The following is a 57,671-nucleotide window of genomic DNA, read 5'->3' on the forward strand; positions in this document are numbered from 1 at the left end:
GCTTCAGGTATAACTTCTTCTACCACTACAAAGATCATGGCTCCGGCCGCAAATGCTAGTGCATAAGGAAGTATGGGTGTAAAAGTAACTACTGCCATTGCCCCCAAAACACCGGCAATTGGTTCTACAATTGCGGATGCTTGTCCGTAGAAAAAACTTTTTCGTCTGCTCATTCCCATTCTTCTTAGTGGCATTGCGACTGCTATACCTTCAGGGAAATTTTGTAAACCTATTCCAGTCGCCAAGATGACAGCCCCAGCAATTGTCGCTTCTGGAATCCCTGCAGCAACACTCCCGAAAAGAACACCTACGGCAAGTCCTTCGGGGATATTATGAAGTGTAATGGCTAAAATCATTAAAGTTGTTTTTTGCCATGGAGTCTTTACTCCTTCCACTTTTTTAAAATTGATATGTAGGTGAGGTAAAACTTTGTCTATACTAAATAAGAATGCCGCGCCAATTAAAAATCCGACTACAGCTGGGACGACTTGTGCAAAACCAGTGCCTTCGCTCATGTCGATGGCGGGTATGAGGAGACTCCAAACACTTGCGGCTACCATTACCCCACCCGTGAATCCTAACATGCCGTCCATGACATTTTTATTCATTTTTTTAAATAGGAATACAAATGAAGCGCCCAAAGCAGTGACTAGCCATGTAAATAATGTTGCATACAGAGCGGCTAAAATAGGGTCGATGCTTTCTAGGTATGTGATAACTGATTCAATCATAATTGTGATATTATTTCATTATTTATTCATCTTTGAAATGTGCTCATATTTTTTTAAGATATCCACACTTAATATTTCAGGATTGGATGGATCATCTACCATTAATGGGTCAGTGTGTTTTTAAATATGATTCGTTAGAAGTTAAGCAAGTCTAATCTTAGATGGTATGCAACAAAAGTAATAAGTTAGATTGAACTAACAAATATATTTCTAACATTTTTGTTAGTATATGCTAATAATTTTTAGTTTATCTGTTTCTGTTTGAATAGTCGTCTGTTATCTTTAGTGCTGATCTGTATTTAAGAATTGAGTGGGAAATAGTCAGTCTTGTGAGATAACTTGGTTTTATACTTTATTATTTATAGGATGGGCTGGAAAATTTAACCAGCCCATCTTATACAGCTTTCTATTTAAGGGTTAAAGAATGGGTGGAAATTCTCATTCTAAATTGTTTATTACGATTAATTTTCCTTAAGCATTTGCTTTTTCTTCTTTACTCGCTTCTTGTTTTTTAAAAATAGCATTTAATAGAATTGCTATAGCACCATCACCTGTTACATTACAGGCTGTTCCGAAGCTATCCATTGCGATGTATAAAGCAATCATTAAAGCTTGATTCTCGACGTTGAAACCGAGCATACTACCGATTATACCTATTGCTGCCATAATTGCTCCGCCCGGTACTCCTGGTGCTGCTATCATTGTTACCCCTAACATGCAGATAAATCCCATCATTTGTACAAAGTCTATTGGTATACCTTGCATCATCATAAGTGCAAGTACACATGCAACGATTTTCAGCGTACTTCCTGCAAGATGTATTGTTGCACATAATGGGATGCTGAAATTAGCGATGTCTTCATCAACACCAAGTTTTTTTGCTTGTTTTAGTGTTACAGGAATCGTTGCCGCAGAAGACTGTGTCCCTAAGGCGGTAAAATAAGCGGGCAACATACCGATTAATAATTTGAATGGATTTTGTTTAGAGGCTATCCCTGCAATGATAAATTGGATTACAAGCAAAAGAATATGGATGACGAAAATAATTCCAATGATTTTGATGAAGACATGCAGTATGGTGAAAACTTTACCTGTGTACGTCATATCGTAGAAGATACCTAAAATGAAAATGGGCAATAATGGTATGATCATTTTTTCGATGATAAAACTAATTACCTTTTCAAAATCGATAAATACCTTTTCTAATGTCGAATTTTCTAATTTTGACAAGCCAATACCGATACAGAATGCAAGCACTAAGGCGGACATGACGTCGAAGAGGGGTGGGAACTCAATTTTGAAATAGGGACTCAGTGTTTTGGTTGTTTCGGTAATTAGGTCTGTGTTGATCTGGTTTTGAAGTAAAGCTGGAAATATACTCATGCTGATCGTGTACGAAAAAAGTCCAGCAAATAAGGTAGAACCATAGGCGATCAATACAGTTGTCAATAATAATTTTCCTGCAGTCTTTCCTAGTTGAGCAATTGATGGAATGATTAATCCAACGATAATTAGTGGAATCAAAAATTTTAAGAATTGATCAAAAAGAAAATTATATGTGGTTAAGATTCTTCCTAATGACTCAGGGAGATAGAGGCCGAGTAAAATACCGGATATGATGGCGACGATTACTTTAAAGAGAAGATTTTCAGTAATTTTTTTCATTGGATTTGTTTTATTATATGATGTCTTATCCTTATGATAATACGTTTAGTTCATTTATAAAATAATTTATCATCTCCATTAATTAAAAAAGAAGTCAATAGATAATCCATTTTGTTCTTTGTATTGAAGAAAAGTATATATTTAATTATCTGGAATGATTCATATTCTTGACATCTGTATGTGTGGAGTTTAATCTGTTGAGAAACGAAATTGTCATCAATAAAGTTGATTTTGATACGTTGTTGCTCCTTGGGTCTATTCTAAAAAATGTAGACCCGATAAAAAAATATATTACGAAAATAGGAATTAATAACCGATTTATTTTGAAGAGTGCTCGTGTTTGGACATTTGCATGGTGCAGTCTCCGGTTGCTTTGTTTGGGGTATTGCTTTGTGGTATAGCTTGTTAATGTCTTTTTAATGGTGTTGTTTGTTATTTAATTAAAATGGATTGCTTTTCATATTTTATTGTTCAGGGACTGTTTTTTTATAATGTAATGTTTCGGTAATGTGAATATAGGTTTTTAATGAAATCAACATTGTGTGTCATAGTGTGATTTTTTTGAAAACAAAGCTGTGATCAAAATAATGGACTGTGATGTTACTTGATGTTTGTAATGAGGTTGGGTTTCTCATTCTTTGATTAGTCTTCAATTGCTTCAATGCCCTCTTGTTCGAGTTTTTTGAGATGTGATTTCATTGCTTCTAGTTGCTCTGAGGAGTGAGCTTGCCAATCTTTTATTTCTCCGACAACACGTAAAAAATATGCTGTTCGGTAGGATTTTGTCGGATTGCCGGGGAATTTTTTATTTGTGAGATTAGGATCATCTTCGATAGGGCCAGACGGATCTACTAAATAAATCCTTTCAGGGGTATCTCCCTGTGCTAATTCAGCTCCCCATATTGCGGCATCTAAAGTTGCAGTTAAATATACATATTTAGCATGTTTTCGTTTGCCATAATTAGAAGGATGGCCTGGCTCAATCAGGTCTCCTAGTTTAAGATCAGTTTTAGTGCCATGATAAAACTGGTCTAAGGGTTTATTCTTGTCCATGATTTACTGATAGTTATCCAAACTATTTATGTTTATACAAGATCGTGTTTTTTTGTGTATATCAATTGCTTTTCATTAAAAAATATCTAATTATAGCCAGATATTGAGTTCTTTTTTTGTCTATTCTATTTGTTGTGATGCTTTTTAATGTTGAGGATTAAAGATGCTTATGCTTCTTTATGCGCCAATGATAATATCGGCAAAGATTGCGTTTGTAGCTTTGATAAGGTCCTGAGGATTTATTTCAATCTGAAGTCCTTTTTTACCAGCGCTAATGACAATTTTGTTTTCCAAGGAAGCGAGTTCTTCTATGTATGTTGGAAATATTTTTTTCATTCCTATAGGAGAGCATCCCCCTCGAATATATCCGGTTATGTGCTGCAAATCTTTCATAGGAAGCATTTCACATTTTTTATTACCTGATATAATTGCTAGCTTTTTCAAATCTACCTGTGCATTTCCTGGTATGACAGCAACAATGTAAGGATCATTTTGTCCGGTGAGCACGAGGGTTTTGTAGATTATTTCTTCGCGAATTCCCAATGCCTCAGCAACATCGGTAGCGCTTTGGTGTTCACCCACTACTTCGTAAGTTCTTAAATTATAAGTAAACTTTAAGTTGTCCAGGATGCGGGCAGCATTAGTTTTTGTTATTTCTTTCATAAATCTTTATTCTTAATAATCGCTTCAGTACGCTGATGAATGATTTGATGTAGATGAATGTAATGATGATTTTATTAAAAAGCAATATGAAATTCTATGATGTTTAATTAAATATGTCGCTTCAGGATTTTGTTCTATATGAAGTGTGTTTCTAATAATTGCAAGAACGATGTTCTTACCTATAGGACACCTATAGAGGTGGTAAGGATTTTATTGTGTCTGTCCTCTGTATAGATGGTGCATAGAAAGATTGTTTATTGTGTGTGCTAAGGGTTGGCCTGTAATTCGGATTGTGTGTTTCTAGTCTCGTTCTTGTGTGAGGCTAGGTTATTTCTTGTGTGCTTGTAGGGTGATTGTATAGTCAGTGTTGTGTGTTTGCAGGCTTTGCCTAGGTTTATCATTGTGTGATACTGGGCTCGGATGGGATTTCATAAGAAGAATTAATGTCTTTGCTTGTTTTATTATTTATGACTGTTTTTTATATACTAATTGTAAATAATATATATTAGTTTCGTTGAGATGGTGATACTTCAATATTAACAAAAGGGATTATTCAATAAAATGAATAATCCCTTTTGTTAATATTGCAAATAGTTTCCTTATACTGTGATCCAATTACTTTTATAAAGAACAATATCTGTTATTTATAATCGATTTTGCTGGATTTTAATTTTGTTGTTGTTTTTTAAAAGGCATATACTAAGGCAAGTGAAAATTGTCCGGCATTTTTTGTTGGAGATAGGTCTTGTTTTACAAACATCTGTGTTTCACTGTTATCAAATCTAACTTCAGGGATAAAAGTAAAGCCATGATGTTTGAAGTTTGCTGTTAACGTAGTGGAAAAGATTTCATTACTGGTAACTTCAGCTACGGGCATGTTTTTAGTTTTATAATATTCACCACGGATTCCTATACCAATATTTTCATTTATATTCACTTTTGGGTATAATGCTACTCCCGAATAGCCGCCTTCTCCTTTTCTGCTGTAGTCGGTCGCATTTGCACCTAATGAAAATAATGGAGAGAATGAATAATTTCCTACAAAATCGATCAAAGTTCCTGAGCTATAATTGCTGGCGCCGCCTTGTGAAGATCCTGTCAGAAAATTAAGGAAAAAGCTTGATTTGTCATTTGGTGCAACTGATAATTGTGATCCAAAGTGTGATACACCGTTTAAATCTTGGTAGACATTCCAATCATTAAAGATTCCGACCATAAGCCCTACTTTTTCAGAAAAAGCATATTGTGCTTTTAGTCCTGCATCCTGGAAAGGTCCTGCACCAAAAAGATATGAGGTTGAGTAGTGGAAATTGAATGATGGACAGATGACTTCATAGCCTACAAAAGTCCCCATAAAACCGGCTGTTAAACTTAATTTTTCTGTCAGTGCATAGGAAATGTAGAGGTTTTGAATGTGGAAGCTATTTTTGTCGTCCCCATTTTGACCGTCTCCATTAATTATGGAGCGGTACTGTCCTCTCGGCCCAAATGATAATTCACCTACAAAAGATGCTTTTCCAGTTTTTTTCTTCAGAGCAAGATCAACCATTCCTATGGATACTGAATTATTGTCTTCAGTAAAATAGGTGTTTATATTCGGTTGTTTTTGGAAATCATATTTCCAATATGTATCCACTGATCCAGATATTTCTAGATCTAATAAATCATATTTTTTTGTTTGTGCATATATTTTGCTGCTTACTATTATTGAAATTAGTGTGGTTAAGATGATTTTTTTCATTTTTTCATGTTTTTAAATGTTTGTTTTTATTTTTTAGCATTCAAAAGCACTTAAACATCTAGTTTTTTTAATATTTTATGTAAATATTATTGTTTTTCCTCTTGTTTTGTTGTTTTATTAGCATTTAATCTAGTTGTTTTTGTGTTTTTAGGTTGATTTATTTAGGATCCTGATGTAAATATATGATTTTATTTAATATTTTATTGATTTTTTAATTAATTGAACTTATATTTGATCGAAATCAAATTTATAATAGTTATTTTTGATTGTTTTTCACTGATAAACACATTTTGTTATGAAATTATTAAACTTAAATCTTGAAATATTATGAAAAAATTCATTCCGCTTATTATTTTGGTTTGTTTAGCGATTATTGGCTTAGTTACACCCTCATTAGAAGTCAGTAATGTTGCAGGTGTGGAGATCGACACCGGAGATACGGCTTGGTTACTCGCTTCCTCGGCTTTGGTTTTGATTATGACTCCAGGTTTGGCATTCTTTTATGGTGGAATGGTGAGCAAGAAGAATGTTATCTCCACGATGATGCAAAGTTTCATCTGTATGTGTATTATTTCTGTCCTTTGGGTTATTTTCGGTTTTAGCTTAGCTTTTGGCGATGATATTGGGGGTATTATTGGAGATCCTCGCACGTTCTATATGATGAAGGGGATGTTGGGGAATGTGAGTTGGTCAGCTCTACCTACTATTCCACTGGTATTATTTGCTATGTTTCAGCTTAAATTTGCAATTATTACTCCTGCTCTTATAACAGGAGCTTTTGCAGAGCGTGTTCGCTTTAATTCATTTATGGTATTTATTATCTTGTTCAGTATTTTTATCTATATGCCACTGGCTCATGCCACTTGGCATCCTGAAGGTATCTTGGCCAAATTCGGTGTTTTAGATTTTGCAGGTGGTACAGTTGTTCATATGTCGGCAGGATGGGCTGCTTTGGCATCAGCTATCTATTTAAAAGGCCGTAAAAAGCCTACGCATTCGCCAGCTCGGATTAGTTACGTGATTTTAGGAACTGCTCTTTTATGGTTCGGATGGTTTGGATTTAATGCAGGTTCTGCAGGTGGGGCTAATAGTCTTGCCGCTTATGCTTTTGCAACCACAACTACTGCGTCAGCTGTAGCTTCAATTGCCTGGATATTTGTTGACCTGATCCGAGGTAAAAAACCATCTGCTATGGGAGCTTGTATCGGAGCTGTTGTTGGATTAGTTGCTATAACACCGGCAGCAGGATTTGTGACGATATCACATTCGATTGTTATTGGGCTTGTAGCGGCTTTAGTTAGTAATTTAGTCGTATTCTTACGTAGTAAAACCAGTATTGACGATACGTTAGATGTATTTCCTTGTCACGGTGTAGGCGGTATGGTCGGTATGGTGCTTACTGGGGTTTTTGCAAATAGTAGTGTTAACAGTGTTGTTACGACGAATGGTTTATATTTTGGTGAGACAGGTCTATTTGTAGCACATATTGTTGCGTTGATTGCAGTTTCTGTTTTTGCATTCTTTGGATCTTTCCTTTTGATCAAATTAACGGATTTAATTACACCACTTCGTGTTCATGAGGTCGAGGAAGAGCTTGGTTTAGATATTACTCAACACGACGAGGAATTGTAGAATTGATATTCATACTACCAATATTAACCCTTGATAAGGTGTGGCTTTTGCCGCACCTTACTTGTTTTATGGTACTTTTTGCACTAGTTTTTATAAATATATAATTTGTAAAATCCAGTTTATTAGGATACTTGTCTTCAACTTGTTTTATTGGTTATTTTGCTATTATTATCTCGGTCTTCACGCTTTTTTGTACTTTGAATAAAGAGATTATTCTTTTATTCGGTTCAGTATGCATTTCGTCATATTCAGTTACAAAATATGATGGTTGGGACTGAATATCTTGTTTATAGTATTTCATAAAAACGATCTTTGTTAAAAGAAGAAAGAAATGGGCATCTTTGTAAGGACGAAGAGTTTTTTAAATTATGTGTGTTTTATTTTTTTATTCTTGAACAAACTGTCAATGAGTTTGATAATCAGATGGATAAAAAAATTCTATTTGATTACTATTTGTCATATTGCAAATTTATATCTGATAGAAAAAAGCCTGTTGAACTATATGAAGATGGCCAGAATCGTGATGGCAAATATTGAATTAGATTTTATTTAAAGATGGAAAAAATCAAATATATTTCTGATAAAACAAAGCGATTATTACCGACTCGTTTTAAACGTATGTTCTTGGTGATTTTTGCATTTGTTTTGCATTATTTGGTTTCATATATCTTAGATCCTTATTCTGAATTTTGGCAAGATTATTTTGGAAGGAGCTTTTCTGAACTTTTAACGGAATGGGGGATATCATTTTTATTTTGCTTTTTAATTTCTGAATCAAGTATACTTATACATAGGAGGTTAAATCTGCGGGTTCCTTGGCCACAAAATAAGTCTAAAAGACTTTTTCTTGAGATTACGCTCAATTTTTCGGCGGTTATGATTCTTATTTTGATGAATATGGTCTGTTTCGCGATTTTAGATCCTCAATCTGCGAAGGTAGAATCCGTTCCATCTATTGAAGAAATAAAAGGTATGTTACAGTGGATTGTGGTTAGTTTGGTCATTTCTTTTATGATTATTTCTATCAATACCATGAGTTATCTGATTAATAATTGGATTGAAACAGCTACGGAAATGTCCGAACATAAGATAAAGGCAGCAGAATTGAGGCAAGCATCAGTAGAAGCAGAGTTAAATGCATTGAAGATGCAATTGGATCCTCATTTTATTTTTAATAATTTGAGTGTGCTTTCTGAGTTAATTCTTGAAGATCAGCAGCTTGGTTTTGAGTATTCTGAAAATTTTGCCAAGGTCTATCGTTTTTTATTGGTCAATAGTAAAAAAAATATGATCACGCTTGATGAGGAGATTAAATTTTTAAATGCTTATATATTTTTAATTGAGCACCGTGTTGGTAGCGGTGTTAATTTTACAATTAACATTAATGACCATAGTCGTGGTATGTATATCCCATCACTAACTTTGCAGTTGCTTATTGAAAATGCAATTAAACATAATACCACAAGAAAGAAGCGACCTTTAATGATTACTATTTCCAATGATGAAGTAGGTCGAGTTGTGATTGAAAATACGTTATCACCCATGGACAATCCTGAGATTGTATCGACGGGTATTGGGCTTAATAATATAATCAGTCGTTTTCAGCTCTTAGGAGAGAAGGTGCCAGAAGTTATAAAGGATCAGCATATTTTTAGGGTATGTATTCAATTAGTAGCATATGATAGAGAAAATAGTAATAGTTGAAGATGAAAAATTGAATGCCGATCGTCTTAAACGTTTAATTGGGGATATTTATCCAAATGCTCAGATCGTAGCTGTTTTGGATAGTGTTACTGATACGGTAGACTGGTTTCGAAATCAAGAAATTCCAGATGTAGTTTTAATGGATATCCGACTTTCTGATGGAATCAGTTTTGATATTTTTGAAAAAGTGACGATCGATTGTCCTATTATTTTCACTACGGCGTATGATGAATATGCTGTACAGGCATTTAAATATAATAGTGTCGACTATATTTTGAAACCTGTTGAAAAAGAGGAATTATCAACTGCATTGCGAAAGGTTGAGGGCCTAGGTTCAATGATGAATAACCAAATATCCATTGATAAATTACTTCATTATGTAAAACCTAAAGATTATCGGTCCCGCTTCTTAGTTCCCTTTCGTGATGGTTATCAAACCATATTAGTTAATGAAGTGAATTGTATTTATGTCGATTTAAAATTGACAAAAGCACGCCTCAAGAGTGGAAAAGATATTGTTCTTAATCAAAGTATGGATGATCTAGAGAAACAATTAGATCCAAGAATTTTTTTTAGGGCAAATCGTCAGTTCATTATTCAGATTGATGCTGTAAGTCAATTGGTTCATTATTTCAATCGTAAATTGAAAGTTGTTCTTTTTAATTCTGAATTTGATATTATTGTCAGTAGAGAAAAATCGGTTTTATTAAAAGAATGGTTAGATTCTTGATTTTTTAGGCATGTTTGCATGGTGTTAAATTATTAATCACATCCTATTTTTTTATTGGAGAAATAAGTGTTGACCGTGATCAATACTTTTCATAACGGTTATCATACATTAACATTTATTGTTAATAGAGGAGGCAAACTTAGTGGCATAAAAACCGAGTCGATGGCCTGTTTTTATTTTTAAATGATTGGTTATTAGGTTTGTTTTGATGGCTCTGTCGTACAGTGTGTTAACGCTAATAAATATTGTTTATTTTATTTTTCGTACCTTTGTACCGTCATATGACACGGATGCATCGGTTTGTTCCGTTATTTTATAGCTCTTTTTTGAGCTATTTCTGAGTTGTTCGCGATATACTTGTTATAGTATTTTAGAGGTGTTTATTAATATCTCGTCTTTTAAAAGATTCATTTCTTTTTCATGATTGCTCTTCATCGAACTAAGAGTAAAGTGTGTTAAATATCAAGTTGATTGAACAAGAAGGAGTTCTTCGGTCGAACTAACTCAACTTTAGAAATTGTTTTTTATGTTATTAAAATAACATGAAGGTGTTTTCTATTGAATATACCATCTGTGCCATGACAATTCGTTTCATACCAAAAAATTAAAAATGGATAAAAACAGAAAAGTTAAAATAAAAGTCGAGGACTTAACAATTGTTTTCGGTAAACAAAAGAAATTGGCGCTTAAATTACTGAATGAAGGTTACCCAAAGAAAGAAATACTAGAAAAAACCGGCTGTACAATCGGTATCAATAAAGCTAATTTTGAAATTTACGAAGGAGAGTTTTTTGTCATTATGGGACTTTCTGGAAGTGGTAAATCTACTTTACTACGTTGCCTGAACCGATTGAATGAACCTACAATGGGTAAAGTCTTTATCAATAATGATGATATCACAAGTAAAAACAATAAAGAGCTTCTGGAAGTACGTAGAACTGAAATGAGTATGGTGTTTCAGAAATTTGGATTATTACCACATCATACTGTTTTGACTAATGCCGCTTTTGGTTTAGAAATTAGAGGCGAAGATAAAGCATCTCGCGAGGCGAAAGCTCAAAAAGCGCTTGACATAGTTGGTCTTAATGGTTTTGAACAGCAGTTTCCAATTCAGCTGTCAGGGGGTATGCAGCAGCGAGTAGGGCTGGCGCGTGCTTTGGCCAATGATCCGGAAGTCATGTTGATGGATGAGGCTTTTTCAGCATTAGATCCCTTGATCAAAACCGAGATGCAGGATCAGCTATTGGAGCTTCAGGATACCTTGCAAAAAACGATTGTTTTCATTACTCATGATTTGGATGAAGCTATTAAGCTTGGAGATCGTATCGTGATTATGAAAGATGGAGTTATTGAGCAGATTGGTACAGCCGAAGATATTCTAACGAATCCAGCGAGTGATTATGTAAAAGCTTTTGTGGATAAGGTGGATAGAAAATCGATTATCACAGCAGGATCATTGATGACCGAGAAACCGACATTGGTTAGGTTCAAAAAAGATGGTCCTGAAGGGGCACTTCGGAAAATGAGAACAACGGGACTTGAAATACTCCCTGTAGTGGATATTCATGATACCTTCTTGGGGTTTGTCAATATCAATGAAGTTATTCAAGCTGCCAAGCGGAAAGATCCTACTGTAGAATCTATTATTCATATGAATGTTCCTTCGGTATCTAAGGATGTTACTGTTGAAGAAATGTTACCGTTGATTTCGGAAACAAGATCGCCAATTGCAGTGGTCAATGATCAAAATAGATTGTTAGGTATTGTGACGCAAACTTCACTTATTATCGAAGCAACAAAGTTTAACGAAGAGGAAATTAACGAATTAAAAGAAAAAGCAAATAATCAGTAACAATGAGTAAAATAATAGATATAGGTCAATACATTGAAGTTGCAATTAATTGGCTTACAGAAAATTTTAAGCCTTTATTTGATTTTATAAAACATACGGGTAATTCATCCATTATTGGATTAGAGTGGATATTTTTAGCAGTCCCTTTTTTTGTGGTGATCGGACTTTTTACAGGTTTGGCATGGTGGAAGTCAGGTAAAGGCGTTGCGCTAATAACCTTGTTAGGCTTGACACTTATTTACATGATGGGTTTTTGGAAGGAGACGATGGAGACTTTATCATTGGTTTTAGTTGCAACGGCGACAGCTTTGATACTTTCTGTCCCCTTGGGTATTTGGGCGGCAAAAAATAAACTAGCTGCGAAGATTATTCGCCCTATGTTAGACTTGATGCAGACGATGCCTGCTTTTGTTTATCTGATACCGGCAGTGTTGTTTTTTAGTATCGGTAAGGTTCCTGGCGCATTTGCGACTATTATTTTTGCGATGCCACCAGCTGTCCGTTTGACGACTCTGGGTATCGATGCAGTTCCAAAAGATATTGTAGAGGCTGCACGTGCCTTTGGAGCGACTAATCGACAGATTTTGTTTAAGGTTGAGCTACCACTGGCTATGAAAACTATTCTTGCGGGTATAAATCAGACCATATTATTGTCACTTTCTATGGTCGTGATTGCCGGAATGATTGCTGCGGGTGGTTTAGGAGAGAAAGTACTTGAAGGAATTAATAACCTAGATATAGGACTTGGATTTGAAAGTGGCTTATCTGTTGTGATCTTAGCTATTATCTTGGATAGGATAACGCAGGGTTTTGTACAGAATAAAAAATAATATGAAGAACATTAAAATAGCTTTAATCTGTTGCGTTATCGTATTTCTTAGCGCTTGTCAACCAGATGGTAATAAAAAATATATCAATGTAGGTATGGTCGATGGTTGGGCCGAAGGGGTCGCTATGACCTATGTTGCTAAAGCAGTTTTGGAGGAGATGGATTATCATCTGGTCATCCAACGTGCTACACCAGATATGATATTAGCTTCTATGAATAATGGTGATACGGATCTCTATATGGATGTTTGGCTTCCTTTAACTCATGGTTCTAAAATTGCAAAATTTCCTAATCTTGTTGATATCGGTACGAGTTATGCGCACGCTAAAAATGGTTTAGTTGTACCCGATTATGTTCCAATTAATTCTATTGAAGAGTTAAAAGTGCACGAAGATCAATTTAAGCATCAGATTATGGGGATTGAAAAAGGAGCTGGTATAACAGCTGCGGTAGATCAAACGATAAAAGACTATGATTTAAATTATCGTCAGGTAAATTCGTCTACAGTGGCGATGATTACTGAATTGCAAAATGCGATTAAGGAAAAACGCTGGATCGTTGTCGCAGCTTGGCAACCACACTGGATGTTTGGTAAGATGAAATTAAAATTTCTGGAAGATCCTCGAGAATCTTTAGGAACTGCAGAGCAGATCAAGATTTTTACTCGAAAGGAATTTCCTGCTGACCAACCCGAATTGACCCGCTTCTTTTCTCAGATTCATTTTGATGTAGCCACCATGTCTAACTTGCTGATGAAAATGCAGGAAAGTAAGGATAAAGAAGCTACAGCGAAACAATGGGTAGCAGATAATAGATCTTTAGTGGCTTCATGGTTGAAATAATTGGTTTTGTTTAATTTTCTGGATGCAGTTACAGCATCTGTTGTGACCAATAAAAAAAGGAAGAATCTATTTATAGATTCTTCCTTTTTTTATTTTAAAAGTGGTAAGCAATACTACCTAAGATATTTCTCGGCATTTGCGGATTAACTGTTGTCCAACCTTTAAAGTAAGTTTGGTTAGTCAGATTATTTGCCTTAACAGCAAACTCCATATGTTTGTAACTATAAGAAAGACTACCATTAAGTAAAGTATACGAAGGAAGTACAAAAGTTCCTGTCGGGATACTATTTGTAATGATATTTTCACTAGCATGATTGATTCCAAGACCAATACCTACACCTTTTAACGTTCCTTGTTGCAAAGTGTAATTTGCCCAGATATTGGCCAGATGTTTTGGTCCAGCTTCGGTTGGGCGAAGGTTGTTCACATTAGCGGCCGCTTTTGTTGTTTTACTATCGTTGAAGCTATAGCTTAAGATCATATTTAATCCTTGAATAGGGGCTGCTGTTAAGTCGAAATCAAGACCACGGCTTAGGCGTGTACCATCCTGTACACTGATATTGTAGCTTTTACCATCAATTTCTATTGTTTCAGGACGGATCATATTGTCTACACTGATATCGTAGTAACTAGCCGTAAGGCCTAGTTTGTCTTCAAGTAGGTTGAATTTTACTCCTGCTTCCCACTGTGATGCTTGTTGCGGTTTGAAATCGCCGGATACACTGGGGTGAGGCTGTACTACTGGTGAAACATTTTTAAAGCCATTCTGATAGTTAGCAAAGAATGAAACTTGATCTTTTATGGCTTCATACACGAGACCTACGCGCGGTGAGAAGGCTGTTTGGTTGAATTTTCCAGTAGTGGTATCTTTATCAATGTTGTACGTTCCTTTATTATTAAAGTAATCCATGCGCAGGGCAAGGTTTAAATGTAATTGTGAAGTTACATCTAAGACATTGGAAACATATGCTCCAAATACCTGTGTACGGCTACGGTTGTTGGTCTGTGCACCGTTGGAAGCAGCAATTGCCGCATCGATGAAAGCTGCGTTAAATTTATAGTAATCTGGATCATCGTATGACGTATTGATTTGATCTGTCTGTACATAAGGAGAGTTGTGCGTTTCCGATTTTTGGGAAAGGAGATCCAGTCCTATAAGTAGTCTATTGCGCATACCACCGATGTGGAAATCTCCAATAAAATTCTGTTGTGCATTGATGCTATTGGCTACATAATTTTGCAGTGCTGCATATCGGTTGATCAATGTGTCATTTGCATTTTGCAAGTACATGATATATTGGAAGTAACCATCAGATTTACGTCTATTATAACTAACAGTTGTATTGGATGTCCATTGCTCGTTGATGCGGTAATTTACATTTCCACGTAAGTTGGTACTTGGGTTTTTAAAAGTAACATCATTGTTGGTATACGACTTGTTAAAGTCAAATTGCAATTCATCGGGCGTTCTTGCAAACAATTGACGGGAACGATTGAGAAATACCATCATTGGATTGGTCGCTTTGCTCTGATAAATTTCAGCATCCAATTGAATGTCTAATTTGTCATTCGGTCTGTATAGTAATGAAGGAGCAACAAAAATTGATTTGTTAAATCCTGCATCCTGAAATGTTCCTGTATGTGAATATGCTGTGTTGATACGGCCTAAAAGTTTTTTATTAGCTGTTAGGGGTCCGTAGACATCAGCTGTTACACGGTGCTGTGCATAACTGCCAAAGATATAATTGATCCGTCCACCTATGGTATCAAGCGGTTTTTTAGTGACATTATTTATCAATCCACCAAAACCAACAGCAGCGCCACCATATAAGGAGCCAGAAGGTCCTTTGATAACCTCGATGGTTTCTAAGTTGGCCGGATCTGGACTTGTGCTAGCAATACTCACGACGCCATTGACCATCGCGGCTTGTGTGGTGAATCCTCGTAATGTGTAATAAGAGACTCCATCTCCAGGACGTCCAGTGGATGACCATAATTTGTCTATACCAGAAACGTTTGCCAATGCGTCATCATAATTTGTATTTATCTGGCTTTTAAGTAACTCTTTGGTAACGACAGCATAAGATTGAGAGTTTTCCATATTACGAAGTGGCATTTTGGAAACGTATAAACTTTGTTTTCGAGTATACTTATTCTTGCTTGCTCCGTTTATTACAATTTCGTCTAAAGTGGACTGATCTTCGGTGAGATAGATATTGGAAATGATATTTCTTTTTTCTTCTAGCTGGATGTCGCGGATTTGAGATTGGACTCCTATAGCTGAGATGTGGATTTGTGCAGGACCTGGTTTCAAGGATTTGAGGAGATAAGAACCATTGGCTTTCGTTGAAACACTGATGTCCTGAGGAAGCAGTTTGACCGTGATACCTTCTACAGGCTTTCCATCGGCGGAGAATATTTTCCCATATATTTCCGTTTTTTGTTGTGCTTGAGCTTGGAGAGAGCATGGAAGCAACAACATAAGGTAGATGATAAATTTATTCATAGTGTTTATTGATTTTATTTAGATTAATTATAAACAGTGCAAATATATTATTCATGTTACACTTTTCAAAACTATATTTTCAATCCTTTAAAAAGAAGTTTGATGTTGATTTTGAACAGTATCTGTGTCGCTTCGGGGATAAATGCTCCTATATTAGTAAGAGATTATTTTACTATTCTTGAACAATTTCCGATAAACTAATTATTCTATTTTTGTGGTTTATCTCCTTGGAAAAGGGGTTAATATTCCAGAAAATAAAAAATAGGATGTTATAGACTAACCTAAAAAAGATATTGGGTTGTACTGCAATTTAGAATTATATTTGATGGCGCTTTAACTAAAAAATAGAATTTACCAATGGTCCATCGCTATCGTGCTATTTTAATTTGGGGACAGAAATCAGACTCTATTTTTTAGTTAAATACGGCATGAGAAGAATTGAAATGTCAATCAGTTATCAATTCGCTTGTAATGAATTTGTGTCAGTCCAGTTTCAAACTGTTTTGTTGAAATAAGTGTTAATTTTTGCTCCGGTCTTCCATCTTTAAAAAGTCTTACTCCGTCACCTACTAGTATTGGTATAATTGAAATCACAAATTCGTCAATTAAATTTTCTTTTAAAAGTTCATTAACAATTTCTGCACCACCATCAATGAAAATATTTTTGCCGGTTTCACTTTTCAATTTTAAAATAAGGTCTTTTAAATCTTCGGTGTAGAACGTGATATTACCTGCATCTGGTCTAGCAGTTCTGGTTATAATATATGTCTTTTTATCAGCATGATGAAATTCTGGAACATGGGCAATGATCCAGTCATATGTTTTTCTGCCAAGAACTACTGTATCTACTGATTTTATAAATGAAGCATAACCATAGTCTTCTCCTTCTTTTTCTACTATAGATAAAAAATCAAGGTTATCATTTGGTTTGGCAATATAACCATCCAAGCTTGTTGCAATATATAAGATTACTTTTCTATCCATATTTATTTTTAGTGATTATTTTTTGTCAGATTATATTCTCATTTATAAAAGAAACGGATGGTAACTCAAGTTGTAGATGATACTGTATCAGTTTTTATCGGTCACCGGGGACAGCTAGGTGACTTTTAGCTTCGACAGTACCGACCTGTAAAAGAATATTTATTATTAATTGAGCCTAATTTAATCAAAAAAGACCGTTTTGATCGGATTTTTCTTAACAAAGTTTAACGTTGTAGCATCGGGAAATATACGTTCTTCTTCATTTTCAATGCCATTGCAAATCTCATAAGCTATTTCTTCAGGTTCTGACTTATGTGATTTCGTTTCTTCTTTTGTCATTTGCGTATTGACATACCCCATGTAAGCACCGATAACTTTGATTCCTAAAGCTTCAAGTTCTTCACGGATTGTTTCTGTCAAAATATGAGCTGCAGTTTTGGAGGCACAATAGGTACCTAATCTTTTTATAACAGTTAAACTTCCTATTGAAAGAATATTGACGATGCAAGTGTCTTTATTTTTTTGAAGATGTGGGATAAAGTTGTTAATCATTTCGATTACACCTATATAGTTCACTTTCATCTCAAATAAAGCAGTTTTTGCAGCTTCTTCTTTTAGAAAAGGAATTTTAAGTTCTATCCCGGCATTATTAATCAGTATTTCTGTATCGTTGCAATTTAGGGCTGCCGCTTGTATACTGTCCGTACTTGTTACGTCAAGTTCTAAAAGTTCAACTCTGTTGTCATAATTCTGAAACTGATTTTTTAAATTTTGTAATTTTAAGCCTGTTGCATATACTTTCTTAACGTTTCTATTGATGAGTTCTTGTACTAGCGCTGTTCCGAGACCTCCATCGGCTCCTGTTACTAAAACTGTTTTATCTTTTAAAATCATTGTTCTACTCTATTGGTTCTATTATTCTGAATGCTTAAAATGAGCTTAAATTACCTAATTTTCTTTCATATCAACAAGCTTTTTTTATTGATATTATTATCTGTAGAGAAAGATTCTGATCATCGTGCACTATGGGATAGGACTGTAGATGGATACTGGAAATACTGTAAGTTAATAATTTTCTGAAAGCGAACGAATAGTTATAAGTTAATTGATAGCGTGATCATAAAATTATCATTAGGTGGCTTATAAGCCACAATTTCCAGGGTTTAATTTGTATAGGAACATGCTTTATTTAATTTTGTGACTTTATCGCTTTACATGATACCTTTGTACAAGATAAACTTTATTGTTCTTGATGACGGAAATTTGTATTATTGGATCTTCAGTTAGCTTTTTGTAAAATTTTAAATATAAATTATAGATGAAAAAAATAGTAGCCATTATTTTCCTTTTTGTTACTGTGTTTGTTGTGTCCTGTTCAAAGGAAGATAACAATATGGGAGAGTCTAATAGTGTAACTGGGCGCTGGGTTCTCCAAGAGATGATCGAATTAAATACGATGAAGGAAGTTCCTTATACAGATGGTATTGAATATACATTTAAAGCAGACGAAACGTTTACAGGTATTAGTGTCGATATTGATTTTGATGGTAGTGATGTTGTTACTAAAAAGATTGCGATTTCTGGTACATATGTGCTTTCTGATAATGGTCAGAAAATAACAATAAGACAGAATGGAGGACAGACATTGGTATTTGATATTTATGATCTTACCTCAAAAAAGATGATACTGAGGGGTAAATTTCAAAACTTTCAGGTTGAGTCTACGTTTAGTAAAAAATAATTATTCGAATTTTCTTCATCCAACGCATCCTCCCTTACTATAAGGAGGGTGTGTTGGATTTTATTATTAAATATTGATCTAGTTACTTCCGTTGACTTTACGAATAGCTGTAACTTATGGGTTGTTAATAACTACATAAAATAGCTAGGGATCTGTAATTGCATAATGGAGAAATAAGAAATTACCCTATTTCGTGAAATAAAATTCAAGATTTGTGCTATTTTACTAGTGCTTTTTTACAGTAAATTTGTTGGGTTAAAAACAATAAGTTTTTAAATTCGCTATTTATGATGTTGAGACTGGTTATTTTTGTACTGTCAATCTGGTTTTTTCCTTTTCAATCATTAGGATCAACCTCACTTGCTACAGTACGGAATCGTGCTAATTCATCTACATTTCAAAGAAGATTTGATCCTGCTGATCAGCTTGTCGAAAACGGCGATTCCCATTTGTCGGATAAAAGAAATTCACTTTTTCAACAGATGTATTTTTGGGATATCGATTTAGATCTTGATAAAGATTTCAAATTGGACACATTATTCGCAATTTACGATCTAACGGTTCATTTGTTATATCCTAATCAAACAGCATATCTGGATTCCTATACATCCTATGCTGATCTACCGGTTCAATCTCGTAAATTTCTCCTTTTCGAGCAGATAAAGATACCTCTTTAATCTCCCTTCCACTCACTTACTTTGTAAGTGGTAGAGTCAGGTATATCCTGTCTGCTACTCACATGAAACAATTCTATATTATCTAAGATTAAACACTATTATGCACGAGCTTAGTATTGTAAAAGATATCTTCGATACTCTGGAGGGCCATTATGGTGCCAAGGTTGAAGATATTCAAAAGATTCAAGTAACTGCGGGTCTGCTTTCAAATGTGCAGCCTGTCTTAATTCAAAATGCCTTTGATGCTTTTATTTTAGATAATAATGGCTTTATGGATATGGAACTTGAGGTTGTCGTCAACGAGATCATGGCTTACTGTGAACATTGTCAAAAAAATTTTCCGGTGCTTTATCATCGTTTTGTATGCACCTGTGGTCAACCTTCGTCCACAATCGTTCAGGGAAATGAATTATATATATCAAAAGTAATTTTTAAACAAGAAAAATAAGAAACTATGTCAACTAACACATCTAGTCCAAAAAGTGCTGGAAACCGCGTCGGTTCTGTACAGTGTGATAACACCACATTACATTTATTAAAAGCCAATGATTATGTTGCAAATGCTATCCGTGAACGTTTAAAAGACGTTTGTGTGATCAATGTTTGTTCATCTCCTGGTTCAGGTAAAACAACTTTAATGCAAGAAACAGGTAAGCTACTTGCAAATGATCTTAATATTTCTGTATTAGTGGGTGATCCTGAAACGGAGCGCGACGCGATTAGAATGCGTGATGTAGGTATCAACGCGTTGCAGATTGTAACTGGTGGTATGTGTCATATCGAAGCGCAGATGATTTTGCAAGCACTTGATCATATTGATATTACAGGTACAGATCTTTTATTTATTGAGAATGTGGGAAATTTACTATGTCCTTCTGCTTTTGATTTAGGTGAAGATTATCGTGTTACATTATTAGCAACCACTGAGGGTGATGATAAACCTAAAAAGTATCCGCGTATGTTCTTAACGAGTGAGCTGATGCTAGTTTCAAAATCTGATTTATTGCCGTATGTGCCATTTTCAGTAGATGCTGTAACTAAAGATGCCCGTGAAGTAAATCCGAATATTGAAGTGATTACTATCAGTACATTGAAGAATGAGGGTATTGATGAGTGGTGCACCTGGTTGAAAGAAAAGGTTAAGCAAAAAAAAGAATCAAGACTTCAAGCTGAAGTAAAATAGGAGCTATGCAAGCAGAGTTGGTATATATTGATGCTGTGCTGCCACAGGGAGCGTTTGCTCGGGATACTGTATCGCTACTTCAGCTGGAATGGTTTGAAGTGAATAAAAAAAGATTGACAAGAGCTACTACTACTGGGCAAACTTTATTGATGGAGCTGGAAAAAGGTCGTGAATGGTGCTCTGGAGATGGTCTGTTCCATGAAGGAAAATTGATTGCTACTATTGCGATTAAACCGACATTGACCATTTGTTTTAATCCCGTTAATACAGTACAGGCGGCTGACTTTTCTTATTATTTGGGGAATAGGCATTTACCATTGTTTATGGAGACCGATCGCGCGATGTATCGTGTTCCTTATGATGGTCGTTTATATGAGCAGCTGCTTGCAAAATTTCAATCTCAGGTACAGTTGGAAGATGGGATATTACTGTCAGAAAATCTAGTAAAGCGGTTGATAAAAAAATCAAGAAATGAAAATGAGTTATAAATTATTTTGCTTAGTAGCTTTTTTATCTATAGCCACTTTTAGTGGGTGTAGTCATGTTATTAAGAATGATCTATCGAAATCTATTAGCGCAACCGATAGCCGTGGAAAAGTGATCAAGTTGAACGATGTTGCCAAACGGGTTGTCGTTTTATTTCCTTCGTTGCTTGATGAGGTGTATATGCTTCAAGCCGGTGATCAGGTTGTTGGTATTCCACAACAGGTATATCAAATGGAAGATACTTATGCTTTTTTATCGAAACTTGATTCGAGGATTGCTGCCAAAACATTGCCAACCCCAACTTATGGTGGGCAGTCCAGTAATGTCGAGAGTATTATTGCGTTACAACCTGATTTGGTGATTACCTTCAATACCGATCAAGATAATATAGAACAATTAGAAGGTCTTGATATCCCTGTTTTTACCTGTTCCTCGGCAGATGACAAAAGTATAATGGCGGAATTGCTGGGCATGGGAACGCTTGTTGGAAAACAAGAAAGAGCACAGGAAATTGTTGATTATGTTGATGGGGAGCTCGATCGTATGCAAGTTCCATCGATTGAAAATGCGAAGTCTGTTTATTATGCTTGGTCAAAAGGCCGTGTCATGTCTACTTCTGGAAAAGGAAGTCTTATTGATATGGCGATTCGTCTTTCTGGAGCTGAAAATGCATGTCCTCTACCTATGGAAGCTCCAAATATCAGTGCAGAAACGATGTATAAGTGGAATCCCGATTTAATAATCTTGTGGAACTCTAAATTGTCGGATGTTTATGATCTGAAAGAGTTAGCAGATCTTCCTGCTGTGAAAAATAAACAGGTTTTTGTCATGTCACCATCGTTTCCTTTCGATCCACATACTGTTAAGTTTTTATTGTTTGCTAAACAAGTTCGTCATTGGAGCTTTCCAAGCTATTCGGAAGAGCAATTGAAAAAAGAAATGCAGGGAGCTTTTGAAGTCATGTACGGTAAAAAGGGTTTACTATAATCATGAAAAATATAAAAATCATCGTCCTGTTGATCTTATTTCCACTGTCGCTTTTTGTGTTGTCGCTTACTATTGGTTCTACACAACATGTCGGTCTGGTCGAATTGTTTCAGCGGATGTGTTTGCAATTAGGGTTAATACAAGATCAACATCTGCTTTCGGATGCAAGTTTAAATACCATTTTATGGCAGGTGAGATTGCCACGGGTGTTATTGACTTTTATGGTCGGTGCAGCTTTGGCTTCGTCAGGAGGAGTTCTACAAGCTATTTTCCGTAATCCAATTGTAGATCCGTTTACATTAGGTATCTCTTCGGGATCTGCTTTTGGAGCAGCACTCGCAATGTTGTTTCCGATTATGTCTGTTAATCTCTCTGCTTTTATTTTTGGAGTTTGTGCAGTGGGGCTGACTTATTTGGTTTCTTACTCTGGAGCAAGGACTTCTATTGTAGGGATGGTATTGGCTGGGATGGTGATTTCTGGGGTTTTTACTGCTCTTTTAACTTTATTGCAGTATTTAAGTGATCCTTATAAACTTCAAGCTATTGTTCAATGGACAATGGGCAACTTACATACTGCTTCTTGGTCTAAGGTATATAGCGCTATGGGACCAATTTCAGTTGGTTTATTTGTGATTGTGCTCTATCGTTGGAAGCTGAATCTATTGTCTCTCGGTGATCAGGAAGCTTTAGCCATCGGTGTCAATCCCAGAATCATTAAATTGATTCTAATTGGAGTTGCGACGATGATTACAGCATCTGCAGTAGCTGCGGTAGGGGTGATCAGTCTGTTTGGATTGATTATTCCACATATTAGCCGAATGATATTTGGACCTAATAATAATATTTCGGTGTGGGCTAATATCAGCATCGGCGGTAGTTTCCTACTTTTAATCGATGATTTTTCTCGTGCTGTCATGCCTTTCGAAATTCCGATCGGTGTGTTTACTATGATTGTGGGAGCGCCCTTATTTATTTACTTGATGCGTCGAAACGCGATGAATTGGAACTCATGATAGCTACTATTTCAACAAAGCAATTATCTTTCTCTTATGGAAATGATCTCGTATTGCGTGATGTGAACGTCTCTTTTCCAAAGGGAAAATTGTCGATCATCCTAGGGCGCAATGGCAGTGGGAAATCAACGTTGTTTAATGTGATCGCAGGCTTAGAAAAACGCTACGATGGTCAAGTGACTATCGGCGATGTAGAACGTAGAAAGATTAAGATCGGTAGTAGTAGTCAGTTGCGCTTGGGTTTTCTCAATCAATTTCATCAGATGACTTTTCCCTATAAAGTGTTTGATGTGGTTTTGACTGGAAGGGCTTCCTTTTCACGATTCTCACCAAGTAAAGAAGATCATGAAGCTGTACATGCGATTTTAAAAAAGTTTGATCTTGAACATCTTCGTGATAAGCCTTATACCGAATTGTCTGGAGGAGAAAGGCAGTTGATCTTATTATGCCGTGTACTGGTGCAGCAACCTGATGTCCTCATGTTGGATGAACCTACTAATCACTTGGATCTAAACTATCAAATGGCTGTTTTGCGAACAGCGAAAGAGCTGGTTAAGGAGGGGACGACAGTTTTATGTGTTATGCACGATCCTAATCTGGCTTATATGTTTGGTGACCAATTTTACCTAATGCGTGATCAAAGTGTTCTTGATATTAATGGTCTGGAGCGCGAAGAAGTGAAAAATTTGTTGGAAGAAACTTATGAATTGTCTTTGTTGAGTATAGAGAAGCAAGGAAAATGGATGTTTATTCCGATGCTTAATGAAAATCAATAATGAAAAATATTTCGATATATCATGTTGGATCAGAAGATGTGGTAGAAGTTCTGCCTTATGTTCTGGATTTCAGAAGAAAACTATTTCCGATGTTGGATCCGAATCAGGTGCCTAAAGATTTAAAGGCGTTTGAACAGGTTTATTTACAGAACCGCGCTGGTAATTTTCTACAGGCAAGAACCGCGGATGGCATATTAATCGGAGTGATCGGTATGCTTAATTATGATTACCGGTTCCCTCACTTGGATATTGATGCTAAGAAGACCGTTGAAGTAGCCCGCTTATTTGTGGATCCCAAATATCGTAGGACTGGACTGGGGACAGAGCTGTTTCAAAGTTTACTCGTGGTGGCGCAGGAAAAACAGATTGAAAGACTTTATTTACATACCCATCCATTTTTGGAGGGTGCATATGAATTTTGGTTGCAGCAGGGGTTTCAATTGATAGAATACCGTGATGAATCTGGATTTCTCACTATACACATGGAACTGATGGTTAATGAATCGGAAAGTGCTGTGATATTGGAGAACATTTTGGAGCAGGAAAAACACTCCACAATTTGAGCTTGCAAGCTCTGTAAAATAAAGACTATGCATTTATGCATAACAGATAATTGAACAAACAATAGATAATTGTATTCCAATGAAATATAATATAAAGACCTTGGCTTTTGCAATAGCCTTAGGTACTGTTTTCCCAGTGGCTGTACATGCGCAGAATAGTACAGCAATTTTTGGAAAAACTTATGATGAGGTTGGAGATATCGTCTCTGGCGTAACATTGACAATAAACAGTTCAAAGCAGGTGACAACTTCCAACGAGTCAGGGGAATTTACTTTTTCTGAAGCGATTAATTTTCCAATTGTCATCCATGCTTCTGCAATTGGTTATATCGATCAAAAAATAACACTTTCGGCGAGTAACTGGAATGTAAAAAAAGGATTATCTCTTGTCTTGATTAAAGATAATAAAACTTTGGATGAGGTATTGATCACAGGGAGACGTAACAAATCTTATCTCACCAATGATCTGGAATTGGGGGGTAAGTTTTCTGGGAAATTAAAGAATCTACCGCAATCTGTTTCTGTTTTAAGCCGGGAGTTTATAGAAGATAAGCAAGCTTTTACAACAGGTGCATTGTTTCAAGATCTGGCAGGGGTGACGGAAGCTTCTTCTTATGATGATGTGGTTATCCGTGGTTTTAAAAGTGGATATGAAACGGGTGTGCGTTTGGTCAATGGTTTACGTTCGGGTTATGGTTATGGTAATAGTTACTACAATACACCATTGACATTGAACTTGGAAAGTCTTGAAGTCTTGAAAGGTCCAGGAGCTTCTTTGTTTGGTGATGTGGTGCCAGGTGGTACGGTTAATATGACCACAAAGAAACCGTTGGACAGTTTTAAGGGGAATATCGGTTTTGCATCTGGAAGTTTTCAGACGATGCGTACAACACTGGATCTGGGAGGGCCTTTGGATAGCGCTAAGCGTGTTTTGTACCGTTTCAATGCGGGGTATGAGGATACTAAAACTTTCCGTGATGTCAATCGTCAAAAAAGAATTCTTGTTGCACCATCTTTTACTTTTAAACCTGCAGCTGGTACGCAGGTGGACGTTGATGTGGTTTATAACCAATTTAATGGTTATCTCGATCGGGGGATGGGAATTAAAGCAAATGATTTTTATGCTTTACCTCGATCATTTACGTTAAGTCAACCTTCCGATTTTTATAATTCGAAGACATTTTCACTGAGCGGTAGGTTGTCCCAACAGCTTACGGAGAATTTAAGCTTTCACTTGAGCTATATGAAATCTGTGTATGAAGAAGATGTCAATGAACATCGGACGTTGAATACATTTGCTGATGCTCCTAAAAATACGATCATGAATATGCGTTTTTTTGATCGTCATGGTAAAGATTATACGGATAATGTCGTTGGTTATTTTAAATGGGACCATTATGGTGCTGTTGTAGATCATCACATTGTAGCAGGAGTTGATTTTGCGGAGTATAGAGGTGATCAGGAAAATCAGTTGCGGGAAGCTAGACAAAAGACGGTGAACGGACAGGTTGTACCTCTGACATTTGATTTGAACAATCCAACTTATACGACACATGATCTAACTTCTTACGTGTGGCGAGAGCATGTAGCTTATCCATTTTTAAGTCCTTATAAAACTACAGGAAAATACATACAAGATCAGATGTCGATTGCTGATAAACTTAAAGTTATCGTAGGATTACGTCACGAACATTATGCTTCCGAGACTATCGACGGGCAGAAGCGTTATCAAGCTACACAAAATGCCTGGCTACCTAGAGCGGGATTAACGTACGAATTGAATAAGCAGATCAACTATTTTGCGAGCTATTCTCAGGGTTTCGTCCCGGTAGGTGCAAGTTTTATTCAAAATTACCAAGATTATGGTGCAGATAAACCTTTTATTCCGGAACGCAGTTTTCAATTAGAAACAGGTTTTAAAACTGGTTTTTTTAAAGATCAGTTGCAGATGGATCTTTCCTTATTCCGTATAGAACGTCAAAATATGATGATCGCAACTGGTGTGATATTAGATTCAGGATTTTCTGAATATCGTCAATCTGGAAAAGCAATTTCTGAGGGTGTTGAATTGGATCTCCGTGGGCAGTTGACCAAAGAATTTCAGATTATGGCAAACTATACTTATAATCATACTGATGTGAAAGCATCATCGATCGCTTCTGAGGTTGGGCAATCATTACCGGGAGCTCCTAAAAATATGGCAAGTGCTTGGTTAAAATATGTGTTTTCACAACATGCTTTGAAAGGTCTTGGTTTTGGTGCAGGGGTTTATTACGTGGATAGCCGTCGTATGGATAATAGTATTGGTAAAGATAGTGATGGTCAAGCTATGTGGGGTTACTGGCCTTCTTATACTACTGTGAATGCTGCGGTATATTACCATATCGGTGCATTGAAGATGGCTGTTAATGTCAATAATGTGTTTGATAAGTACTACTTTTTGGGTGGCTTTGATTATACACGTGCATTTCCTGGAGCACCGCGCAACGTGATGGTTTCATTAGGTTATGCTTTTTAATGAAAAAAAACAGCTAAATCTTAGTTTAAGATATAATATAGACTATTTTATTCAAGATTTGTGCTATTTAAAACTTGTTTTAGTTGGTACTTTTGTCTTGGAAATTTAGATGAAAATGAAAGTAATGTTTCGGAATATATTGACACTTTTTGTAATGCTGTTTGCTTTGGTTACGGCCAAAGGGAATACGTATTTACATCAGGAGGCTAGTGTTTCGAAACAGGTAAAATTTTTATCAACAGACTATTCATCATTTGAGTTACCTGAAATCAGTTCCAATGTCCATCATTTGACGCTGTTTTCAGGTATGCTCGATGCATGGGAGTGTAACGATCCGCACGAACTCAATGAGCCGGATCAATTGCTTTATTTTACTATTATTCCTATTTGGCTATCGGCAATGGGGGTAACGTATGATAGGAAGCAGGATTTTAGTTTCCCAACTGAACACATAGGAGTAATCCTCAATCCGCGATACATACTATTCAAGTGTATCAAAATTCCAATTTAGTTTTAATATAATTTCTTTCTTTTGCCAAAAGTTATGCAGGCCAGTAAGGTTGTGCCATAAACTTTCGGGCATTATCTGCATGTTTTTTTGTTTCTTATAAACATCAAAAGAGTACGTTGTGGATCAAATAATAGTAATATAATTCTTACATATAAGTTAATATAAAATAGTAATTAGATGCATTTATTACCTAGAGAGACTGAGAAGCTGTTGCTTCATGTAGCTGGTGAACTCGCAAAAAAGCGTATGGCCAGAGGTGTCAAATTAAATTATCCAGAGTCTATTGCGTATATCAGCAGTGAGCTTATGGAGGGTGCACGAGATGGTCGGACTGTTGCAGAACTGATGCAATATGGGGCGACTTTGTTGACCCGTGAAGATGTGATGCAGGGTGTGCCTGAGATGATTCACGATATACAGATCGAGGCAACTTTTCCTGATGGTACCAAATTGGTAACGGTACATAATCCTATTCGTTAATTTAATAAGAACATTGAAAATATGATTCCTGGAGAATATTTCATTCAAGATGGCGATATCATCTGTAATGAAGGTAGAGAAGTAACAACATTGACAGTTGTCAATACGGGAGATAGACCGATTCAGGTGGGCTCTCATTATCATTTTTTTGAGGTCAATAAAATGATGGAATTTGATCGTGCATTAGCCTTTGGGAAACGATTGAATATTATCGCGAGTACTGCTGTTCGTTTTGAACCTGGGGAATCCAAGATTGTAGAATTGGTTCCATATGCTGGAGCGAGAAGAGTATATGGTCACAACGATCTGGTGAATGGCGATACTGAAACAGAGGTAGGAAAAATGAACGCTTTGAAAAAAGCAGATGCAAATGGCTTTAAAAATAAAAAATCATGAGCTTAAAGGTTAGTAGATTAAATTACGCGGCGATATTTGGACCTACAGGGGGAGATAAAGTTCGCTTAGGAGATACAGAAATCATCATAGAAGTTGAAAAAGATTATGCTTACTATGGTGATGAGGCAAAGTTTGGAGGCGGTAAAACTATTCGTGATGGTATGTGTCAATCTTCGGTGCATACGCGTGATGAAGGTACATTGGATTTAGTGATCACAGATGCGATTATCATTGATCACTGGGGTATTGTAAAAGGTGATATCGGGATCAAAGACGGAAAAATTGTTGGTGTAGGTCGCGCGGGTAATCCGGATACGATGGATAATATCACACCAAATATGATTATTGGTGCTTCGACCGAAGTTCATGGTGGTGCTGGATTTATTGTTACTCCAGGAGGTATTGATACGCATATTCACTACATCAGTCCTACACAGACGGAAACTGCTTTATACAGTGGTATTACGACTATGATCGGTGGTGGTACTGGTCCTGCTGATGGTACGAATGCGACAACGGTAACACCAGGGAAATGGAATATCCGTAAAATGATGCAGGCTGTTGAAGCTTTACCTATGAATTTTGGTTTTTTCGGTAAAGGTAATGTGGGGACAGAACAACCGATCGTGGAGCAGATCGAGGCTGGTGTACTGGGGGTGAAAATTCATGAGGATTGGGGCGCTACTCCTGCGACTATCGACCGTGCACTTTCTGTGGCTGATCAATATGATGTACAAGTCGCAATTCATACGGATACGTTGAATGAAGCTGGATTTTTAGAAGATACTATGGCAGCGATCAATGGTCGCGTCATTCATACCTTCCATACTGAAGGTGCTGGTGGTGGTCATGCCCCAGATATCATTAAATCGGCGATGTACCCGAACGTATTGCCTGCGTCTACAAACCCGACTCGTCCGTTTACTAAAAATACGATTGATGAACATCTGGATATGTTGATGGTCTGTCACCATTTAAGTAAAGATATTCCTGAAGATGTTGCTTTTGCGGATTCCCGTATTCGTCCTGAAACGATTGCTGCGGAAGATATTCTACAAGATCGAGGTGTTTTCAGTATCATGAGTTCGGATTCTCAAGCAATGGGCCGCGTAGGTGAGGTTATTACCAGAACATGGCAAACTGCTGATAAGATGAAGAAACAGACTGGTGCGCTTCCTGAAGATGAAGGTACTGGAAATGATAACTTTAGAGCTAGACGTTATGTTGCTAAATATACGATCAATCCTGCGATAGCACACGGTATCTCTAAATACGTGGGTTCTATAGAACAGGGTAAAATAGCGGATATGGTGATCTGGCGTCCTGCTTTGTTTGGTGCTAAGCCTGAAATGATTATTAAGGGCGGAATGATTATCGCTTCGAAAATGGGAGATGCCAATGCATCTATTCCTACACCTCAACCGATCATCTTGCGTACGATGTATGGTGGTTATGGTAAAGCATTGACAGAGACTTGTTTCAACTTTGTTTCTAAAATTTCGATTGAAAAGGGAATCAAAGAGGAGTACGGATTGAGTAAAACATTACTACCTGTGGAAAACTGCCGTAATATCTCCAAAAAAGATATGATTCACAATGATGCTACTCCAGAAATCATCGTTAATCCAGAAAACTATGAAGTGAGTGTCGATGGTGAGGTGATCAAATGTGAACCGATTGATAAGGTTGCTTTGGGACAATTGTATTTCTTGTTTTAATATGATCGCTAATTTTTATGGTGTGACACTAGGTCACACCATAAATTGTGAATAAATAATAATGAAAAATTTGAAACTATTTTTGGCAAGCTGTTTAGCAATAGCATGCTTTTCGATACAATCTGCCTACGCACAAAAAGGTGGTGTTATGCTTTATGGTTCATTTAATTACCATGAAACTGAAGCAGGTCATCAGCTAAGTGCGGCACCACTGGGGGTCGGTTATTTTTTTAATGATAATATGAATGTGGGGCTGAACTATGGTTTCAATACTTCGAAAAATAAGGCATTGGATTTTACTGATCATTTTCATGAGGTCGGACCATTTTACAGCAATACTTGGCCTTTAGGTAAACATTTTAATTTAATTGGTCAGGTTGAGGCTCATTATATATGGGGAAATGAGCATGTTGTCAATGCCGCTAATGTGATGGCTGATGGTAGCTATAACGGTTACTTACTGAGAGCCTATCCTCTGGTTGGTATTAGCTTAGGTAAAGGTTGGGCACTTAAAGCAAAAGTTGCAGAGCTTTCTTATAAGAAAAAACACAGTAAAGATGCTTCTATCGCAAATGATCATGAAATTATCACTGGAATCAATGGTTCTACGGTTGGTCTAGGGATATCAAAAAATTTATTTATTAAGGGATAATAATGATTATTACAGAAATCACAAGGAATATCAAAAATGAGGTGGTCAGTAAGCGTTGTGATCTGCTCATTATTGAGTGGTACGAATCTACGAAACGTATTCAACGTTTGCGTACGGAGGAGGGCATGGATATCGCCTTTAAATTATTGGGGAATACTTCTCAATTGCATAATGGGGATATTCTATATGAGGATGCTGACAAAATTGTTGTGATTGCTATTCGTAGTTGTGATGTAATCTGTATAGAATCGTTGAATTTTTTGGAGATTGCTTTTATTAGTTGTGAAATAGGAAATAAGCATTTGCCTCTATTTATTGAGGGGAATGAATTGCTTATCCCTTTTGAGCGAACGATGCAAAGTTGGCTGAATAAGCAGGGGATTCCCTACACGCTTGCTTCTCGTCAGTTATTAAGTCAGTTGAATGCTAATGTCGATGCAAATTATCATCGTGAGCTCAAATTTTCGACAAAGGGTATCCCTTTATTTATTAAAGCATAAAATATATGGAAAATAAATTTCTAGGCAAGCTTCTTCATTTGTCAGATCCGACGTTACCAATCGGTGGGTTTACCCATTCGAATGGATTAGAGACCTATGTGCAGAAGGAGATCGTACATAATAAAGCTACTGCAGAGTCGTATGTGAGACACAATTTGTGGTACAACTTGAAGTTTAATGATGCAGCTTTGATGCGTCTTGCTTATGATGCTACTCGAAATGATGATTTGGATTTGTTGCGCTCTTTGGATGAGGAGTGTACGGCATTGAAGAGTCCGAAGGAAATCCGTGAAGCGAGTAAGAAATTGGGTGTACGCTTGTATAAGATTTTTTCGCGATATCAGGAGCAACCGATATTGATTTGTTGGGGTGAGTTGATTAAACAGAAGAAAGTGGATAGTCATTATTGTTTGGTGTATGGTATGTTGGCTGCTTTATTAGACATCCCGATTCGGGAAGCTTTGCATGGTTACTATTACAATGTTGCTATCACTATGGTGACTAATGCTGTAAAATTAGTTCCTCTCGGACAGTTGGCTGGGCAGGATATCTTGTTTTATCTGCATGATGACCTGATGACTTTATGTGATGAGACTTTGGAGGTGGATCGTGATCTGATCGGTTTATGTAATGTTGGATTTGATATCCGGTGTATGCAACATGAGCGGTTGTACACACGGGTTTACATTTCTTAATTAAATACGAACAAATGGAAAATAGAAAATATGTTAAGATAGGTGTGGGTGGTCCGGTTGGATCTGGAAAAACTGCACTGTTGGAATGTTTATGTAAACGTTTGAAACATGAATTGAATCTAGCGGTTATTACCAATGATATTTATACGAAGGAGGATGCTGAATACATGGCTAAAAACAGTACGTTGTCTCCTGATCGTATTATTGGAGTAGAAACAGGTGGTTGCCCGCATACGGCTATCCGTGAGGATGCGAGCATGAATCTAGAGGCTGTGGAAGAACTTGCTGAACGCTTTCCAGATCTTGAATTGATCTTGATTGAGAGTGGCGGTGATAATTTGACTTCAACTTATAGTCCTGATCTTGCGGATATCACCATTTTTGTGATCGATGTGGGTGAGGGCGAAAAGATGCCCCGTAAAGGTGGACCGGCGATTACCCGATCAGATTTATTGTTGATCAATAAGATGGATTTGGCTCCTTATGTTGGTGCTAGTCTGGAGGTGATGGAGTATGATGCTCGGAAAATGCGAAAAGGGGCACCGTTTTTATTTTCGAATTTGAAGACAGGAACGGGATTGGATGAAATCATTGGATGGATCAAAAAATATGCATTACTGCATGATGTAGCTGAACCTAATTTATTGCGTTAATATGATCTGTTCTTTAAATATCAACGTTGCCCATCGTGAAGGCAAGTCTTATCTCAAGGATGCTTATGTCACACAGCCTTTTCGTATCGTTCCAGTAGGACAATACAGGAGGGATAAAGGGGCATACTTGATGATTATGAGCTCATCACCGGGGTTATTGGATGGTGATGATCATCGTATCCAAATTACGATAGATCCTGGTGCTAAATTGCAATTGCAGACTCAAGCGTATCAGCGTCTTTTTCATATGAAAGGTAAATCGGTACAAAAAACGGAAGTTACGCTCGGCGAAGGTGCGGTGTTTTCTTTTGTTCCGCACCCTATTGTTCCTCAAAATTCTTCTCATTTTCTCAGCCATAATATTATCCACATGCAAAAAAACTGTCACCTCATCTTGAGTGATATTGTGACTTGTGGACGGAAACTGTCGGGAGAGATTTTTGAGTATAATCATTTTCAGAATCTGACTCAATGTTATGTGGATGGCCGACTGATATTGAAAGATAATGTACTGTTGCAACCTGATAAATTGCCGATACAGGATATCGGGATATTGGAAGGTTTTACCCATCAGGGAACGTTTATTTATCTCAATTCTGCTGGGAAAGCTGTTGGGGGCTGGATTGAAAAATTCCATCAACAGTATGAACATGTCACGGATATCGAATTTGGAATCAGTGCGCTTCAGTATGATGGGTTTATGATCCGAATATTGGGTTATGGTGCCGAGCAGTTGTTTACTATTTTTCAGGAGATCCAGCAGGAACTGTGGGATGCTGAACTCCTTATTTAATCATTTTAATGAGACTATATTTTAGTCTTATCTTATCAATTTATCTCAAAATGAGGGATCAAGTTTTAGCTTATATAAAAGCTTTTTTTAGAGGTTTCGGACAGATCATGTTGCAAGGTAATGCTTGGACAGGCATATTATTTATTGGTGCTATTTTATATGACTCGACCTTAATGGGCTTTGCGGGTATATTGGCTAATGTTGTAGGGGTTGCAACAGCTAAAATACTGAAATATGATAAAGATCATATTGATAATGGATTATTTGGTTTTAATGCTTCTTTGTTTGGTGTAGCGCTTGTTTTTTACTTTGAAGCGAATATCTGGATCTGGATGACATTGATTCTTGGTTCCATGTTAACCACTCTTATGATGGGTTTTGCGCTCAAAAGAAATTTACCTGCTTTTACTTTTCCTTTCATAGCTGTTACCTGGATTTCACTGTATATCCTGAGTATTCCACAGCTTGCAATGCCTACTGTATCACAACATTTTGTTGATATCCAAGAAATGGATGATTTCTTGATCGAGGGACATGCTTTCGGGCAAGTGATCTTTCAAGGAAGCCTGATTGCGGGATTGGTCTTTTTCCTTGGGGTATTTATGAGCAATCCGATGGCTGCACTTTATGCTTTCGCCGCTGTGATTATCAGCATTTACCTATCTCATTATGGTCATGAATCGGAAACTATGATCAGCAACGGAACGTTTAGCTTTAATGCTGTACTCTGTGGCATTGCTTTAAGCGGTACTCGTGTGCGGGATGGATTATATGTCCTTATTGCTGTCGTGATTGCGACTTATTGTGATCATGTGCTTGTGCACTATGGGTGGACGACATTGACTTTTCCGTTTGTAGTGGCTATGTGGGCAATGGAACCTGTTAAACGTCTGGATAAATGGATCGTGGGGCGGTTTGAAGAAACTTTTAAAAGCCGATTGTCCTAAAACAATAAAACTTAGCTGCTATACAAACTGATCAATGGTTGAGTGGCCATTGATTAGTTTGTACTGGTATATAACAGACCAGTGGTCATAAAAAACTATATAATCGATGAAAAATACTCTTTATAAAATATTATCCTTACTCTTTCTTGTTATCAGTCCATTTTTATTACTTCATGCTCAGATTAGTCCTCCTGGATTGGGAAAAGCAAAAACGGCTTCTTGGTCTGCCATTGGTCTTAAAAGACAACTGGATAGTACTGGTACGAAAGAAGCTTTAACTTACCTCGGCCTAGGAACCAAAAGTACACTTGATGATTCAAATCCTTTTCATAAACAAGCTATTTTTGTCCTCAATCACGAGGTATATCATAAGTTTGCTAAGAACCAGCAATATAGTTATGCTTTGAGCTATCGTCGTCAAAATGTATATGATGCAGATGCTCCTTATCATGGTGAAGGAGTAGAGCAGGAGTTTCGCTTGTATGGGCGCTATGCTTATAGTTTCAGATTCGGTGAGCGCTGGAAATGGAAAAATACAGTCAGACAGGAATTTCGTAAATTTTTTACAGCAGATTTTAATAAAGCTGAGGAGAATTTTCAATTGCGGACTAGGCTTAAAACACAGATGAATCTGAAACTCTCGGATAGAAATAAACAGGAACTTGCATTTAGTGCTGAGGGTCTGTTTGCAGTAAGCAAAATGTATGAGCCGAAAGATGAGTGGTCAAAATTTGCTTATAAGGAAGCGCGTTTCGCTTTATATTACATGACGGATATTGCGCATACACCCTTGCACCTTGATGTTGGATATATGAATGATTTAATTAAAGGCTATAGTCAAGCGGACTTTGGTGTTCACTATCTTGCTGTTGATCTGATTTGGAATCTGCCTTATAAAAAGAAGCATTAATCGGAAAGAAATTTGTGTTTGCGATAATCACTGGGTGAATAACCGGTGACTTTCTTGAATAAACGTGTAAAGTAGGATGGGGATTTATATTTCATTTCGAATGCAATGCCTGCAATATCTCTTGTCGCATCCTGTAATAAGATTTGACTATGTAGTATACTGATTTCGTTGATCCACTGTTTAGGAGGCTTATTGGTTGCTTCCTTCACACATTTGTTGAGGTAGTTTTCGGATATATGTAATAAGTTGGCATAGAATAAAACATTCTTGTGATCTGTGTGAAATTTTTGTACGAATTCTCGAAATCGAAATGCAATATCCAATTGTCTACTCATCGGTGCTTTTACTTCGTAATCTGTTTTAATTATTTTTAACAGTATACATTGTAGCATTGATACACAGATCTCCATAACTTTTCCTTCGGTAAACAGCTCTTCTTCCAAGAGTTCAAGCATTTTTTGAATCCATACAGAGACGTGCTCTGACAAGGGGGTAAAGGGATGTGAATTGAAAAACCGGATATCATTGATGCCTAATTCAATATCTGTAACGATTTCGTTTTCATAAACGACAAAAAAACCTTCGGCATCATCTGAAATCGCTAAAGTAGCAGTAATATTTCCCTGTTTGACATTAATCACTTGATTTTCAGCTAAGGTGTATGCCCCTGATTCCAGATGTTGTGTTAAAGTTCCTTTAGTAACAAAGATTAGGAAATTGAAGGTAGTACGGTAAGGAATGACAGGCATGAGAATACTTCGTAGGTAATTTTCGATGCGGTATACCTGTATTTTGCTTTCATTGAATAGATTATGATCTGTTACATCAGGCAAAAAAAGCTTTTTGTATTCGTAATTGTTGATAATCTTAATCGACGATTTCATAGTGCTATTTCTCTAAAAAACCTTTTCATATGATGTTGATGAAAGAGATTGTGTATGTACAAATATACGATTTAGCGACCTAATTTACAGTGTAATCCTATCGATAAAATTTGTTTTTAACTGGAATTTTTCTTCATATTATCTCATGAAAAAAGCTCCAATCCGGAGCTTTTTTATGTTTAGTTTTAATCTTTTATTGTTTTTATTTTTTTTGGAATCGCATCATCGCAATATCGCCCATAATCAGAGTCAATGTATTTCCGTTGACATCGAAGGAAGTGATTTTCTCCAGCGTGCTGAAGTATACACTTTCTCCTGAACCTTCGCAGGCCATTTTAGTAGATGCTAGTGGACCAAAACTAATGTGGTTGTTTTCGGTTTTGAAAGTTCCATTGTAATTATTGCAACTACTGTTTCCAGATACTTTTTTTGCTGTCAAATCAAAGGTGATCGTAGGCTTTTTATTTGGATATAGACCTTCAAATGCAATACGTGGTCCAGATACATAATCTAATTCCCATGTACCTGCTAGTGCTTGCTCACCTTTTTCTGCTTTGATAAGCGTAAATTTAGCTAATGTTTTTCCACCTTTTTTTAAACTCAATACTTCTCCTTCTATTGTGTAGGTATCTACTGCTATAATGTTTTTTGATAACGCCTGTTCTATCTCGAACTCAGGACAAGCCATCATTGTGGAAATACCTTGTTCAAATTTAATTTTGTTTTTTCCCGTGATATTTACTGCTCCACCTAAAGTATTACAACCTGCATTTGCAGCATATCTATCGTCTTCAAACTGTAAGAAGGGGACACGTCCGTTTACCTGTGCTGGTACTGTTTTTCCATCTACTTCGATCAGTTGCCACTTGTTTCCTTTTAGCTGCATAGTTTCTGTAGTCGAATGCTCTTTGTTCGTATTTTTTTTGAAAACTGAACAACTGCTTAATCCAACGATCAGCGTTGCCATGATTAAAATCTGATTAAATTTCATCTTTTATCTTTTTTTGATATGATTGTTTAACAATAATTAGAACGTTTGGTTTGAGTGAATGCTACATTTTATACAAAAAAAGAGGAAACCTATTCGGGTTTCCTCTTTTAATCAGCACTATAGAATTGCTGTTATTTTTTATTTTGTTGTGCTTGACGCATCGCTTCTTCCATTCTTGATTGGAATGACGATTTCTTTTGCACCTTTGGATTCTTTTTATTGTCTTCTAATTTCGCTAAAATCTTATCATCATTAACCATTGAACGGATGATCAACTGTGTTAAGAATGTTAGGATTGCACTTAAGAAGTAATAATAGTTTAATCCTGCAGGGAAACTATTCAAGACGAAAAAGAAAATTAAAGGCATAATGTAACCAATGTATTTCATTTGTCCTGTCGCACCCGAAGTCGCATTGTTGTACCAAGTGGTCAATAATGTTGTTAAAGTCATCAATACGCACATCAATGATACGTGATTCACGCCGAAAATCGGTGCGAATGAGAATAAGGTATCGTATGTTGACATATCTTTCATAAACAAGAAACTTTCACCTCTCAGCTCGAATAAATTCGGGAAGAAGTAGAAGAAAGCAATTGTAAATGGCATTTGTAATACCAATGGAAGACAACCTCCCAATGGGTTTACTCCAGCTGTTTTATACAATTTCATTTGTTCTTGCTGCAACAATACTGCATTGTCTTCACCTACTTTAGCTTTTATTTCATCTAATTGCGGTTTCAATACACGCATTTTAGCCATTGATAGGTAAGATTTGTATGTTAATGGTGATAATACCAGTTTTAACAATAATGTTAGAACAAGGATAACTATACCATAACTCAAATGGAAATTGTCTAAGAAATCAAATACAGGTACTGTAATAAATTGGTTAATCCAACGCATTGGTCCCCATCCCATATTAATGATTTTATGAAAATCATGACCTTCTGCTTTAAGCGTTTTGTATTGATTAGGGCCAAAAAAGAAGTTTAACGAATAACTGTTGTCTTTTTGAGTTGCATAATCAAGACGTGCTGTAGCCGCATAAAGTTTAACAACATCGGATTCGATTGTTGTTTTTACATTTACATCTGCTGTTGTAAATCCTGTTTTGCTTGAAAGAATGTTTGAGAAATAGTGTTGCTTGAATGCAATCCATTCTACTTTTTCTTTTAACTCTTTTTCTTCATCTTTTGCTTCTGACAAATGGTCTACATTACCTGCTTCTTTATAATAGATGGTAGATTTTTGACGTTCAGAATCAATATTTTGTTCTTTCTGTAGTAAAATCGTTTCCCAATCTAAAGCAATCGTTTTTTGATCGATCTTGTTTTGAATACCTTTTGTGTTGATATCAAGACCTAAATTGAAACCATTACCTTTGATGGTATATACGTATTCAATATACTGATCAGCTCCATAAGCTAATTGTAATTTAATCGATTTTGAATCTTCGCCTGTTATCTTTACATCAGCATCTTCAGAAGTAAAGAACAAATCGTTGGTATTGATGTTTTCACCGGCGACATTAAATTTCAATCCAAATCTATTGTGGTCACCTTCAAACAATACTAATGGTTTACCATTAAAATTTGTTTCACCTTTTAATTGTACAGATTTTACACGACCGCCTTTAGAGCTTATTTTAGCAATGATTTTATCATTTTCTACTGTAATGATTTTTTCTGTGCCAAATTTCGCAGCTCCAAAAGGAAGTTTTAATGCTGCAGAGTCAAGAGGCTTGGCCTCTTGTGTTGCTCCTAGTTGTGTATTCGCTTTTGTCGAGTCTGTTAAAGGTGCTAGACCTTTTTTAACACGTGCTAACGAATCTTGTAGAACTTGTTCTTTTTTTATTTCTACGTCGGACGGTTTCATTAAGTAAAATGAACCGGCTATAATTCCGAACATCAGAAGTAAACCAATAAGGGTATTTCTATCCATTTTTTTAAATTAAACTTACTTAATTGTTTCCTGCTTTTGTATCTTATTTTTCTTATTCGACAAAGCAGCGGCTACAAAGCTAACAAAAAGTGGGTGAGGATTTGCAACAGTTGACTTTAATTCTGGATGAAATTGTCCTGCTACGAAAAAAGGATGGTTTTTCAACTCAACAATTTCTACTAATCCTGAAGTTGGGTTGATTCCTGAAGTAATCATTCCAGCTGCTTCATATTGCTCTAAATAAGCATTATTGAACTCATAACGGTGACGGTGACGTTCGGAGATTCTTGTTTTTCCGTATATATTGAATGCTTTTGTACCTTTTTTGATATCACAATCGTACGCACCTAATCGCATTGTACCGCCCATGTTAGTGATGTTTTTTTGATCTTCCATTAAGTTGATCACTGGATGTGGTGTATCTGGATTCATTTCCGTACTATTTGCATCTTTTAATCCCAATACATTACGGCCAAATTCAATTACTGAACATTGCATGCCTAAACAAATTCCAAAGAAAGGAATATTGTTTTCACGTATATATTTAATAGCGGCTAACTTACCGTCTAATCCACGTTCACCAAAACCAGGAGCAACAAGTACGCCATCCATTTCGCTCAACTTGTCTTGGACATTTTGATCATTTACACTTTCCGCGGCAATATATTGTAATTTTACTTTACATTCATTGGCCGCTCCGGCGTGGATAAAACTTTCGACTATAGATTTATATGCATCTGGTAATTCAACATATTTACCGACTAATCCGATATTTACTTCATTAGTAGGATTTTTTAATTTTCCTAAAAATGCTTTCCAGCTATCTAAATCTGGTTCATTCTTATTCGAAAGTTTCAATTTAGCAAGGACAGTCTTGTCTAATTGTTCTTTCAGCATATTTAAAGGAACGTCATAAATAGTAGGAGCATCAATCGATTCTACAACAGCATTAATATTGACATTACAAAATAATGCTAATTTTTTGCGAATTTCTTGCGTCAATTTATGTTCTGTACGACAAACTAAAATATCAGGTTGGATACCGTATTCTAATAATGTTTTAACAGAATGTTGTGTTGGTTTTGTTTTTAATTCACCAGCTGCTGCTAAGTAAGGTACTAATGTTAAGTGAATAACTACAGAATCATGAGTGCCTAATTCCCATCTTAACTGACGAACTGCTTCGATGAAAGGTAAAGATTCGATATCACCTACTGTACCACCTAATTCTGTGATGACAATATCATATTTTCCTGTTTCACCTAATAAACGCATACGGTTTTTGATCTCATCTGTGATATGAGGAACAACTTGAACTGTTTTTCCTAAATATTCACCTGCGCGTTCTTTTTGAATAACAGATTGATAAATACGACCTGTCGTCACGTTATTAGCTTGTGAAGTAGGTACGTTTAAGAAACGTTCGTAATAGCCTAAATCAAGGTCTGTTTCAGCACCATCTTCCGTTACGTAACACTCACCATGCTCATATGGATTTAATGTTCCTGGATCAATGTTAATGTAAGGGTCAAATTTTTGAATCGTAACCTTGTAGCCACGTGCTTGGAGAAGTTTAGCAAGAGAGGATGCAATAATACCCTTCCCTAACGACGAAGTAACGCCGCCCGTAACAAAAATATATTTAGTCATATCAATAATGGATTTCAAAATATAAGGCCTAAAATGGCCTAAATATCTGCTTTATGTACGGGATACAAAGATAAGAATATTTGTGGAAGACGACGTTTTTTTTTGTCTTTAATTTTAAAACACTAATTTTTTGACATGACGGTTGCATGAGGTTTAATCTTTGCTAATTCAATTTAGATCTAAACTTCATGAAAAAATCTTCAAAGTATTTTTTTGATAAATGTGCTGTTATAAATGTACCTGCTATAACTAAACTGTAGAAAATCAGAAAACTTAGGTAGGGATCTAGTGTTAGTAAATGTTTTTTCCCTAAATGAATAACGGCAAAGATCACGATCATATGATACATGTAAATTCCATAGGAGATTTTGCCTCCGTAGTCTAAAAAAGTATTGTTGAAAAATGATTTTGAATTTAATCTGATACCGATAAACAGAATGAGATTGAGAAAGAGTGCATTTAGAATGATGTATGAAAAGATCCAATGATCAAAAATATTTGATCCAATAAATGCTATACATGTATTTCGGAAGAATAAGAATGAAAATAATACGGCTAATAAAAAGTAATTGACCGCTGCATATTTTTTGTACCAAGCCTGTAAGTTTATATTGGTGTGGTATAGGAAATAAGCTCCCAGTGCACCAATTGCCATTGATTCGAAAGCAAAAGTTTTGATAAGATGCACAACAAGTACGTCTGTAATGATGTTGTTAAAACATAGTATCAGTAAAAGAATTTTGAGTAAAAATATACCTATAATAAGTGCAAACTTGTTGTCTATCCATTTAAATAGGGGTGCCCAAATGATGTAAAACCATTCTTCAACGCCGATAGACCATAGGGGTTCGAGTAGATGTGAGCCATAGGTAAAGGTGACGATACTGGGTAAAAATAAAACAAATAACAGCCAGACCTGCCCTATGGTATAGGGGAATGAATAGTTAATATGTAAGACCTGAAATAGAAAAGGGAAGATAACTATGCCTATGGCGACTAATAAGAAATATAAAGGCCAGATGCGAATGACTCTTTTCAGATAGAAATTTTTAATGGATATTGTCTTTTTCTGATCTTGTTCTTTCAGTAACAAATAACTGATGAGGAAACCACTTAAGACAAAGAAAAATTTGACAGCAGTAGTTCCATTTTGAAAAAAACTAAAATGTTCATAGGTGATGAAATCATTTTTTGTCCGAATGACTTCTCCATGGTGAAATAGAACGAGGAGTGCGGCAAAAAAACGGAACGCATTTAGATTTGGAAAAAAAGATATGTTCTTATACATTGTTGCTGTAAAAATAGCAATATTAGTTTATGTTTCTGCGTTATTTTGTTTCTACAAATTATTGTTATAGCGTTATAAATGTTGTGTGAATAGCATTTTTTGAATTGATGCAGACGTTCAGATAAGCTATGGTAGAGTTACTGGTTATAAAGATCAAAATTACCTCTATTATCTAAGGATACTTGAATTTTTTTTGACTGTTTTTCCTTGATCTTCATACTATAACTTTGTTTGTCTTTATTTAGATCCAAAGTGACCTCATAATCTTTCAAAGCGGGTAGTAGGTATTGATTATATAATGAAAGTTTCGTTAATTGATCGCTATATCGACGATTTTCCTTTTTAAACAATTGTTGTAAATAATGAATATTCCAAGCTAGTTTAGTGACGGCATAACTATTTGGAAGTGTTGCTTCCTGCTTTTGTGCTTGTTCTACAAATTGTATATATCCCCATCTTTCTGGATAATGCATATTAATTAAACCGATCGGTGACCATACCCAATTGTCTTCAGCTAAGGGCTTATTATTTTCTTTTTTTCTACTGTAATGATTATTTGTGATATCATGTTGCCATTGTACACGTGAAAAATTACATAACCAGTAATCATTTGCTTTAGGCATTGAGGATTTACCGAAAGCATATAATGATTGATGTGGAATTGCAAATTCAACAGACCAGTATGTATCTATATCCTGGGGATTATTAAGGGTACCATTGATATGTACTGCGGATTTTAGATTTTTAACATCCCAATGTGTAATGGCCTGACCCCCGAATCGATATGGTTTTGGTAACATAAGATCGAAAATGGTATGTAATGGATTGACCTCTATTTCGTAATATTCTGCTTGATATAAATTGGGTTTTAAAAATATTTCAAAGTCATTGTTTAGATAAACAATTTCATCGTGCTTGTAGATATCTGCCCAAATATGAGGTTCATACAGTTTTGCGTACACATATAGGTAGGTGGAATCCCAAAGCATTTTTACTTCGGTTTTATACAAAGGTTTTTTGTGCTCGCCACCTTGAATATCTTCAAAATTATTAATTGTTTTTGCTTTTGTCCAGCTAATTTCATCGTCCTTACCGTCAATTATTAACGGTTCACTGATTTTAAGTACCGGATATGTTTTTGGAATGGACTGTAGTGCTAAAAAATCTTGAATTGAATTTTGGGCATAGCTGTTCAGGAAACAGCACAGGAATACGAGGGTAAAAATAGACTTGTTCATATAATACTTTTCAGGTCATAAGATAAACTAAAAAGATTTAGCATGGAAGAAGTTTTTGACTTGTAAAGAAAATGTTGCTATATTGGGGATTTATGGCAATAAAAAAAGGCATCGAAACTGAATTCAATGCCTTTTTTTATACTTGTGTAGTCGTAATTAGATTCTTTTAGACTTAATACGAGCAGCTTTACCAGTAAGACCACGTAAATAAAATAATTTAGCGCGACGTACTTTACCGTAGCTGTTTACTACAATTTTTTCAATGTTTGGCGAATTTATAGGGAAGATACGTTCCACACCAATGCCATTTGAAATTTTGCGTACAGTGAAAGTTGAATTAACACCTTCGCTGTTCAATTGGATAACCACACCTTGGTAAATTTGGATACGCTCTTTATTTCCCTCGCGAATTTTATAATGAACGCTTATGGTGTCTCCTGCTTTAAATGCGGGAACTTCATTTCTGATTACCGCTTGTTCTTCTACAAATTTTACTAAATCCATGATTATGAGTAATTAAATACGATTATTAGCCTGTAAAAATCGGAATGCAATATTACAGCTTTTTTTTTACTTTAAGAAATACTTTTTTCAAAAAATATTGAGCTGCCTTAGTTTGTTGCAAAGATAGAAAAACACTTTTAATATTTAGACCCTTGCTCACGATATATTTTAAAAAGTTTTACACATCGAGGTTAGGATGTGAATTTAAATGCTATCGAATTGAATGCTGATATTTTATTTCTCAATAAATCAGGCTTTTATTTAATAATGTTAAAATTATATTTGACAGATTGAAAAAACGCTGTATATTTGCATCACAGTAAACAAAAGGGGATACCTTTTCGGGGTGTAGCGTAGCCCGGTATCGCGCCACATTTGGGATGTGGAGGTCGTAGGTTCGAATCCTGCCACCCCGACCAAGAAAATAAAAGCTCTAACGAAAGTTAGGGCTTTTTTGTTTACGTGCAGATTCGAATCGCAGCATCTTTTGGAATAAGCTTATGACCAATAGGCTTAAAGTATTCTAGCCTCCCGATCAATATACTTCAAACCTTAAGAAAATGACCAATTCGGTTACTCATTTTCTATACTAATCTTTGATTTTTGAAATATGCTCAACAATTAACATTCGTTTTTGTGCTGTTTGTCACAAAGTGATCTCTTTCCCTCGATCTGTCTTCTTGGCTCCATTATTGTGTCAATTCAGTTGCCGATAGCAATCAAAGAAATTGGAAATCGCGGAAACGAGATGGTGATGATCTATAAATTGACTTTTAGGATTCAATTTTTTCCATGACGATTTACTCAATATGGTTGGAATTATTTAGTTTTGGCTTGTTAGCTAAGGAAGATTACACTATTGCCTCCTCGGCAAAGGAACGTTTGGAAAAACTCAGAAATACGGACGAATAATGATATTAAAAAAAATAATTGGCTTCAAATACCTGTGTACCGGGATGCTTTCCGCTTTGGTGGTTACGGGTTATGGGCAGGAAGTAGAGAAGCAACTAAATGCAGAGCAAGTGCAAACGATGGATTCCATTGATGTCGTACGCGACTACCGACCTGTTCTGGCCGATGCCGTAAAGGTTCGCAGGAGCCCAGATATGAGTCATATCAATCGGGAAGCCATTGAGACGGAGCTACGTCAAATAGCCACAGCTACCTATTTTGCAAATAAAACGTTTAAACAAGCTTATTACACTATATTGCTTAAACAGCATCCAAACGCTTCACGCAGCAATATTGATAGTTACCGTATCAGCTATCTGGCTTACCAGGCACGTGAATATCCAAGAGCGGCCTCTATTTTGGAGTCGCTGGAAGCTTCGGATGCCTTTTATCAGGGTTCGATCATAACTTTGGGTCATATTGCACTGGAAACCGGCGATAAGCAACGCGCACGAAATGCATTTGTCAAAGCGATGAGACTAGATTTCGACCCCCAATTGAAAGCAGATGCGCAATTTAACTATGCCAAAATCTTGTATGCAATGGACTCTACCCAAGCCGCTCAGCAAGTTCTGGAAAAATATATTGCTCAAGAATATGGGGGGCGTGAACTAGGCGCTCAAGCACAGGAAAGTGCGGAAATATTATCGGCTCAAATCCTGTTGGGGACGAGTAACTTCCATACTGGAGTAAGTCTGTTGGAGTCGTTGAAAGATAGAGGGCGGGAAGTCGATGCTACTTATCAAAAAGCAACTTACTATCGCGGATTGGAGTTTTATAACGAGCGCGCTTTCGAAAATAGCATATCGACATTCATGAGATCTGAAAAATTCCCGATCGATGCAAAAATGGCCGCGCTTGCTACTTATTGGAAAGCGGAAGCGATGTATGAAGTGCGCAAATATGGGGAGGCGGTAGAAAACTTCTCCCGGTTCTTACGGTTGCCTGTTGCAAAAAATACCGACGTATATAATTATGCAAATTATGGGCTGGCTTATGCCGCGTTCAGAAATAACAGTTTTAGTATGTCGGCCGATTATTTTGAGCGCTTTTTGGCTGTCGAGGGAAGTTCGCTAGATGAAAATATACGTCATGACGTAATAGCACGTTTGGGCGATTCGTATTTGTCTATGCGCAATTACGACCGTGCCAACCAATATTATGATCAGCTTATCAACAGTAAAACTTCCAATCAGGACTATGCGTTGTTCCAACGAGGTGTTATCTTTGGATTGCAGGGAGACCATGAAACCAAGCTAAAGATCCTGCAGTCTGTTTTGAAACAATTTCCGGCTTCGAATTATGCAGATGACGCCGCCTTTGAGATCCCCTATACCTATTTCACTACGGGAGATTATGATCGCGCTATCGATGGTTTGCAACGGATGATCGAAAAATACCCGCGCAGCAGCTATGTGCCCCGCGCATTGATGACCATAGGGCTCGTGCAGTATAATAAAGATGATTCCGAAGCGGCGAAAGCCACTTTCAAAAGTGTTGTGGAGAAATATTCCAAAACCAATGAGGCACAGCAAGCGATGCGTTTTATTGAAAACATCTACCTAGACCAAGGGGATGCTACGAGCTATATTCATTACGCAATCGGCACCAATGTCAGTAACCTGAGCCCTGCGGAGCAAGATAATATGGCTTTTCAAGCAGCCCAATCTCTGTTTGCCAAGCAGCAATACGCAGCTTCGGTGGAAGCCATCAATGCGTATTTTGATAAATTTCCGAAGCCCAAACAAGAAAAATATGCCCGTTACATCCGCGGGGTGAGTTCGTACCGCACTGGGCATCCAAAGGAAGCACTGCACGATCTGAATATCATCCTAAACGACTGGACAAGCAAGTATACAGAAAACACCTTGCTGACAGTGGCTGCCCTATATCTTGATCTAAAAGAATACAACGAGGCGATTGTGCACCTCAAAAAATTGGAACTCAATTCAGATTATAAAAAGAACTATGGTTACGCAATAAGTAACCTGATGATGTGTTATTTCGAACTCGGCGACATGGAGCAGATGGCCAAGTATGCGAAGTTGATAAAAGATTACGATGGCGCATCGCAGGAGGAAATTGCTAAAGCTCATTTATACAGTGGAAGGGTATTGCTACAACAAAAGAACATCGTGTCTGCCATGAAGGAACTCAATCTGGCTGCTCTGAAGAGCCAAAAGGCGGTTGGCGCAGAAGCGCGATACCGTGTTGGGCAACTGCAGTATGATAACAAGGAATACGACAAAGCCATTGAAACTGCCTTTGAGGTGATTAATAGTGAGGAAGAAAATGCATACTGGGAAGCCAAGAGTTTCCTATTGCTTGCTGATAGCTATGCGCGTAAAGGCAATACTTTGCAGGCGAAGAGTACGTTGGAAAGTGTAATTGAAAATTATGAAGAAAAAGATGATATCATTCCGTCAGCAAAAGAACGTTTAAAGAAATTGAACAATAAGTAACCTTCGCTTGTGAAACAAAAGAAAAATTCATTTCGTTTCTAAAGGTAGACGTAACAAGTATAGTTATGTTTCCCAAAGGACCAATAGCAGTAAGACTGAAAATAGTGTCCGGTGTGAATAGCATTCAGGTGCCGAGTTATTTTTATATCCTGATATAACAGAAGAGAGTCAAATTGAAAGTGCGATGAGGACTTACAAAGTGAATAGCAAGTGAATAGTAGGTTTACAAATGCCACTGTATAGCAACATCATTGTTTTTTTTAGCTTCATTTTGGCGAGAAAACAAAAATAAACAAGGTATTAAAGTTATCTTTTTCATATAGCTAAGTTAGCATATTTTTATAACATTGCTATCCAATTACGCTTACCTTCATTAAATGTGTGATCAGTTCATGATAAGGCTTAATTATGCTAAATCTTTCGATGGATTCAAAACCAGAATCTTGACCAAGATTATAGCTATAACATCATTTAATACATAGGCAAAAATATATTCATCAGAAATATCAATAATTTAAAAATCAGTATTATTTAAAATGCACAACGGGTTATTACTAAATTTCTATACCAAGTAAAAGTATTAAGTGTTTCGTTCAAGTCATAAGACATCGCCACATCATATGCCCGCTTAGGATAGCTGTATGCCTTATAACCAATATTGATAATGGGATTTAACATACTAATATGCGACCTAACAATTTTGAAGCGTGTTCTACTCAGCAGTTACTCAGGTGTAGGTGCTCATTTTTTAACGCGACGAAGAGAACGCAAATAATTTCCTGTTTTCTTTAAGACAACCACAACAGAACCTGCTTTCCCGGAAACAGTCCCCTTAACGCCATTTTTGATGATTGCCATAATTACCTGATTAGTTTACAGATAATCAAGATAAAAATTAAAACGGGAACATCCTAATACCAAATTTTAGCTAATAGCAATTTTTAATCAATTTTTAGACAGTAATCAGTCAATATTGATACAGTCTACACTGAGTAATCACTGAGCAAGCACTGAACAAACACTGAACAAGTAATGTTAAAAAGTATAATTTGTTAATCATCTGATCTTCGTTTGCTGCACCTAAAAATTAAAGAGAGGACCTACGTTTGTGTAAATACCAAAATAGGTTATGATTTCTGCTTGCTGGACTATCGGGGTTATGGTAAGAGTGGGGGAACAGTGACCAATCAGGAACAATTATACGACGATGTATAATTGATGTATGACACTTTAAAAGCCAAATATAGTGAAAACAGAATAGTGGTAATAGGGCAATCCATTGGGTCTGGAGCGGCATCATTCCTTAGTGCTCACAACCAGCCGAAAATGGTAATTTTACAAGCCCCTTATTATTCAATAGCGGATTGGATACATCAGTTGGTACCAGCTCTTAAAATTGTAAATAACTCATTTAAGTTGGAAATTTATAGTTATTTGAAGAAAATAACCTACCAGTTAGTTCTGATACACGGAGATGCTGATGATGCTGTATATTATGGTTCCTCAAAGAAATTATCAAGATTTATAAAACCAACAGATCGGTTTATCACCCTTCCTGGCGAAGGACATAATGATTTTACCAAAAATGAAACATATTTGACGTGGATAAAGAGACTGCTCAAGTAACTATTCGATAGATTATCCATCTTTTCTCCCCATAAGCTTAAAGTAACAATATGGAATCTATCAAAAAGATTAATGTAGCCCTACAGAAATCTTATGTGGCTATTTGTGACATTAAAAGAACCATATTTAGTATGTCATCAATCTACCTGTTGTGAAATGAAAATGGGTGATTCTCTATAAAAACATGCTTCTACTTTCGTTGATTAGCCCTTTTTAACAAATTGCTTTTAATTTTTTATTGTCAGTCAGGATAGTGCAGGATGCTTAAGCTATATCGGATTTTTATATTTGAGGTAGCTAAAAAAAGCAACCCTTATACTTTTGATTATAAACAACTTATAGGTGCCTTTTATCCTGGGTCCTAATATCTTTAATAGAATATAGAATGAAAAACTTTAATAAAAAAGGAGGTTTAGGTATGGGAGAAGAATCGTACTAAGAACGAGCTTGAATAAAAAACCGATAGTGTTCTAGCACCATCGGTATGCATTTAAGGCCTTATTTTAAATTAATAGAGAGCGTCTAAACTCTTAATCTTAAAACCATCAAACCTTGCAAAGTTATGCAATATGATCAATTTAACAAAAAAATAACTGAGAATTTTACAGTCCAAAATTTATGTAGAACGCAGACTGAAAAAATTTCAAATCCGCTACTAGGACGTTCTAGTCTTTTGAAAGCATCATTATTATTGTCTGGAATATTTTCTATTCAACTGTCTCATATTCAAGCTTCAGTGGTGGGTTATTCGGGTCGTGTCTTTGATTTGGAGGAAAATCATGGAATGCTTTTTAATAGTAATTCAGCTAGAATTACCCGTAGCAACATCCAAGAGCAAATTACTGTTAGCGGTATCGTACGTGATGCAAAAGGACTTCCTATCCCGGGTGTTACTATACAGGTCAAAGGTACAGATGTTGCCACATCTACTGCTGAGGACGGGAGCTATGTCATAACTTTAAATAAAGGCCAAAGTTTGTCTTTTCGGAATATAGGTTATTCTAGCCAAGAAATTGTGATTACAAAAGCAGGAGAGCAGCACGTTACACTAATCAGTATGTCACAAGACATCGATGAAGTTGTGGTGGTGGGATATGGTAGTCAACAGAAAAAGGATGTTACTGGATCTATCGCATCGGTATCGATGAATAATGTTCGGGGGCAAGCTATTGCTAGTCCTGATCAAGCCTTAACGGGCCAGATTTCAGGTGTTCAGGTAAGTACCTCCAATGGAACACCAGGAGGTGGTCCCAGGATTCGTATACGTGGAATTGGTGCTATCGGAGCAGGAGGATCGCCATTATATGTTATTGATGGATTTCCGGTTCCGTCTTCTTCAAGCGAACGCTCAAATCCTTTGACGGCAATAAATCCCAGTGATATCGAATCTATGACTGTATTAAAAGATGCATCTGCAACAGCAATTTATGGATCGAGAGGTTCTAATGGTGTTATCTTGATCAATACGAAAAAGGGTACAGTTGGAAAATTGAAGATCAATGTTGCGGCGAGTTCAGGTATTCAGGAAGTACCAAAAAAAGGTCGTCCCAATATGATGAATGCTATGGAATTTGCTCAGTTTCGTAAAGAGGCTATAGAAGATAAAATCCGATATGAGGAAGGTAGGGAGCCTACATTAAATGATATTCCAGAGGAATATCGTAATCCTGAAACTTTAGGGGCTGGTGTAGATTGGTATGATGCAGTTACCCGAATTGCACCAATGTCTGATTTTAATGTGAGTTTTAGTGGTGGAAATGAACAGATACGCTCTTTTGTTTCGGCAGGTTACCTGAATCAATCGGGGGTGATGTTAAACACTGGTTTTGAAAGGTTTTCCGTCCGGGGTAATGTAGATGCCAATATCTCTAATAAATTAAAATTGGGGATGAATATTGCACCTACATTATCTTATCTCAAAGGAGGTGTTAGTGGGCAGGGTAGGGATGAATTTTTCGAAATTTCCACACCCGTTTCTACCATTTATAATGCAGATGGTACTTACAATCCATATATCGTTTCACCGGGTACTTTTGGGAACCCTAATCCAGTTATGTTCTTGAATGAACGTGTTGATAAAAGCAGCAAAATGAAAATTTTGATGAGTGCCTATGCGGAGTATAGCATTCTTCCTAAACTAAAATTTAAGACAACTTTTAACGTTGATTATCAGGATGAAAGTGGTGAATACTTTCGACCTTCAACTCTAGCAAACCAAAATGCTCCAGGACCGTCGATTCCCAGTGGAAACTATACACGTGGTCAATATATCAATTGGGCAAATGAGAATACATTAACTTATGATTACAGTTCGGATAATGGTCATACAATAAGTGCGCTGGCGGGTTACTCCATTCAGTCCCAAAAAGATAAGTCGGCAGGGTTCAATGGGTCGCAATTCCCGGATGATGATATTCAGACCTTAAATGCAGCGGCTAGGATCACAGGTGGTACGGGCATTGAAGATTGGGCATTAATCTCTTACTTGGCCCGTGTAAATTACACTTTTAAAGATAGATACATCCTGACCGCATCTTTCCGTTCGGATGGTTCTTCGAGATTTGGTAAAGATAATCGATGGGGGTCGTTTCCATCTGTTGCACTAGGCTGGCGGCTGTCAGAAGAAAAATTCTTAAAAGATGCGACTTGGGTTGATGAATTGAAACTTAGAGCATCATACGGTAGAAGTGGTAATTTCAATATTTCTAATTATGCGCCATTAAGTAGTATTGGAACGGGTAATTATGTCTTTGGTGGTAGTTTGGCACCAGGTCGTATTATGAACAGCTTAGGTAATAGTTTCTTAGGTTGGGAAAAGATGAAAGAGTTAAATGTAGGTTTAGATTTTGCGACTTTAAATAACCGTCTGACAATTGCAGCAAACTACTACAAGCGTAATACTTTAGACTTATTGTTAAATACGCCGATTCCCCAGTCCTCTGGTTTTTCTTCTGTAACAGAAAACCGAGGGGATGTTGAAAATACCGGTTTTGAATTTTCCGTGAGTTCCATCAATATTACCAATGATAACTTTAAATGGAATACTGATTTCAACATTTCTTTCAATAGGAATAAAGTGATTGCTTTAGGAAGAAGCACTGATCCGATTTTCTCTGGGGCAAGTTCGGAAGGTAACTTTACTAATGTTACCCGAATCGGACAGCCTGTTGGTATGATCATCGGCTATGTGGTTGATGGAATTTATCAAAATCAAGCTGACCTAGAGAAATATGCTTCATTTCCAGGGGCTATTCCAGGCAATCTTCGGATGCGGGATGTGAATGGTGATGGAGAGATTACACCGAACGATGATTTTGACGTCATAGGCAATCCGTATCCTGATTTTACATGGGGTATGACCAATACATTTTCTTTTAAAAATTTCGACCTGCGTGTGCTGATGGTCGGATCAATGGGACAAGAGATGTTGCATGCCACGCGTTTTTACACGGATAATATTGATGGGGTTTTTAATGTACGTAAAGAGGTGGCAGATCGTTGGAGGTCTGAAGCAAATCCTGGTAGTGGATTAGTTCCGACTACAAATGGTACAGGCAGGGGCCGTGTTATGTATCGCGATACGCATTCCTTGTTTATAGAGAAAACGGATTATGTATGGATCCGTAATATCAATTTCGGTTATACATTTCCTAAAAGTATAAAGGGAGTTATCAAGGACATTCGAGTCTATGGAAATATTCAAAATCCTTTCTTGATTACGGGGTATGATGGTAATCCAGAAGGGACCAACATTAATAGAGGTGATATTAGTCCATTGGTGCAAGGACTTGACTACTCTGCTTATCCAGTTCCAAGAATCTATACACTCGGATTAAATTTCAATTTTTAAGTCTACTGTTATGAATATAAAATATATTTTATTGAGTTTGGGACTACTAAGCTTCTCCTCATGTAATCACCTATTAGATGTTAAACCATATACATTTTCCAGCGGTGATAATTATTATGAAAATGAAGGACAAGTCCTTCGCGCTGTGAACGGGGTCTATGGCCGCTTACAAGGTTTGTACACCAGTGATTTTTGGGCGATGACTGAAATGGTTGCTGATAATACCAACTATCAATATGATGAAACCGATAGAGGGGCGCAACAAAGGGAAGAGATAGATGAATTTTTGATAACCTCTTCAAATAATTATATCAATACTGTATGGGCAACATTATACAGTGTTATACAAGAGTCTAATGTTATCCTTAGCCGAATTGATCAGGTTTCTTTTGCCGACGAAGGTTTGAAAAAGCGATATATAGGTGAAGTGAAGTTTTTACAGGCTTTCACCTACTTTCATTTGGTACGCTTATTCGGAGAAATTCCATTACACACGAAGGAAGTTGCGAATCCAACGGATGCTTTTACCAAAGGTAAGGCATCGGTCGAAGAAGTATACGGTGTAATTATACAACATGCTAAGGATGCAGTTGCAAATCTACCAAATAGCTATGATAAGAATAATGCCGGACGGATTACTAAAGGGGCTGCTTTGACGCTGTTGGGTGAGGTATACTTAACAAGAAAGCAATTTGCTGAAGCAGCTTCTACTTTTCAGGAGGTTACGCAATTGGGCTATGCTTTATTGCCTGATTATGCCAACTGTTTCAACCCGAATAATAAAAATAATGAGGAGTCTGTCTTTGAAGTGCAATATGATCAATCTGTTGAAGGTGAGAATAGTAATTTTATTTATATGTTCGGACCCCGAAATGGCAAGTTGAAGTTAGTGGGGTATTCTGGAAATCTTGGTGGATCTAATATTCCAACGCCAAGTATATATAACCTATATGAAGCGGGGGATTTGCGGAAGGATAAATCAATAGCCTTGTTCGATGATCCTTCAAATGCGTCCTATCAAGAGGCAATCGCTTTTGGTGGAAAAATGCCCTTCATCAAGAAATTTTATCATGCACCTTATATTGAAGATGGACGGTCCAATGAGAACTGGCCAGTATACCGATATGGGTATGTCTTATTGATGTTGGCAGAGGCGCAAAATGAGTCTGGGGTTGGAAATCCTTATCTAAACTTAAACTTGGTACGTAAACGAGCAGGATTGGAACCTTTATCAGGTTTGACCAAGGAAGGTTTACGGGATGCTATTGCAAAGGAACAGCGTGTCGAGGTTGCTTTTGAGAGCCATAGATGGTACCAGTTGTTACGTATGGGAAAGGCGGAAGAAGTCTTAAATGCTCACGGAGTGGAAGAGAAAAAACGTCTTTCGCGCTTAAGCTCGGCTTCCTATAATGTGCAGCCCTTTAAGTTATTGTTTCCTATTCCACAGCGTGAAGTGCTAACCAATGGGATTTCACAAAACACGGGGTATTAATCCATGATCTAAATCAAAACAATATATCAGCTTAACAAATAACAATGAGAAAAATTAATAACATGCAGCTCGTGTTGTTTGCCATTTTCCTGCTCATTTTGGCGGGGGCATGTCGTGAACAAATTAAAGATGAAGGTACTAAGGATGAGAATCCGAAGACTAAGAAAATTGTTTTACCTGAGGGTTTTGCAGTAGATCATATCTATAGCCCGTCGGATAATAAACAGGGATCATGGGTCGCGATGACCTTTGATGATAAGGGGAGGATGATTACCTCGGATCAGTATGGAGCATTGTTCCGTATCGAATTGCCACCTATAGGTTCAGATAGTACGATGAAACCTAAGATTGAAAAGTTAGATTTTCCATTAGATAATCCGGCTGATACTAGTTCGACGAAAGTAGGAATTGGATTTGCTCAAGGTTTGTTATGGGCCCACAACAGTCTATATGTGGTGGTGAACCATAATCCGGATGAGCAGCTTTCGAAAGGTAGTGGTTTGTACCGTTTACAGGATACAAATCAGGATGATAAGCTGGATAAGATTACACAATTATTGGCCTTAAATGGTGAGGGTGAACATGGACCGCATAGTGTTGTGCTTGGACCTGATTCGGCGATATATTTAATTGCGGGTAATCATACTGATTTGCCCAAGATGGATGCCTATCGTTTACCCTCAAACTGGCATCACGATAATTTGTTACCTCATATCGTAGATTCACAGGGTCATGCCACCGATCGTAAAGAGCCGGGGGGCTGGATTGCTAAAACTGATCCTGAAGGTAAGCACTGGGAGATGATTAGTGGTGGGTATCGAAATCCGTTTGATATTACTTTTAATGATGATGGCGAAATGTTTACCTACGATTCGGATATGGAATGGGATTTTGGGATGCCTTGGTATCGCCCAACAAGGATCTGTCATGTAACAAGTGGTGCTGAGTACGGATGGAGGACTGGTAATGCCAAATGGGATCCCAGTTACCCCGATAACCTACCGGGTACGCTGAATATCGGACAGGGCTCGCCAACGAATCTTCTCTATGCAAGCAAAGCGAAATTTCCGGATAAGTATAGAAATAGTCTTCTGGCATTTGACTGGAGTTTTGGTATTATCTATTCTGTTCAGTTAACACCAAAAGGAGCGACTTATGAGGCAAAAGCGGAAGAATTTATATCGGGATCTCCACTTGCATTGACATCTGGAGAGATTGGGCCTGATGGTGCTTTATACTTTTTGACAGGGGGGAGAAAGTTGGAGTCTGATCTTTATCGCGTGTATTATAAGGGACATGCTGATATTGAGCCTAAGAAAACGAAAAATGAAATTCCTAAGGGGATTGCCTTGCGTCGCGAGATTGAACAATTTCATAAACCATCTGCACCAGGCACTGCTGAGAAAGTGTGGAAATACCTTGGTGATCCAGATCGTTTTATTCGTTATGCAGCACGCATTGCAGTGGAGCATCAACCCGTGGATACATGGAAGCATCTTGTTTTTCAGGAAAAAAATGTACTCCGTCTCACCGAAGCGATGTTGGCTCTGGCCAGAAATGGAGATCAATCTTTACAAGCAGAAATGTTTAATAAGCTGGCAACTATTGACATTAGGAAGCTTCCGCAACAGATGCTTTTAAATCTCTTGCGTGTTTATGAGGTCAGTATAGCTCGAATGGGGACACCTGTTGAATCGCAACGTATTCTACTTTCGGAGCGATTAGCGGGTTTATATCCTTCGAAGATAAACCTTGTCAATCGTGAACTGGGAAAAGTATTGGTAGCTATTGGCGATGCGAGTGTTGTACCTAAGACTGTACCATTACTATACTCAGCAAAGGATGATTCGACCAATACCAGTTTTATGAGTTCTTCCAATCTTATTTTGCGTAATCCACAGTATGGTCTGGATATCGCTGACATGTTGGCCAATATTCCTCCTGCGCAACAGATATTTTTAGCAACGATGTTGAGTTCTGCACATACGGGTTGGACCCCAGAATTGCATGATGAATATTTCAAGTGGTTCTATAAAGGTTTTGGTTACAAAGGAGGCAATAGCTACATCGGATTTATTGATAAAGCCCGAAAAATTGCACTGAGTCATGTAAATAAGGATAAATTGGCCTATTACAGTAAGATTTCTGGTGATTCATTGGTTAATCAATCGGGTAATAGACTAGCCGAAAAAGTTCAGAATGCCAAAGGGCCAGGAAGAGATTGGAAGATCGATACAGCGCTCAAATATATTAATGATAATACTGAGATACGTGATTTCAAACGAGGGGGTGAGCTTTTTGTTGCCTTGCGCTGTGCTTCTTGCCATACTATGAAAGGTTCGGGTGGTTCGGTTGGACCTGATCTTACTCAACTGGGAACACGTTTCTCTCCTAAAGATATGTTGGAAGCGATGATTGAACCTAGCAAAGTGATTTCTGATCAATATGAATCTAAAGTTTTTCATCTGAAAGATGGAACTAAGCAAATGGGACGACTGATGGGTGAAAGTGAAAAGAGTTATACCATTTCGCAAAATCCTTATGCACCGCAGTTAACGAAGGAAATTGCAAAAAAAGATGTTCAGGACATCAAAGTCTCCGAAGTATCCATTATGCCTCCAGGGACTTTAAATGTCTTGAATCCTGAGGAACTACGGGATCTAATGGCATACCTCATGTCGGGAGGAAATGAGAATAGTGATGTATATAAAAAGAAAAATAAATAAAGTGGATTTTTCAAAGAAAGATTGGTTGGAAAAAGTGTCTCATGTGGCACAGGTCGGTGGTATCGAGACTTCGGTTTTGGATAATGGACGGGGACGTGGTACCCGTATTGCCTGGATAAATACAGGTACGGGATTGCGTTTTAAAGTTGTTATAGATCGAGCTATGGATATTGCGGATGCTTATTTCAACCAATTTAATTTGAGCTGGATCAGTAAGTTGGGTGTAACTGCACCGCAACCTTTTTCGGATAAGGGAGCAGATTGGTTACGCACTTTTGGTGGTGGATTGTTGGTTACTTGTGGACTTACTCATGTTGGTGGTCCTGAAGCGGATGTTTTTGGAAGTCGAGGACTACATGATCAGATTAGTAATATTCCCGCAGAAATTATTCATATAAAACAACCGGATTTGTTAAATGGAGATCTTGAAATATCGATCACTGGGAGGATACTACAGGGACATCCTCTTGGACATCCTCTTGAGTTGATTCGGACAATCCGATGTTACCTCGGGGATCCTACAATACATATTGAAGATGTGGTCCAAAATGTTGGTAATATGGATGCACCACACATGTTGCTCTACCACTTTAACTTTGGTTGGCCTCTTGTGGATGCGGGTACTCAATTACTTTGGAATGGAAAATGGCTGCCACGGGAATCAGGTGAATCCAATAAAATATTTAAAGCAGGCTATGATTTTAAAACCTGTCAAGAACCACGTGAAGATCATCGGGGAGCAGGAGAAGAAGCGGTGTTTATATCTCCTAAAAGCGATCAGAAAGGAAATAGCCATTGTGGGCTGTTTAATGAAAAGCTGGGTTTTGCGGTTGCGCTAACTTTTAAGAAAGAACAGCTTCCTTGGTTGACCAATTGGCAACACTGGGGCCCTGGGGAATATGTGACTGGATTAGAACCGGGTACAAATCCACCGT

Annotated in this window: 48 protein-coding genes, 1 tRNA gene and 2 pseudogenes (2 of these 51 cut by a window edge); 35 read left to right on the forward strand and 16 right to left on the reverse strand. The window is 36.9% G+C overall.

Annotation, left to right across the window (positions count from 1 at the left end):
* The 5 genes from HCX49_RS10950 to HCX49_RS10970 all read right to left on the reverse strand — a co-directional run.
* Positions 1–731: the 5' portion of a ZIP family metal transporter gene (locus HCX49_RS10950; protein WP_132770948.1), read on the reverse strand. The gene continues 88 nt to the left of window position 1, outside the view; only the first 731 of its 819 coding nucleotides appear in the window; its start codon is at positions 729–731; its stop codon lies beyond the left edge, outside the window.
* 471 nt (positions 732–1,202) lie between these two features.
* A complete protein-coding gene (locus HCX49_RS10955) occupies positions 1,203–2,396 on the reverse strand; it encodes a dicarboxylate/amino acid:cation symporter (protein ID WP_168127122.1) in 1,194 nt (397 codons plus the stop codon).
* Between the two features lie 642 nt (positions 2,397–3,038).
* Positions 3,039–3,449: an NAD(+)--rifampin ADP-ribosyltransferase gene (gene arr, locus HCX49_RS10960; RefSeq protein WP_168127123.1), complete on the reverse strand. Its 411-nt coding sequence runs from the start codon at positions 3,447–3,449 to the stop codon at positions 3,039–3,041.
* 177 nt (positions 3,450–3,626) lie between these two features.
* Positions 3,627–4,112 carry a Cys-tRNA(Pro) deacylase gene (gene ybaK / locus HCX49_RS10965; protein ID WP_168127124.1) on the reverse strand — a complete coding sequence of 162 codons (486 nt, stop codon included), beginning with the start codon at positions 4,110–4,112 and terminating at the stop codon, positions 3,627–3,629.
* A gap of 685 nt (positions 4,113–4,797) precedes the next feature.
* Positions 4,798–5,853 (reverse strand): outer membrane beta-barrel protein, encoded by a 1,056-nt coding sequence (locus tag HCX49_RS10970; protein WP_168127125.1) that lies wholly within the window; start codon positions 5,851–5,853, stop codon positions 4,798–4,800.
* A gap of 327 nt (positions 5,854–6,180) precedes the next feature.
* Here HCX49_RS10970 and HCX49_RS10975 point away from each other — a divergent pair, with 327 nt between their 5' ends.
* From HCX49_RS10975 to HCX49_RS11000, 6 genes are all read left to right on the forward strand, one after another.
* Complete coding sequence (locus tag HCX49_RS10975; RefSeq protein ID WP_132770943.1) at positions 6,181–7,485, forward strand: ammonium transporter; 1,305 nt, start codon at positions 6,181–6,183, stop codon at positions 7,483–7,485.
* A 555-nt stretch (positions 7,486–8,040) separates the two neighbouring features.
* Positions 8,041–9,189, forward strand: coding sequence for a sensor histidine kinase (locus HCX49_RS10980; protein ID WP_132842922.1), 1,149 nt, complete (start codon positions 8,041–8,043; stop codon positions 9,187–9,189).
* Positions 9,164–9,919, forward strand: coding sequence for a LytR/AlgR family response regulator transcription factor (locus tag HCX49_RS10985; RefSeq protein WP_168127126.1), 756 nt, complete (start codon positions 9,164–9,166; stop codon positions 9,917–9,919). The genes HCX49_RS10980 and HCX49_RS10985 overlap by 26 nt, the downstream gene beginning before the upstream one ends.
* Positions 9,920–10,529: 610 nt before the next feature.
* The gene (locus tag HCX49_RS10990; protein WP_168127127.1) at positions 10,530–11,771 is read left to right on the forward strand and encodes a glycine betaine/L-proline ABC transporter ATP-binding protein; all 1,242 of its coding nucleotides are present in this window, start codon (positions 10,530–10,532) and stop codon (positions 11,769–11,771) included.
* Between the two features lie 2 nt (positions 11,772–11,773).
* Positions 11,774–12,601, forward strand: coding sequence for an ABC transporter permease (locus tag HCX49_RS10995; protein WP_132770939.1), 828 nt, complete (start codon positions 11,774–11,776; stop codon positions 12,599–12,601).
* A 1-nt stretch (position 12,602) separates the two neighbouring features.
* Entirely contained in the window at positions 12,603–13,442 is an 840-nt protein-coding gene (locus HCX49_RS11000; RefSeq protein ID WP_168127128.1) for a glycine betaine ABC transporter substrate-binding protein, read from the forward strand.
* A 94-nt stretch (positions 13,443–13,536) separates the two neighbouring features.
* Here HCX49_RS11000 and HCX49_RS11005 read toward each other — a convergent pair whose 3' ends face one another.
* The 3 genes from HCX49_RS11005 to HCX49_RS11015 all read right to left on the reverse strand — a co-directional run bounded on the left by HCX49_RS11005 (position 13,537) and on the right by HCX49_RS11015 (position 17,826).
* On the reverse strand, positions 13,537–15,948 hold the full coding sequence (locus tag HCX49_RS11005) for a TonB-dependent receptor (protein WP_132770937.1): 2,412 nt from the start codon (positions 15,946–15,948) through the stop codon (positions 13,537–13,539).
* 450 nt (positions 15,949–16,398) lie between these two features.
* Positions 16,399–16,932, reverse strand: a complete 534-nt coding sequence (locus HCX49_RS11010; RefSeq protein ID WP_132770936.1) for a dihydrofolate reductase family protein — start codon at positions 16,930–16,932, stop codon at positions 16,399–16,401.
* Between the two features lie 180 nt (positions 16,933–17,112).
* Positions 17,113–17,826, reverse strand: coding sequence for an SDR family NAD(P)-dependent oxidoreductase (locus HCX49_RS11015; RefSeq protein ID WP_132770935.1), 714 nt, complete (start codon positions 17,824–17,826; stop codon positions 17,113–17,115).
* Between the two features lie 424 nt (positions 17,827–18,250).
* Here HCX49_RS11015 and HCX49_RS11020 point away from each other — a divergent pair, with 424 nt between their 5' ends.
* The 21 genes and pseudogenes from HCX49_RS11020 (at position 18,251) to HCX49_RS11120 (ending at position 35,131) form a co-directional block, all read left to right on the forward strand.
* Positions 18,251–18,673: a lipocalin family protein gene (locus HCX49_RS11020; protein WP_021192460.1), complete on the forward strand. Its 423-nt coding sequence runs from the start codon at positions 18,251–18,253 to the stop codon at positions 18,671–18,673.
* 287 nt (positions 18,674–18,960) lie between these two features.
* A complete protein-coding gene (locus HCX49_RS11025) occupies positions 18,961–19,350 on the forward strand; it encodes a hypothetical protein (RefSeq protein WP_132770934.1) in 390 nt (129 codons plus the stop codon).
* 100 nt (positions 19,351–19,450) lie between these two features.
* Positions 19,451–19,798: a hydrogenase maturation nickel metallochaperone HypA gene (locus HCX49_RS11030; RefSeq protein WP_132770933.1), complete on the forward strand. Its 348-nt coding sequence runs from the start codon at positions 19,451–19,453 to the stop codon at positions 19,796–19,798.
* Positions 19,799–19,804: 6 nt separating this feature from the next.
* A complete protein-coding gene (gene hypB, locus HCX49_RS11035; protein ID WP_132770932.1) occupies positions 19,805–20,533 on the forward strand; it encodes a hydrogenase nickel incorporation protein HypB in 729 nt (242 codons plus the stop codon).
* A gap of 5 nt (positions 20,534–20,538) precedes the next feature.
* On the forward strand, positions 20,539–21,021 hold the full coding sequence (locus HCX49_RS11040) for an urease accessory protein UreE (protein ID WP_132770931.1): 483 nt from the start codon (positions 20,539–20,541) through the stop codon (positions 21,019–21,021).
* Entirely contained in the window at positions 21,011–22,006 is a 996-nt protein-coding gene (locus tag HCX49_RS11045; RefSeq protein WP_206368402.1) for an ABC transporter substrate-binding protein, read from the forward strand. The genes HCX49_RS11040 and HCX49_RS11045 overlap by 11 nt, the downstream gene beginning before the upstream one ends.
* A gap of 2 nt (positions 22,007–22,008) precedes the next feature.
* Positions 22,009–23,019 (forward strand): FecCD family ABC transporter permease, encoded by a 1,011-nt coding sequence (locus HCX49_RS11050; protein ID WP_132770929.1) that lies wholly within the window; start codon positions 22,009–22,011, stop codon positions 23,017–23,019.
* Entirely contained in the window at positions 23,016–23,795 is a 780-nt protein-coding gene (locus HCX49_RS11055) for an ABC transporter ATP-binding protein (protein WP_132770928.1), read from the forward strand. The genes HCX49_RS11050 and HCX49_RS11055 overlap by 4 nt, the downstream gene beginning before the upstream one ends.
* Complete coding sequence (locus HCX49_RS11060; protein WP_132770927.1) at positions 23,795–24,358, forward strand: GNAT family N-acetyltransferase; 564 nt, start codon at positions 23,795–23,797, stop codon at positions 24,356–24,358. Before HCX49_RS11055 ends, HCX49_RS11060 begins: the two co-directional genes overlap by 1 nt.
* A gap of 79 nt (positions 24,359–24,437) precedes the next feature.
* Positions 24,438–26,876, forward strand: coding sequence for a TonB-dependent receptor (locus tag HCX49_RS11065; RefSeq protein WP_021192452.1), 2,439 nt, complete (start codon positions 24,438–24,440; stop codon positions 26,874–26,876).
* A 124-nt stretch (positions 26,877–27,000) separates the two neighbouring features.
* Positions 27,001–27,387, forward strand: coding sequence for a hypothetical protein (locus HCX49_RS11070; protein ID WP_132770926.1), 387 nt, complete (start codon positions 27,001–27,003; stop codon positions 27,385–27,387).
* 177 nt (positions 27,388–27,564) lie between these two features.
* Entirely contained in the window at positions 27,565–27,867 is a 303-nt protein-coding gene (gene ureA / locus HCX49_RS11075; RefSeq protein ID WP_021192450.1) for an urease subunit gamma, read from the forward strand.
* Positions 27,868–27,888: 21 nt separating this feature from the next.
* A pseudogene (locus HCX49_RS11080) lies at positions 27,889–28,194 on the forward strand (urease subunit beta); the annotation flags it as partial.
* Between the two features lie 65 nt (positions 28,195–28,259).
* Positions 28,260–29,981, forward strand: coding sequence for an urease subunit alpha (gene ureC / locus HCX49_RS11085; RefSeq protein ID WP_021192448.1), 1,722 nt, complete (start codon positions 28,260–28,262; stop codon positions 29,979–29,981).
* A gap of 61 nt (positions 29,982–30,042) precedes the next feature.
* Positions 30,043–30,633, forward strand: a complete 591-nt coding sequence (locus tag HCX49_RS11090) for a hypothetical protein (protein WP_021192447.1) — start codon at positions 30,043–30,045, stop codon at positions 30,631–30,633.
* A 2-nt stretch (positions 30,634–30,635) separates the two neighbouring features.
* Positions 30,636–31,133, forward strand: coding sequence for an urease accessory protein UreE (locus HCX49_RS11095; RefSeq protein ID WP_132770925.1), 498 nt, complete (start codon positions 30,636–30,638; stop codon positions 31,131–31,133).
* A 5-nt stretch (positions 31,134–31,138) separates the two neighbouring features.
* On the forward strand, positions 31,139–31,828 hold the full coding sequence (locus tag HCX49_RS11100) for an urease accessory protein UreF (protein ID WP_168127129.1): 690 nt from the start codon (positions 31,139–31,141) through the stop codon (positions 31,826–31,828).
* A gap of 14 nt (positions 31,829–31,842) precedes the next feature.
* The gene (gene ureG, locus HCX49_RS11105) at positions 31,843–32,481 is read left to right on the forward strand and encodes an urease accessory protein UreG (RefSeq protein WP_132770923.1); all 639 of its coding nucleotides are present in this window, start codon (positions 31,843–31,845) and stop codon (positions 32,479–32,481) included.
* A 1-nt stretch (position 32,482) separates the two neighbouring features.
* Positions 32,483–33,274 (forward strand): urease accessory protein UreD, encoded by a 792-nt coding sequence (locus tag HCX49_RS11110; protein ID WP_132770922.1) that lies wholly within the window; start codon positions 32,483–32,485, stop codon positions 33,272–33,274.
* 50 nt (positions 33,275–33,324) lie between these two features.
* Positions 33,325–34,221, forward strand: coding sequence for an urea transporter (locus HCX49_RS11115; RefSeq protein ID WP_132770921.1), 897 nt, complete (start codon positions 33,325–33,327; stop codon positions 34,219–34,221).
* A gap of 106 nt (positions 34,222–34,327) precedes the next feature.
* Positions 34,328–35,131, forward strand: a complete 804-nt coding sequence (locus tag HCX49_RS11120; protein ID WP_132770920.1) for a DUF2490 domain-containing protein — start codon at positions 34,328–34,330, stop codon at positions 35,129–35,131.
* Here the strand turns inward: HCX49_RS11120 and HCX49_RS11125 are convergent.
* The 7 genes from HCX49_RS11125 to rplS form a co-directional block, all read right to left on the reverse strand.
* The gene (locus tag HCX49_RS11125) at positions 35,128–36,015 is read right to left on the reverse strand and encodes a helix-turn-helix domain-containing protein (RefSeq protein WP_132770919.1); all 888 of its coding nucleotides are present in this window, start codon (positions 36,013–36,015) and stop codon (positions 35,128–35,130) included. The two genes, HCX49_RS11120 and HCX49_RS11125, sit on opposite strands and share 4 nt — an antisense overlap.
* A 202-nt stretch (positions 36,016–36,217) precedes the next feature.
* A complete protein-coding gene (locus HCX49_RS11130) occupies positions 36,218–37,006 on the reverse strand; it encodes an META domain-containing protein (RefSeq protein WP_132770918.1) in 789 nt (262 codons plus the stop codon).
* A gap of 131 nt (positions 37,007–37,137) precedes the next feature.
* Positions 37,138–38,949, reverse strand: coding sequence for a membrane protein insertase YidC (gene yidC / locus HCX49_RS11135; RefSeq protein ID WP_021189531.1), 1,812 nt, complete (start codon positions 38,947–38,949; stop codon positions 37,138–37,140).
* A 15-nt stretch (positions 38,950–38,964) separates the two neighbouring features.
* Positions 38,965–40,599 (reverse strand): CTP synthase, encoded by a 1,635-nt coding sequence (locus tag HCX49_RS11140; protein WP_132770917.1) that lies wholly within the window; start codon positions 40,597–40,599, stop codon positions 38,965–38,967.
* Between the two features lie 163 nt (positions 40,600–40,762).
* Entirely contained in the window at positions 40,763–41,887 is a 1,125-nt protein-coding gene (locus HCX49_RS11145) for an acyltransferase family protein (protein ID WP_168127130.1), read from the reverse strand.
* Positions 41,888–42,024: 137 nt separating this feature from the next.
* Positions 42,025–43,125, reverse strand: coding sequence for a carbohydrate-binding family 9-like protein (locus HCX49_RS11150; protein ID WP_132770915.1), 1,101 nt, complete (start codon positions 43,123–43,125; stop codon positions 42,025–42,027).
* Between the two features lie 156 nt (positions 43,126–43,281).
* On the reverse strand, positions 43,282–43,629 hold the full coding sequence (gene rplS / locus HCX49_RS11155) for a 50S ribosomal protein L19 (RefSeq protein ID WP_021189535.1): 348 nt from the start codon (positions 43,627–43,629) through the stop codon (positions 43,282–43,284).
* Between the two features lie 342 nt (positions 43,630–43,971).
* Between rplS and HCX49_RS11160 the strand changes: the two genes are divergently transcribed.
* The 3 genes and pseudogenes from HCX49_RS11160 to HCX49_RS25820 form a co-directional block, all read left to right on the forward strand.
* Positions 43,972–44,048 (forward strand) — tRNA-Pro (locus HCX49_RS11160).
* A 687-nt stretch (positions 44,049–44,735) separates the two neighbouring features.
* The gene (locus HCX49_RS11165; RefSeq protein ID WP_237682780.1) at positions 44,736–47,042 is read left to right on the forward strand and encodes a tetratricopeptide repeat protein; all 2,307 of its coding nucleotides are present in this window, start codon (positions 44,736–44,738) and stop codon (positions 47,040–47,042) included.
* A gap of 377 nt (positions 47,043–47,419) precedes the next feature.
* Positions 47,420–47,577 (forward strand): annotated as a pseudogene (locus HCX49_RS25820) (IS982 family transposase); the annotation flags it as partial.
* Here the strand turns inward: HCX49_RS25820 and HCX49_RS25395 are convergent.
* The gene (locus HCX49_RS25395) at positions 47,574–47,720 is read right to left on the reverse strand and encodes a hypothetical protein (protein WP_206368404.1); all 147 of its coding nucleotides are present in this window, start codon (positions 47,718–47,720) and stop codon (positions 47,574–47,576) included. The pseudogene HCX49_RS25820 and the gene HCX49_RS25395 overlap by 4 nt on opposite strands.
* Before the next feature lie 540 nt (positions 47,721–48,260).
* On the opposite strand from HCX49_RS25395, the gene HCX49_RS11170 reads away from it, so the two are divergent.
* The 5 genes from HCX49_RS11170 to HCX49_RS11190 all read left to right on the forward strand — a co-directional run.
* Positions 48,261–48,668 (forward strand): alpha/beta hydrolase, encoded by a 408-nt coding sequence (locus HCX49_RS11170; protein WP_132770913.1) that lies wholly within the window; start codon positions 48,261–48,263, stop codon positions 48,666–48,668.
* 562 nt (positions 48,669–49,230) lie between these two features.
* On the forward strand, positions 49,231–52,518 hold the full coding sequence (locus HCX49_RS11175; RefSeq protein ID WP_132770912.1) for a SusC/RagA family TonB-linked outer membrane protein: 3,288 nt from the start codon (positions 49,231–49,233) through the stop codon (positions 52,516–52,518).
* 10 nt (positions 52,519–52,528) lie between these two features.
* The gene (locus HCX49_RS11180) at positions 52,529–54,010 is read left to right on the forward strand and encodes a RagB/SusD family nutrient uptake outer membrane protein (protein ID WP_168127131.1); all 1,482 of its coding nucleotides are present in this window, start codon (positions 52,529–52,531) and stop codon (positions 54,008–54,010) included.
* A gap of 44 nt (positions 54,011–54,054) precedes the next feature.
* The gene (locus tag HCX49_RS11185; RefSeq protein ID WP_168127132.1) at positions 54,055–56,736 is read left to right on the forward strand and encodes a c-type cytochrome; all 2,682 of its coding nucleotides are present in this window, start codon (positions 54,055–54,057) and stop codon (positions 56,734–56,736) included.
* Position 56,737: 1 nt separating this feature from the next.
* A protein-coding gene (locus HCX49_RS11190; protein WP_264599364.1) for an aldose 1-epimerase family protein crosses the window boundary here: on the forward strand, positions 56,738–57,671 show its 5' portion. Its footprint extends 131 nt past the window's final position; 934 of the gene's 1,065 nt are visible here — the first part of the coding sequence; it begins with the start codon at positions 56,738–56,740; its stop codon lies beyond the right edge, outside the window.

This window comes from Sphingobacterium sp. B16(2022) (assembly GCF_012030425.1).
Taxonomy (GTDB): domain Bacteria; phylum Bacteroidota; class Bacteroidia; order Sphingobacteriales; family Sphingobacteriaceae; genus Sphingobacterium; species Sphingobacterium anhuiense.

Excerpts from the sequence above, each read along its gene's own strand:
- HCX49_RS11170 (WP_132770913.1), top strand. The coding sequence starts at position 48,261 with ATGTATGACACTTTAAAAGCCAAATATAGTGAAAACAGAATAGTGGTA.
- HCX49_RS11145 (WP_168127130.1), bottom strand. The coding sequence starts at position 41,887 with ATGTATAAGAACATATCTTTTTTTCCAAATCTAAATGCGTTCCGTTTT.
- HCX49_RS11120 (WP_132770920.1), top strand. The coding sequence starts at position 34,328 with ATGAAAAATACTCTTTATAAAATATTATCCTTACTCTTTCTTGTTATC.
- HCX49_RS11125 (WP_132770919.1), bottom strand. The coding sequence starts at position 36,015 with ATGAAATCGTCGATTAAGATTATCAACAATTACGAATACAAAAAGCTT.
- HCX49_RS11050 (WP_132770929.1), top strand. The coding sequence starts at position 22,009 with ATGAAAAATATAAAAATCATCGTCCTGTTGATCTTATTTCCACTGTCG.
- HCX49_RS11055 (WP_132770928.1), top strand. The coding sequence starts at position 23,016 with ATGATAGCTACTATTTCAACAAAGCAATTATCTTTCTCTTATGGAAAT.
- HCX49_RS11060 (WP_132770927.1), top strand. The coding sequence starts at position 23,795 with ATGAAAAATATTTCGATATATCATGTTGGATCAGAAGATGTGGTAGAA.
- yidC (WP_021189531.1), bottom strand. The coding sequence starts at position 38,949 with ATGGATAGAAATACCCTTATTGGTTTACTTCTGATGTTCGGAATTATA.
- HCX49_RS10980 (WP_132842922.1), top strand. The coding sequence starts at position 8,041 with ATGGAAAAAATCAAATATATTTCTGATAAAACAAAGCGATTATTACCG.
- HCX49_RS10970 (WP_168127125.1), bottom strand. The coding sequence starts at position 5,853 with ATGAAAAAAATCATCTTAACCACACTAATTTCAATAATAGTAAGCAGC.
- HCX49_RS10995 (WP_132770939.1), top strand. The coding sequence starts at position 11,774 with ATGAGTAAAATAATAGATATAGGTCAATACATTGAAGTTGCAATTAAT.
- HCX49_RS11090 (WP_021192447.1), top strand. The coding sequence starts at position 30,043 with ATGAAAAATTTGAAACTATTTTTGGCAAGCTGTTTAGCAATAGCATGC.
- arr (WP_168127123.1), bottom strand. The coding sequence starts at position 3,449 with ATGGACAAGAATAAACCCTTAGACCAGTTTTATCATGGCACTAAAACT.
- HCX49_RS11130 (WP_132770918.1), bottom strand. The coding sequence starts at position 37,006 with ATGAAATTTAATCAGATTTTAATCATGGCAACGCTGATCGTTGGATTA.
- HCX49_RS11165 (WP_237682780.1), top strand. The coding sequence starts at position 44,736 with ATGAGTCATATCAATCGGGAAGCCATTGAGACGGAGCTACGTCAAATA.
- HCX49_RS11020 (WP_021192460.1), top strand. The coding sequence starts at position 18,251 with ATGAAAAAAATAGTAGCCATTATTTTCCTTTTTGTTACTGTGTTTGTT.
- HCX49_RS11175 (WP_132770912.1), top strand. The coding sequence starts at position 49,231 with ATGCAATATGATCAATTTAACAAAAAAATAACTGAGAATTTTACAGTC.
- HCX49_RS11115 (WP_132770921.1), top strand. The coding sequence starts at position 33,325 with ATGAGGGATCAAGTTTTAGCTTATATAAAAGCTTTTTTTAGAGGTTTC.
- ureC (WP_021192448.1), top strand. The coding sequence starts at position 28,260 with ATGAGCTTAAAGGTTAGTAGATTAAATTACGCGGCGATATTTGGACCT.
- HCX49_RS11010 (WP_132770936.1), bottom strand. The coding sequence starts at position 16,932 with ATGGATAGAAAAGTAATCTTATATATTGCAACAAGCTTGGATGGTTAT.
- ybaK (WP_168127124.1), bottom strand. The coding sequence starts at position 4,112 with ATGAAAGAAATAACAAAAACTAATGCTGCCCGCATCCTGGACAACTTA.
- HCX49_RS11065 (WP_021192452.1), top strand. The coding sequence starts at position 24,438 with ATGAAATATAATATAAAGACCTTGGCTTTTGCAATAGCCTTAGGTACT.
- HCX49_RS11095 (WP_132770925.1), top strand. The coding sequence starts at position 30,636 with ATGATTATTACAGAAATCACAAGGAATATCAAAAATGAGGTGGTCAGT.
- HCX49_RS10985 (WP_168127126.1), top strand. The coding sequence starts at position 9,164 with ATGATAGAGAAAATAGTAATAGTTGAAGATGAAAAATTGAATGCCGAT.
- HCX49_RS11045 (WP_206368402.1), top strand. The coding sequence starts at position 21,011 with ATGAGTTATAAATTATTTTGCTTAGTAGCTTTTTTATCTATAGCCACT.
- HCX49_RS25395 (WP_206368404.1), bottom strand. The coding sequence starts at position 47,720 with ATGTTAAATCCCATTATCAATATTGGTTATAAGGCATACAGCTATCCT.
- HCX49_RS11005 (WP_132770937.1), bottom strand. The coding sequence starts at position 15,948 with ATGAATAAATTTATCATCTACCTTATGTTGTTGCTTCCATGCTCTCTC.
- ureG (WP_132770923.1), top strand. The coding sequence starts at position 31,843 with ATGGAAAATAGAAAATATGTTAAGATAGGTGTGGGTGGTCCGGTTGGA.
- HCX49_RS11110 (WP_132770922.1), top strand. The coding sequence starts at position 32,483 with ATGATCTGTTCTTTAAATATCAACGTTGCCCATCGTGAAGGCAAGTCT.
- HCX49_RS11100 (WP_168127129.1), top strand. The coding sequence starts at position 31,139 with ATGGAAAATAAATTTCTAGGCAAGCTTCTTCATTTGTCAGATCCGACG.
- HCX49_RS11070 (WP_132770926.1), top strand. The coding sequence starts at position 27,001 with ATGTTTCGGAATATATTGACACTTTTTGTAATGCTGTTTGCTTTGGTT.
- HCX49_RS11040 (WP_132770931.1), top strand. The coding sequence starts at position 20,539 with ATGCAAGCAGAGTTGGTATATATTGATGCTGTGCTGCCACAGGGAGCG.
- HCX49_RS11030 (WP_132770933.1), top strand. The coding sequence starts at position 19,451 with ATGCACGAGCTTAGTATTGTAAAAGATATCTTCGATACTCTGGAGGGC.
- hypB (WP_132770932.1), top strand. The coding sequence starts at position 19,805 with ATGTCAACTAACACATCTAGTCCAAAAAGTGCTGGAAACCGCGTCGGT.
- rplS (WP_021189535.1), bottom strand. The coding sequence starts at position 43,629 with ATGGATTTAGTAAAATTTGTAGAAGAACAAGCGGTAATCAGAAATGAA.
- ureA (WP_021192450.1), top strand. The coding sequence starts at position 27,565 with ATGCATTTATTACCTAGAGAGACTGAGAAGCTGTTGCTTCATGTAGCT.
- HCX49_RS11150 (WP_132770915.1), bottom strand. The coding sequence starts at position 43,125 with ATGAACAAGTCTATTTTTACCCTCGTATTCCTGTGCTGTTTCCTGAAC.
- HCX49_RS11015 (WP_132770935.1), bottom strand. The coding sequence starts at position 17,826 with ATGATTTTAAAAGATAAAACAGTTTTAGTAACAGGAGCCGATGGAGGT.
- HCX49_RS11000 (WP_168127128.1), top strand. The coding sequence starts at position 12,603 with ATGAAGAACATTAAAATAGCTTTAATCTGTTGCGTTATCGTATTTCTT.
- HCX49_RS11140 (WP_132770917.1), bottom strand. The coding sequence starts at position 40,599 with ATGACTAAATATATTTTTGTTACGGGCGGCGTTACTTCGTCGTTAGGG.
- HCX49_RS11180 (WP_168127131.1), top strand. The coding sequence starts at position 52,529 with ATGAATATAAAATATATTTTATTGAGTTTGGGACTACTAAGCTTCTCC.
- HCX49_RS11185 (WP_168127132.1), top strand. The coding sequence starts at position 54,055 with ATGAGAAAAATTAATAACATGCAGCTCGTGTTGTTTGCCATTTTCCTG.
- HCX49_RS10975 (WP_132770943.1), top strand. The coding sequence starts at position 6,181 with ATGAAAAAATTCATTCCGCTTATTATTTTGGTTTGTTTAGCGATTATT.
- HCX49_RS10990 (WP_168127127.1), top strand. The coding sequence starts at position 10,530 with ATGGATAAAAACAGAAAAGTTAAAATAAAAGTCGAGGACTTAACAATT.
- HCX49_RS10955 (WP_168127122.1), bottom strand. The coding sequence starts at position 2,396 with ATGAAAAAAATTACTGAAAATCTTCTCTTTAAAGTAATCGTCGCCATC.
- HCX49_RS11025 (WP_132770934.1), top strand. The coding sequence starts at position 18,961 with ATGATGTTGAGACTGGTTATTTTTGTACTGTCAATCTGGTTTTTTCCT.